Origin of the sequence: Neisseria sp. HMSC31F04 (genome assembly GCF_001807735.1) — a bacterium.
GTDB classification, from domain to species: domain Bacteria; phylum Pseudomonadota; class Gammaproteobacteria; order Burkholderiales; family Neisseriaceae; genus Neisseria; species Neisseria elongata.
Genome location: NZ_KV790796.1, coordinates 28,895 through 74,142, shown reverse-complemented (window position 1 = coordinate 74,142; position 45,248 = coordinate 28,895). Strand labels below are relative to the sequence as shown.

Below are 45,248 nucleotides of genomic sequence, written 5' to 3'. Positions count from 1 at the left end.
TCTTGGTGGGACTTTAGGGGATTTTGGGGGGGATTTTGCAAAGGTCTCAACCAGTGTGTCAATCATTTCAGCGTCCTTTCTAGGTATTGTTGGAACGATAATAGATTTTCAGACGACCTACGATACCGTATGGTCGTCTGAAAATCTTTATTACCGCACTGTTTTATCGCTCGATTTGCGATACGTCGCGCACCGCGCCTTTGTCGGCGGAAGTCGCCATCGCACCGTAAGCCCTTAATGCGGCGGAGACGTAGCGGTCGCGGTTTTCCGGTTTCCACGCTTTGCTGCCGCGCGCTTCCATTTCGGCACGGCGTTTTGCGAGTTCTTCGTCGGACACTTTCAGGTTGATGCTGCGGTTGGGGATGTCGATTTCGATGGTGTCGCCTTCGTGCACCAAGCCGATGGCGCCGCCTTCCGCTGCTTCGGGCGAAGCGTGGCCGATGGAGAGGCCTGATGTGCCGCCGGAGAAGCGTCCGTCAGTCAGCAAGGCGCAGGCTTTGCCCAAGCCTTTGGATTTCAGATAGGAAGTCGGATACAGCATTTCCTGCATGCCCGGGCCGCCTTTCGGGCCTTCGTAGCGGATGATGACGATGTCGCCGGCGACGATTTGGTTGCCCAAAATGCCTTCGACGGCGGCTTCTTGGCTTTCAAACACACGGGCGCGGCCGGTGAATTTGAGGATGCTCTCGTCCACGCCTGCGGTTTTCACTACGCAGCCGCGCTCGGCGATGTTGCCGAACAAGACCGCTAAACCGCCGTCCTGCGAGTAGGCGTGTTCGACGTTGCGGATGCAGCCTTTTTCGCGGTCGAGGTCGAGGGTTTTCCACATGCGGTTTTGCGAGAACGCTTGGGTGGTGCGTACGCCGCCCGGTGCGGCTTTGAAACGTTCGATGGCGCGGGTGTTTTCGGGATTGATCACGTCCCATTGTTCAATCGCGTCTTTCAATGTTGGCGCGTGGATGGTGTACACGTCGGTGTGCAGTTTGCCTGCTTTGTCCAATTCTTTCAGGATGGCGAAGATGCCGCCCGCGCGGTGCACGTCTTCCATGTAGTAGTCGTGGTTGTTGGGCGCGGTTTTGCAGATGCAGGGCACGATGCGGCTTAAGCGGTCTATGTCGGCCATTTTGAAATCCACGCCCGCTTCGTTGGCAACGGCGAGCAAGTGCAGGATGGTGTTGGTGGAGCCGCCCATGGCGATGTCCATGGTCATGGCGTTTTCAAACGCCTTCTTGGTGGCGATGCTGCGCGGCAACACGGTCTCGTCGTCTTGCTCGTAATAGCGTTTGGTGATTTCGACAATCATGCGGCCTGCTTCGAGAAACAATTCCTTGCGGCCGGCGTGGGTGGCGAGGTAGGAACCGTTGCCGGGCAGGGACAGGCCGAGCGCTTCGGTCAGGCAGTTCATGGAGTTGGCGGTGAACATACCGGAGCAGGAGCCGCAGGTTGGGCAGGCGTTTTGCTCAACTTCTTCGACCTGTTGGTTGCTGATATTGTCGTCCGCCGATTCAATCATGGCGTCAATCAAGTCCAAGCGGCGTTCGGGCTGGATGTTGGCCACGCCGATGACCTTGCCCGCTTCCATTGGACCGCCGGAAACGAAGATGGTCGGGATGTTCAGGCGCATGGCGGCAATCAGCATTCCGGGGGTAATTTTGTCGCAGTTGGAAATGCATACCAGCGCGTCGGCGCAGTGGGCGTTGACCATGTATTCGATGGAGTCGGCAATCAAATCGCGGCTGGGCAGGGAGTACAACATGCCGCTGTGTCCCATGGCGATGCCGTCGTCGATGGCGATGGTGTTGAATTCTTTGGCGATTGCGCCCGCTTTTTCGATTTCACGGGCAACCAGTTGACCCATGTTGTGCAGATGGACATGGCCGGGCACGAATTGGGTGAACGAGTTGGCAACGGCGATGATGGGCTTGCCGAAGTCGGTTTCCATCACGCCGGTGGCGCGCCACAATGCGCGGGCACCCGCCATGTTGCGGCCGTGGGTGGAGGTTTTGGAGCGGTAGTCTGGCATTTTTGTATTCCTTTGATTGGCTGGTGTTTGGAGAAGGCCGCCTGAAAAGGTATCGGTTGGTGCGACCTTGGTTTCAGACGGCCTTTGCAGGCGGTATTTTATATGAAATGCAGCATGATAAGAAATGCTGCGGGATGGGGAAGGAGGCCGTCTGAAAAATCCTGCGGCGGTTCGGAGGCGGGTTTTCAGACGGCCTCGATTGGCGGATGGGTTTATTCGTCTGATTTTAACAATTTGTCCAATTCGTCCATACGCTGCATGACGAGGCGTTTGCCCTCATCCTGCAATTCTTGCGATGCGGGGTTGCCCTGGGCATCCAAGATGCTTTGCTTGTCTGTTGCCTTATCGTAGCGGGCGGTGTACATCAGGCTGCCGTCCGGGCGGTAAAACTTCGATTCGATACCGGTGTTTGCTTGGTATGTGAGGTTGTGGAGCAGCTTGCCGTTTTCTCCGTAGATGGCGCGGTTGGCACTTCTTTGGGTACCGTAGGTATGGCTGATCAGACGGTTTTTGAGGTCGTATTCCCATTCTTCGATGATGCGGCCGTTTTCATAGAGGCCTATGCTTTGCAGACGGCCTTTACGGCTGTATACGGCCATTTTGCCGTTCAGCCCGATTTCGGGCGGGGTGGTCAGCTTCAATTTTTGATCGTCGGGAATGATGACGGGGGAAATTTGGCGCATTCCGTTGTCTTGATAAAAATCTTGGATGATGGCGCGGCCTTCGGCAGTGCGGCCCAGCAGCATGCGGTAGTAGCCGCCTTTGGCAGGCTTGGCACTCTCTCGGTGATTGTTGTCGTAGTAGGCGATAATTTGCCGTTCGGGATTGCTGATTTGGCTGACGATGCTGTTGTCGCTTTCAAATTTGGCAATCGTAAACAGATCGGTTTGAGGTTTCGGGACGATACTGCCGCAGGCACTTAAGAGGAAGGCGGCGGCTAAGGTGGGAAGCAGGATTTTGATGTTCATGTTTAGCCTTTTCGTCGTTAGGTTTCGGGTGAGGTGCAGGCCGTTTGAAAACGGGAGGGCGGCGTTGGTTTGGCAAAACGGTGTTTTCAGACGGCCTCTTTTAGGTTTTAAAGTGCGGCGACGACTGCGCTGCCCATTTCGGAGCAGGAGACGAGTTTGCCTCTGTCCTGCATGATGTCGGCGGTACGCAGGCCTTGTTCCAACACTTTTTGTACGGCGTTTTCGACTTGTTGCGCGCGGGCTTCGTCGTTCAGGCTGTAGCGCAGCAGCATGGCCAGCGAGAGGATGGTGGCCAGCGGGTTGGCTTTGTCTTGTCCGGCGATGTCGGGTGCGGAGCCGTGCGACGGTTCGTACAGGCCTTTGCCGCTTTCGTTCAGCGAGGCGGAGGGCAGCATGCCGATGGAACCGGTGAGCATGGAGGCCTGGTCGCTCAAAATATCGCCGAAAATATTGCCGGTGGCAATCACGTCAAACTGTTTGGGCGCGCGCACCAGCTGCATGGCGGCGTTGTCCACATACATGTGGGAAAGTTCGACGTCGGGATAATCTTTGGAAACTTCGTTGAAGATTTCTTTCCACAATTCGGTGGTTTCCAGTACGTTGGCCTTATCGACGGAACAGAGTTTTTTGTTGCGCTTTTGTGCCGCTTCGAAGGCGATTTTGGCAATGCGGCGGATTTCGGATTCGCTGTATTTCATGGTGTTGTAGCCTTCGCGTTCGCCGTTTTCCAGCGTGCGGATGCCGCGCGGTTCGCCGAAGTAGATGTCGCCGGTGAGTTCGCGCACGATGAGGATATCCAGTCCGGCCACGACTTCGGGTTTTAATGTGGAGGCGTCGGCAAGTTCTTTGTATAAAACGGCGGGGCGCAGGTTGGCAAACAGACCCAAGTCTTTGCGGATGGCCAAGAGGCCGCGTTCGGGGCGCAGCGGGCGTTCGAGTGTGTCGTATTGTGGCCCGCCGACCGCGCCGAGCAGCACGGCGTCGGCGGCACGGCACAGGTTTTGCGTAAATTCGGGATAGGGGTGGCCGTATTGGTCGTAGGCCGCACCGCCCAAGGGGACGTATTCGTAACGTGCGTCCAGGCCGTCTGAAATCAGTTTGTCGAGTACGCGCACGGCTTGGGCGGTAATTTCGGGGCCGATGCCGTCTCCGGGCAGGATGGCGATTTGTTTGGTCATTTCGGGTTTCCTTGTTTGGTTGGGGGAGTTTCCGACGGCAGGCCGTCTGAAATGCGGATTATAACGGAAGGCCGTCTGAAAAATTTTCTTTCAGACGGCCTTTTGCCGTTCAATGGCTTTGGAAAATGCTGATGCTGCCTTTGTGATACTGATACAGGATGTCGGATACGGTATAAGCCGATTCGTCATATGCCTGCCGTGTCAAATCGGCCAGCGCGTACAGGCTCTCTTCATCGGCGGGGTTGCACAGCAAAAGCGCGTCGCGGGCGGGAACGGAGAAGACGGGGTTGGCGGCCAAAACGTCATTGTCATGAAGGATTTCGTCCAGCAGCAGCACCAGCGCGGTATCGTAAAAGCCGTCCAAGCGGATTTGGCACAGGCTGTGCCCTTCGGCGCGGTCGGTTTCGAGGCCGTCCTGCCTGATCAGGCGGCGGATATTGTCCAATGCGGTTTCACGCAGTTTGGTACGGTCGGACAAGCCCAATTTGTCGGCGTCGGCCTGCGTCATCGAGCGCATGGCGGTACTCAAATCCAGCATGTACACCAGCAGGATGTCGCCGGCTAGCGGTTCGCAAAGCGGCAATTCTTCGGTTGACGGGCCGTTTAGTTCCCGCATTTCGTCCAGCCAGGCCGCGTTTTTCAGCGTGATGCGGATTTGCCCGCTTTCAATGGCGGCAGACTCTTGTATTGCCGATGCCATTTGCCGCATAGCGGTCAGATGGGCGGTCAGCAACCCGTCCAAGCCGTCGGGGTCTTGGCTGTATTGCGCGTAGGCGTTGGCGACGTACAGCCTGCCCGATTCGGCCTCTCCTTGGGCGGTAATCGCGATATAGGTGTCGCGCAGCGTGTCCGCCCACTCGATGACTGCCGACACGCCCGGTTCGCGGTTTGCCGCATCGGCGAAATGTTGGCAGAAGTCGCGCCAATCCATGAGTTTGGGCTTGCCACCGAACAGTTTTTTCCAAAATGACATCTCAGGCTCCTTATTCTGCAACACAGATTTTAAAAACGGCTTTGCGTATGGTTTTTTCTCCGCCCACCAGCGGGGCGTGTGCGTCATTGGTAAAGAAGAGGGTGAACTCGCCCGGTTGGAGCGTGAGCCAGGTTTCCGGTTCGCAGTCGAAAAATTCGATGTCGCGCTTTTCGTCGTAGCCCAAACCGTTTTTCAGACGGCCTCTGTCTATCCAGCCGTAGGTTTCTTCCCCGCTGATGGGGACTTGGATGTCGATGTGTTTCAAATGCGCTTCGGGCTTGGCATCGGCTTTGCTCCTCATCGGTTTGCTGCCGATAAAGAGGCGGATGTTCGGGTTTGCGCACGGCACTTGTCCGTCGGGCAGGGCGGCGAAATCCAGCGTTTGCAACAGTCGGATGGCGTCGGCGAAGTCGGGGTGCAACGCGGCGTAGCGTGCGGCATTGGAGATGGTGTCGGTAATCATGGTTTTTTGTTTGGAAAGGCTGTCTGAAAAAGCATTGCTTACAGGATGGTTTTTTGTAAATCTAAAGTGAAAGCATAATGTTCGGCAATGGGGATAGGTTTACGGCTGACTTGGTTTATGTTGCCACCTTCTTCAGTACATAAAAATGGGAAGAACGTATAAACACTGTCGCCACTCAAATCGCGGATTTCTTCGCGCCAATTCTGCCAGCGTAGGTTTTCATAATACATCTGCAGGTCGCCTACCAATGCCCAATGCAAAAAATCGCCATAGCCTTTTTCGCAATCTTCCCATTCGAGCGTATCCGGCGGGAGGTAGAAAACATTGCCAGGTGTCCCGTCCAATCCGCCGCCATTGATGGCAAAGTAGCCGCCTGCGGCATCATCGGCAATCAGGTAATAGGGCGCGGGCGCGGCAGGTTCGGATTGGGTGCGGCCGAGATTCCAGCTTCCCAGTCCGCGAGGCAGTTTGGCGCTGCCGGAACCTAGGATACGCAGCCAGCCGTGGTCGATCAGGATGCCGCCGGTTTCATACACTACCGCACCCATTACGGAACGGGTGGTTACTTGGTTTTTTAAGAGTTCGGTTTCTGCGGCGGCAGGGTTGCGCGGCAGGATTTCCACGGGATTGGTGGCTTCGGCAAGCCATTCTTGAATCAGTGGCCATGCGGGGTCGTTGGTGTTGATGAGATCGGATAATGTTTTCATATGAGGCTACCTGAAAATGAGCGAGGCGAGTTGTGGCCGGAGGGCGCGCGGGTAGCGGCGAAGACGAGGGATCTGAGTTGTTCGCTGCTCATTGTCTGTCCTTTATATCGTTGAATGAAAACCGACACTGCGACGGCCTGCTTTATCCGAATTCTTGTTGATTCGTTTTACTGCGCCGCCTTATCGCTCTGATACTGCTCATACCATTGCCGATACCTCCCACCGCATCTTTCCAAATTGTTGCAGTAAAAAGGATAGCTTACCGAAAGCGCTTGGCGGTAGACGACAATTTCATTCGGTATACCGTCCATGTGGGCAAAAATCATCATGTGCGGCAATTCCGGCTTCTTATCCGGGTTGGACTAGACGTGCGCGGCGAACAAATGTAAATCGCTGGGCATGAGCGGTTTTTCACTGAAAGCGGGATTGAGCCCCACATTGATTTCCATCGGTATCCCAATGTAGTCCGGCGGTGGAAACGAGGTGGGGAAACGCTGGCGTGTGCTGTCGCGGCCGATACCGAATCCTTTTTCTGCCATCAGTTTGTCGCCGGCTTCAATATGGATTTCATCGGTGTAGGTGAAGGGATAGCCGGCGGTGTTGTGGTCGGGGTTGGGCGGCAGGCGGAGGATGTAGAAGGCGTTTTCCGTTTTGCGGAAGGCATTGGCCTGAATATCCAGCTCCCTGATCTGTTCCCGGTTCAGGCCTCGAAAATCGAACACTTTTATGCCCCATGCTGTTTCCAGCTGCTGTGCACTCAAATCAAACAGGCAGGTGCTACCGAGTTCCGAGCGGATTTGTTGCAATAGGTCGTCGATGTCGGCGGGCTTGCCCAGTTTGCCACACGGAACGGCGGATGAGGAAACAGCACCGGATAGTGCGGTTGGCTCGGAAACGGCAGCGTCCCGTTGGCAGCCTGCCAACAGGAAAAGGGCCAGCAACGGTAAAAATGGTCGTTTCATCATCTCTATCTTTCCGCTCTTCAGCGTGGGAACATAAAAAAGACAGCAGCAGAAGCAGGTATGGAATTTTGGAAGTCCTCCATCTGTAAAGCGGATTCGGCCGTCTGAAAAACAGGAATGCCGCTATCCAGAGTTTGCCGGTTATGTATACCGCTTTTTCAGACGGCCTGTGCCACCCAAATTTGCTATCTTTTATCCGGCTGAACGACACTGCTTCATCCAAAACCAATTATATTGGTTTGCCAATGCCGTTATAGTACAAAACCTGATTCGGCGGGATAATCATCGTGCTCAGAATCAATCGGGCTTCCGTAAAAGTGCAGGTTGCTTTTTGGCAATGGGAAAGCAGCCTGCACATTATTTTCAATCGATGGCGTGGTATTCGCCCGTCCATTCGCTATCGGGTGCGGCGGCATCGGTTTTCATTTTGCCGCTGCGCCGGTCGATTTCATAACTAAACAAACGCGGAGCGGTTGCTGGGTCGCCGCCGCATTGGGCATCGTGTTTTTCGCGCACGTCCACCGTGTAGCCTTGTTTGGTTTTCTCCGCCATAAACATCAGGCATTCGGGTTTCAGCGTTGTGAGTTTGTGCCTTTCAACCGATTGGATGACTTGGAATACGGCTTGGTCTGCAGTCTTTATCCCCCAGCAGCGGCTGGCAGGGCGGCAAATGCAAACAAAAAGGTTAGGATGGTGGAAATTTTTTTCATCATATTCATCTCAATTCAATCTGTATCAGCACGATACAAAACCGTTACTGCTACCGATAAAACAGACAAGATGATCAATGTTGCCAGCTTGGACGGCAATTCGGACAACAGAGTTTGGCGTTCGAATATCATTAGGATTGCGATATACATGACCATTCCTGCCGCCGTCGGCAACGCAACCCATATTTTGGACTGCCGCTTTCGGGACAGTGCCAATAGTTGCAGCCACACGGACATTGCGCCTGCCGCCGCCCATTCACGGGGAGAAATGCCGCCGTCGCGCAGCAATTGGACGAAAGCCATACTTAGGAAAAACAGTACGAAACAAAAGGCCTGTTTGCAAAAGTTTTTCCACATCATGCTTACCCCGCGCATCTGCCGGTTTTAACCGTTAAACAGCCAAGGTTGGCTTTGGCGGCGTTTTTCTTCGAAATCGCGGATTTCGTCGGCGTGTTGCAGGGTTAAGCCGATTTCATCCAAGCCGTTTAATAGGCAGTGTTTGCGGTGTTCGGTAATGTCGAATGTGAATATTTCGCCGCTCGGGGTGGTCAGGGTTTGCTCGGCAAGGTCGATGGAGAGCTGATAGCCTTCGTTGGCTTCGACTTCTTTGAAAAGCTGGTCAACCTGTTCTTCTGTCAAAACGATAGGCAGCAGGCCGTTTTTGTAGCAGTTGTTGAAGAAGATGTCGGCGAAGCTAGGGGCGATGACGGCGCGGAAACCGTAGTCGTCCAATGCCCAAGGGGCGTGTTCGCGCGAGGAGCCGCAGCCGAAGTTTTTGCGCGTGAGCAGGATTTGTGCGCCTTGGTAACGCGGCTGGTTCAGCGAGAAATCGGGGTTCAGCGGGCGTTTGTTGTTGTCCATGCCCGGCTCGCCGTGGTCGAGGTAACGCCATTCGTCAAAGGCGTTGGGGCCGAAGCCGCTTCGTTTGATGGATTTTAAAAATTGTTTGGGGATGATGGCGTCGGTATCGACGTTCACGCGGTCGAGTGGGGCGACAAGGGCGGTAAGCTGGGTAAAGGATTTCATAGCGGTTTGTGTTATGGTTGGAGGTTGGAAAAGGCCGTCTGAAAACTTCGGTGTTGGTTTTCAGACGGCCTTCCGCGTTAATTATTCAGTGGCGTTTTCAATTTTTTCGCCGACATGGGAGATGCCGCGGCCGACCGCGTTACCCCCGTCTTTTACGGCCTCTTTCGTGCGGCTGACGTTGTGGGAAGTGTCTCGCTTTACACCGCTCCACGTGCTGGAGCAGGCAGCCAAAGACAGTGCGGCGGTCAGAATAAGCAGTTTTTTCATAATCGTTTCCTTTGTTTAATGAGTTCAACGAAATACGCGGGCGGTTGCCCGTGTGCCGCCATTATTACGGATTTAGTAGTCCGTTTCGGTTTTCGGGCGGTATTTTAATGTTTTTTTACATTGCCGTTAAAGTGCCAGGCCGGATGGGGCGGGAATGGGAAAGAAATGGGGGTGCAGGCTAATATGTTTGAATTCAATAATTTTTTGTAGTTTCAAGCCGTCTGAAAGGACTGCTTTTTATTATTTTATGGTACTGCTGTTGCATATACGCCCCTGCATCATGCGGTCATTACAAACTTTAACGTATTCGATTGGGCAGGTAAGGCGGAGGCATGCATTCATGTGCAGCGTCGATTAGGCGGAAACCTATGCTGTTCGGAGGGGCTTCTCTAAGCCGTATGCCAGTGTTTTGTCAAGCTGTCGGCGGTGTGCAAAATACGATATATTGTAGTTTGAGAGAATAAACCATACTACATCTAGTATTTTGATTGTTGGAAGGGTAACGCATGAATGCCGCTGCAAGCATTAAAGTAACCAAGCGCGACGGACGTTTGGAAAATATCGACTTAGACAAAATCCACCGTGTCGTTACTTGGGCGGCGGAAGGCTTGAAAAACGTTTCCGTATCGCAAGTCGAGCTCAAATCGCACATCCAGTTTTACAACGGCATCCGCACCGACGACATCCACGAAACCATTATCAAGGCGGCTGCCGACCTGATTTCGCAGGATACGCCCGACTATCAATATCTCGCCGCGCGTCTGGCGATTTTCCACCTGCGCAAAATCGCTTACGGCGAGTTTGAACCGCCGCATCTCTTCGACCACGTTAAAAAACTTACCGATGCGGGCAAATACGACCGCCACATCATCGAAGATTACAGCCACGAAGAGTTTGACGAGCTGAATGTCTATATCGACCACAGCCGCGACATGACCTTCTCGTATGCCGCTGTGAAGCAGCTTGAAGGCAAATATCTGGTGCAGAACCGCGTGACCCGCCAGATTTATGAAACGCCGCAGTTTTTATACATCTTGGTGGCGATGTGCCTCTTCAGCAAATACCCGAGAGAGACGCGCTTGGATTACGTCAAACGTTTTTACGACGCTGTTTCTACGTTTAAAGTATCGCTGCCAACCCCGATTATGAGCGGCGTGCGCACGCCTACGCGCCAGTTCTCAAGCTGCGTATTGATTGAATGCGACGACAGTCTGGATTCCATCAATGCTACCACCAGCGCGATTGTGAAATACGTTTCCCAACGCGCGGGCATCGGCATTAACGCCGGACGTATTCGCGGTTTGGGCAGCGAAATCCGCGGCGGCGAAGCGCAACACACCGGCTGCATTCCGTTTTTCAAAATGTTCCAAGCGGCGGTCAAATCCTGCTCGCAGGGCGGCGTACGCGGCGGCGCGGCAACTTTGTTCTATCCCTTGTGGCACATCGAAGCCGAAAGCCTGTTGGTGTTGAAAAACAACCGCGGCGTGGAAGACAACCGCATCCGCCAGCTTGATTACGGCGTGCAAATCAACCGCCTGCTGTACACCCGCCTGATTAAAGGCGGCAACATTACGCTGTTTTCGCCCAACGAAGTCCCCGGCCTGTACGACGCGTTCTTTGCCGACCAAGACGAATTCGAGCGTCTCTACACGAAATACGAGCAAGACCCGAATATCCGCAAGCGCACTTTGTCGGCTACCGATTTGTTCTCCACGCTGATGCAGGAACGCGCCGGAACAGGACGTATCTACATCCAAAACGTTGACCACTGCAACACGCACAGCCCATTTGACCCACGCGTTGCGCCCGTACACCAGTCCAATCTGTGCATGGAAATCGCCCTGCCGACCAAACCGCTGGACAACATCAACGACCCGAACGGCGAAATTGCCTTGTGTACCTTGTCTGCCTTCAACTTGGGCGCATTAAACGGCTTGGACGAGTTGGAAGGGCTTGCCGATTTGACCGTGCGCGCACTCGATGCTTTACTGGATTATCAAGACTATCCGGTTGAAGCCGGCCGCACCGCGACCATGAACCGCCGCACGCTCGGCATCGGTGTCATCAACTACGCCTACTATCTGGCGAAAAACGGCGTCCGTTACAGCGACGATTCCGCGCTCGGCCTGACCCACCGCACCTTTGAAGCCATGCAGTATTACCTGCTCAAAGCATCGGTGAACCTTGCCAAAGAATACGGTGCATGTCCGCTGTTCAACCAAACTGTTTATTCGCAAGGCAAACTGCCCATCGACACCTACAAAAAAGACTTGGATGCCGTGTGCAGCGAACCGCTGTTGTGCAACTGGGAAAGCCTGCGCGCCGACATCGTCAAATACGGCCTGCGCAACTCCACTCTGACCGCACTCATGCCGTCTGAAACCAGTTCGCAAATCGCCAACGCCACCAACGGCATCGAGCCACCGCGCGGATTGGTAACGGTCAAAGCATCGAAAGACGGTATTTTGAAACAAGTCGTGCCGGAGTTTGAAGCCCTGAAAGACGCCTATGAAACCCTATGGCAGCTTCCGGGCAACGAAGGCTACCTGAAACTTGTCGGCGTGATGCAAAAATTCGTCGATCAGGCGATTTCCGCCAACACCGCCTACGACCCGGGCAAATTCGAAGGCAACAAAGTTTCCATGAAACAAATGCTCAAAGACTTGCTGACCGCCTACAAATACGGCGTCAAAACCCTGTACTACCACAACACCCGCGACGGCGCGGACGATACGCAGACCGATATTCAGGATGACGGCTGTGCGGGCGGGGCTTGTAAGATTTGATGAAGGGGGGAGTTTTCAGACGGCCTTACCGCTCGTAAAGGCCGTCTGAAAATTTCTCCGCTTTAACTCTTCTTTACACATAAACGGCAATTAACGATACAATGGCGGCCTTTCAGCCGCCTAAACGTTGCGGCTCCGTACCGACTGCTGCGGCTGAGTTTGCGCCGCAGCCCGATTAACGAACCTTTTGGGAGAATCATCATACAACTCCTAGACTATAGCCACTCCTTTTGGTCGGTTGTGCCGCCGTTTCTCGCGCTGGCATTGGCCGTGATTACCCGCCGCGTATTGTTGTCGCTGAGCATAGGCATCGTTGTCGGTGCGTTAATGCTGACCGGAGGCAATCCGCTTGACGGCCTGCTTCACCTGAAAGACATTACGGTGTCGCTGGTGTATGCCGATGGCTCGTTTGACTGGGGTAAAACGAAAATCCTGCTGTTTTTGCTCTTGCTCGGCGTATTTACGTCGTTGCTGACTTTTTCCGGCAGCAATCAGGCTTTTGCCGAGTGGGCGCAGCAGCGCATCAAATCGCGGCGCGGTGCAAAAATGCTGACCGCCTGTTTGGTATTCGTTACCTTTATCGACGATTACTTCCATAGTTTGGCCGTCGGCGCGATTGCGCGCCCCGTTACCGACAAATTCCGCGTTTCCCGCGCAAAACTGGCCTATATTCTCGATTCTACCGCCGCACCGATGTGCGTACTGATGCCGGTTTCAAGTTGGGGGGCGTCGATTATCGCCACTTTGTCAGGCTTGCTGGTGATGTACAATATCGACGGATATACGCCGATGGGTATTTTCACGGCGATGAGCCTGATGAATTATTACGCCCTGTTTGCGTTGCTGATGGTGTTTGTTACGGCGTGGTTCTCTTACGACATCGGTTCGATGGCCCGTTTCGAGCGCAATGCTTTAAAAGAGGATGCGCATACCCATGCGCCGTCCGCAAACGGGCAGGCAGGCCGTGTTTATGCCCTGATTGTGCCGGTTTTGGTGCTGATTTGTGCCACGGTTTCCGCCATGCTTTACACCGGCAGCCGCGAATTGGAAACGTTCAGCCTGTTGGGTGCGTTTGAGAAAACCGATGTCAATACGTCGCTGGTGGTCGGCGGCAGTTCGGGTGTGTTGGCGGTATTGCTTTGCACCGTCGGCACGATACGCAAAAGTGATTACGGCACGGCGGTGTGGCGGGGTCTGAAATCAATGTTCGGTGCCATCTCCATTCTGATTTTGGCGTGGTTGATCAGTATCGTGGTCGGCCAAATGCATACCGGCGATTATCTGTCTACGCTGGTTGCCGGAAACATTCATCCCGGCCTGCTGCCGCTGATTTTGTTTGCACTTGGCTGCATTATGGCCTTTGCCACCGGCACGAGCTGGGGGACGTTCGGTATTATGTTGCCGATTGCTGCGGCAATGGCGGTAAAAGTCGATGCTGCGTTAATTGTGCCGTGCATGTCGGCTGTGATGGCGGGCGCGGTATGCGGCGACCACTGTTCGCCGATTTCGGATACCACCATTCTGTCGTCCACCGGTGCGCAGTGTAACCATATGGACCATGTTACCACCCAGCTGCCATATGCATTGGCGGTTGCCGGTGCGGCCGGTGTCGGCTATCTGGTGCTCGGTTTCAGCCGCCAGCCGCTGCTGGGATTTGTCGCGACCGGCGTTGTGTTGGCCGTGCTGTTTTGGTTGTTGAAAAAACCTTCTGATCATTAAGCCTGAAACTGCAATCATCATCCTTTTCAGACGGCCTCGATGTTGAAGGCCGTCTGAAAAACCGTTTTACAGAGAGAATAACGCTATGTCCTGTGAACACTTGACCATGTCTTACAGCACCTTCCCGAAAGCCAAAAACGACGCGCTTAAAGAGCCGATGTTTTTTGGTCAGCCGGTTAATGTTGCCCGTTATGACCAGCAGAAATACGAAGTATTTGAAAAACTGATTGAAAAGCAGCTTTCATTTTTCTGGCGGCCGGAAGAAATCGACGTGTCGCGCGACCGTATCGACTACGCCAACCTGCCCGAACACGAAAAACACATTTTCATCAGCAATCTGAAATACCAAACCCTGCTCGACTCCATCCAAGGCCGCAGTCCGAACGTTGCCTTGCTGCCTTTGGTGTCGATTCCCGAGTTGGAAACTTGGATTGAAACGTGGAGTTTCAGCGAAACCATCCACTCGCGCAGCTATACCCATATCATCCGCAATATCGTCAACGACCCGTCGGTCGTGTTCGACGACATTGTGCAGAACGAATACATCATCGCCCGCGCCGAAGACATCGCCTGCTATTACGATGATTTAATAGAATATACCCAGTATTACAATCTGTTGGGCGAAGGGACGCACAATGTCGGCGGTAAGCTCGTTACGGTGTCTTTGCGCGAGTTGAAGAAAAAACTCTATCTCTGCCTGATGTGCGTCAACGTGTTGGAAGCCATCCGTTTCTACGTTTCATTTGCCTGCTCGTTCGCCTTTGCCGAGCGCGAGTTGATGGAAGGCAACGCCAAAATCATCAAGCTGATTGCCCGTGATGAAGCCCTGCACCTGACCAGCACCCAGCATATGCTCAACCTGATGCGCGCCGGTGTTGACGACCCTGAGATGGCGGAAATCGCCGTCGAATTGCAGGACGAATGTTTCAAACTCTTCAAAAAAGCAGCGGAGCAGGAAAAAGAATGGGCAGCCTATCTGTTTAAAGACGGTTCCATGATTGGTCTGAACAAGGAAATTTTGGCGCAATACGTCGAATATATCACCAACCTGCGTATGCAGGCGGTCGGCTTGCCTGCCGGATTCGAAGGTGCCACCCAAAATCCGATTCCGTGGATTAACGCGTGGCTGTCGTCCGACAACGTACAGGTCGCGCCGCAGGAAGTGGAAATTTCTTCTTACTTAATCGGTCAGATCGATTCGGAAGTCAGCGCGGACGATTTGGGCGATTTCGAACTGTAATCGGGCTTTGCGGCTTTTCTGTGGTTTCATGGTCTTTGAGGCCGTCTGAAAACTTTCAGACGGCCTTTCGTTCCCAAATAACGATATGGCATTCATCAGCACACACGACAAAACCTTCGAGCTTCAAGAGGGCGAAACCTTATTGGAGGGCTTGGAGCGAACCGGCCACGAGGTCGAATACCAGTGCCGCAGCGGCTATTGCGGTTCCTGCCGCGTCAAAATATTGGACGGCAGGGTGTCCTACGAAGATTTCCCGCTGGCGTTTGTCGCGCCCGGCGAGATTCTGCCGTGTTGCTGTCGGGTGAGTGAGGACATTAAGGTCGATTGCCGCGCGAGAATGAGCGAACCGGATTTGTTTGCAGGCGATTTGTTCGGCAATATAGGCAGTTAGCCCCTTGCGCAAACTACGTCTGGCAGCTATAATGCCACGTTTTGCAACCTTGTCTGCCGCAATCGCATGGCGGCAGGCTGTCTTTAAACCGTAAGGAGATAACATGCGTCATTACGAGATCGTGTTTATCGTTCACCCTGATCAAAGCGAGCAAGTACCCGCTATGGTTGAACGCTACAAAGCACTGGTAACCGAAAACAACGGTAAAATCCACCGTTTGGAAGACTGGGGCCGCCGCCAGTTGGCATACCCTATCAACAAAATTCATAAAGCACATTATGTTCTGATGAACATTGAAGCCACTCCGGCCGTTATTGAAGAATTGGAGACCGGTTTCCGTTTCAACGATGCCGTACTGCGTCATCTGACTATTCAGACCAAACATGCAGTTACCGACGCTTCTCCAATGATGAAAGAAGAGAAGTCGAAAAACCTGTTGAAACAACAGCAAGAAACTGCCGAAGCATAATTGGACAACTCCCTGACCCTTACCGCCCGTATCGAAAAATGCGGCATCATCCGTTATACGCCCGCAGGCGTGCCTGTGTTGGATTTAATGCTGAAGCATGAATCTTGGCAAAATGAGAACGGTGAAAAATGTCTGGCAAAGCTTGAAATAGCGGCCAGGATAGTCGGTAAGGAGGCTTTGGTTTGGCAGGGTCGGCAGGATTGGGCCGTACAGGTCAGCGGTTTTTTAGCCGCAGCCGGCCTGCGTTATCCAAAGCCGATACTGCGGATACAGAACATTCAAGAATATAAAGGTTAAACGACATGGCTCGTCAAACATTCAAACGTAGAAAATTCTGCCGTTTTACGGCTGAAAAAATCCAAGAAGTGGATTACAAACAAGTTGATTTGCTGAAAGATTTCATTACTGAAAACGGCAAAATCATTCCTGCCCGCATCACCGGAACCAAAGCGTACTACCAACGCCAACTGGCTGTTGCCGTAAAACGCGCCCGTTTCTTGGCGTTGCTGCCTTATACCGACCAACACAAATAATTTTGGAGCGTAGATCATGCAAATTATTCTGTTAGAAAAAATCGGTGGTTTGGGCAACTTGGGCGATATCGTAACCGTGAAAAACGGCTATGCCCGCAACTTCCTCATCCCGCAAGGTAAAGCCAAACGCGCAACAGAGGCCAATAAAGCCGAATTCGAAGCACGCCGTGCCGAATTGGAAGCCCGTCAGGCTGAAATTCTTGCCGATGCTTTGGCCCGCAAAGAGAAATTGGACGGACAAGTCATCACAGTGGCCCAAAAAGCCGGCGTAGATGGCCGTCTGTTCGGTTCCGTTACCAATGCCGACATTGCTTCAGCCATTGTGGCAAGCGGCATCAAAGCAGAAAAAGCCAATGTTCGTTTGCCTGAAGGCCCGTTTAAAGCCATCGGTGAATACGAAGTGGAAATTGCATTGCACAGCGATGCAGTAGCAAAAGTTACCGTAGCAGTAGTTGCCGCTGCCGAGTGATGCTTTTATTAAAAGAAAACCGCATCAAATTATGATGCGGTTTTTTTATTTTCAGTCTTAGAATTTCAAATTGCAGGATTGAGTTTGGATTTTTACTACAGTAAACCAGCTTGATTCCGGATATTAAGTTGGGAAACCATAAACATCACAAACCACAATTTCGTAAGATTGGGCAGTCCTGCTGTGTGAGGAATTTGGCTTTTGATGGCTGATAGTTATGGATAAATAGACCGTTTAAATATTCACGTTGAATTTCTGCCTGATTGGGGAACATAATGGTTCAAATAAATGATTTTCCCAAATTCATGTTTTTTCCAAATTTATATTTTCATCTGTTTGATTGATACCTTGCCGGTTTTGGCCAACTCACGGTATGGCAATGCCTCAATCCGGAATTTTCAAGCCAAGCTGGCGAATCTGGGCTTTATTGTCTAATTCTTTCACTGTGATTTTAAAGCCGTTCAAATCAATGCAGTCGCCTGCGACGGGCATATCGCCGAAACGCCGTCTGAACAGTTCGTCCAGGCGGAGGTTGCGTTCGTGTTCGTCCACGGGCAGGCCGTAGGCTTCGGCAAGGTCGCCGACAATGGCTTCGGGGTTCAGGTTGAATGCACCGAAGAAGGTTTGTTCGCCGTGGTTGTTGCCGGCAAATTGCTGGGCGAAGTCATCGCCCAGCTGTTCGTCGAGGATGAACCATACGATGTCGCCTGCCTTCATCTTCGTGCTGGGTAGGACGGCTATGTTTTCGCCGTTGCGGAGCAGGGCAAAGATGCGGCCGTCTGAAAACCTGTCGCGCGTCATGGCGGACGGGTGGCTATCTTCCGCGTCGGAATTAGCCTCGACTTTGAACGATTGCAGGGATACGGCCAGTTTGTCGGCTAACCAGATTTCACGTTGCGACAGCGGTTCCGGCTTGGGCGGTAAATCGACTTTCAACAGGCGGGCGAAAAACGGGATGGTTGCACCTTGAATCAGCAGCGAGAGGATGACGACGGCGAAGGCAACGTCGAACAGCATCAGGGAGCCGGGCACGTTCATCATCACGGGCGTGATGGCAAGGGTAATCGGTACGGCGCCGCGCAGTCCGACCCAGCTGATGTAGGCGACTTCGCGCGACCGGTAGCTGAAAAACTTGAGCGAAGTCCAGACGGCTAGGGGGCGGGCGGCGAAGATGAGGAAGGCGGCGATGACGACGGCTTTGGGGCCGGTTTCAATCAGTCTGGCGGGGCTGACCAGCAGGCCGAGGACGAGGAACATCGATGCCTGGGCCAGCCAGGCCAGGCCGTCCATCACATTCAAAACGTGTTCGGTGGAGCTGTTGCGCGAGTTGCCGATGAACACGCCTGCCAAATATACCGCCAGAAAGCCGCTGCCGCCGAGCAGGTTGGTAACGGCGAACACGAGCAGGCCGCCCGAGGCGATTAAAATGGCGTACAGCCCTTCGGCCAGGCTGATGCGTTCCAATATTTTCGCCAGTAATTTACCTGCCGCATAGCCGGAAAACAGTCCCAGTCCGAGCTGGGTGGCCAGCAGTGTCAGCATGGAGGCGGAGTCGGTTCCGGCAGGGTTCATGATGAGGCCGATAAAGGCACTGACCAGCAGGATGGCCATTGGGTCGTTGCAGCCGCTCTCCAACTCCAAGGTGGCGGAAATACGCGAATTGAGGCGCACGCCGCTGCTGCGCAACAGCGAGAAAACCGCTGCCGCATCGGTCGAGCCGACAATGGCGGCCATCAATACGCCCAATTTCCAGTCGATATTGAGAAAAAAGGTGGCGAAGATGCCGAGCAGGGCGACGGTGGCAATCACGCCCCAAGTAGCCAAAACGGCGGCAGGCTTGAGGGCGAGGCGGAAACTGTCGAATTTGGTACGCAGGCCGCCGTCGAGCAGGATGATGGCCAAAGCGAGCTGGCCGACCATGTTGGCGAAGGCGAAGTTGTCGAATTTGATGCCGCCCAAACCTTCCTCGCCCGCCAACATGCCGACGACGAGGAAAACCAGCAACAGGGGCATGCCGAAACGCGAAGAAACACGCGATGCGACGACGCTGATGAACAACAGCAGGGCGATGATGAGGAAGAAAGTGTTGAGCGAGTCCAAAGCGGCCGGCTTTCTTAAAAATGGATGACGGAAGATACGGAAAAACCGACGGATCTTACCATAGAACGCTGTGTTTCCCGCTGTTTGGCCGTCTGAAAACGGCGGCTGGGCGGTGATTGCGTATCGGGTGAAAGCGATGTTTCAGACGGCCTTTTCAGCCGTAATGTTTGCCGAATCCGATTTCCGGTATGAAGGCTGCAAACCGGCGAAAGGCTTCTTCCTCGGCAAACAGCTATTTGCAATAGCCGAAATCGTAACCGGTCTTCGCCAGCCGGTGGGCGTGCCAACGGCCGTTGCGGCAATGCGGCAGCGGTTCGAAGCAAGAGGGATATTCAGATTGCTGCTGGAGGCATTCGCCGAAACACTCGCCAAATGTCAGCCAGCACCAGCGTTCGGCAAAATCGAGCTGCGGGTAGAACAGCTTTACCACCAGACTGTAAGGCAGCCGCTGCCGCCATGTATCTCGTTCTGCTTCCGCTTCGGGCCATTGTACGGGCGGCAGGCACTCGCGCAGGTAGTCGGCAAATTCAACCATGCTCACGGCATTGTGACGTGCAAAATTGGAAATATCGCTCATTGTTTTATCTTTTGGGGGACGGGATGATTTTTCAGACGGCCTCACGGTTTGAGTGTTGTATATATTCCCCCAATAGCATAGATGGGATGTGAAGCGGATACGCGTTATTCGGTTTTCAGACGGCCTCAATATGCCCCAAGGCCGTCTGAAAGCAGGTTCGGCGGGATTGGAGCAGTTCGTGCAGGCGACGGCGCGATGCGGCTGGATACTGCAGCGGGTCGGCCTTTATGCAGACAGGGCGGATGTTTCCCTTCGGCAAACTTTTAGGCCTGCCGTTTATGCGTTTGTCCGGCAGACGTGCGGACTGTTTGCCCCGCATGGTTGGTTTGGCGGCTAAATGTCTTTTCAGACGGCCTCGGTCTATGGAGGCCGTCTGAAAACTTTGGGGGTTCGGGTTTAAGCGGACGGCGGTATGCCGTGGCGTTTTGCGTGCCTATTCGTCGTCTTCATCGTAGTTTTTCCACCAGATGCCGCTTTCGGGATGCCGAGGCTGGGGGTAATCCTGCGGGACGATTTCCCAAACCGCCCGGCCGCCTGCCTGTGCCGCCCAGTCGTCCAGCAGTGCTTGTGCGTCGGCCAAACTTCGGGCGGCGATGCCGAAGCTGCGCTCGGCCTGCCATGCGCCCGGTTCGGCAGATGCGTGATGTTCGTGATTGTGCGGCGTGCCGTAGCTGCAGCGCAGGCAGATGAAGCTGATGCTGCTTGTCCAATCTTCGGCGTAGGTGTCGGTGTGCAGCGATTGTTCGGACAGTGCGTGCGAATCGGCTTCAGACGGGCATCGTACGAAAGCGGCGTAGGTTTGGCGGGGCGACTGCCGCCAACGTTCCAATGCGTTGAATACCAAGACTTCGCCGCCTTGGCCGTCGGCGCGCCTGCCAGTGGATGCGCCGTCGTGCAGTACGATGTCGCCCGTGCGGTAGCCGCTTTCTGGCAGGGGGACGTTGATGATGCGGGAGCGGCAGGGGTCGATTCGGCGGGCATAGACGCACTCGCCGCCTGCCCAAGGATTCAGCCGTAATACGGCGGTGTCGAAATCGGTTTCGATTTCGCCTTCGCCTTCGGGCAGGGGGATGCCGCAGGCCGCCCACAGTTGCCGCGCCGTCTGCCAGTCGTGCAGGGCGGTGGCGGCGATGGCGGCATTCCAATGGGCGGCTTCGTCAAACTCTGGGGCGCAGGCAATGGCGGCGAGGTTGGCTTGCAGCGACAATGCCCAGTCCATGCGGTATTTGGCGGCAAGTCCGAGCATGTAGCGGTATTGGGCATTGTCGGGATGCGCTTTGGCGAGTTCCGCGAATTTGTCGGCGGCGGTTGCAGGTCGCCCGCATCGAAGGCCAGGTAGGCTTGGTTGTGCAGTTTTTTGTGTTGGCGGTGGTTTTTTCGGAACATGTTTTGTATCGGGTAAGGGTGGGTTGGAAACGTCGGTTTGCCGCATTGTTTTGTATTTGTATCGGTGCCGTACGGTATTTTCAGACGGACAATACGGCGGACAGGTCTTTTTTCAGGGCGACTTGGCGGTTGGGGTCGGCCAGGCCGGGGCTGAAAAGTAAGAAGCTGTCTTCCACGCGGTCATCCGTGGTGCTGATTTGGGCATAGCGTAGGCTGATGCCGTGGCGGTTGAATACTTCGGCGGCATTGGCGAGTAGGTAGGGGCGGTTGACCGCAATCAGGCTCAGGGTAAACCAGCCGGGCTGTTCTTCTTCGGCGCGGATTTCGACAACCGGCACAATCGGCTGGTGGCGGGCGCGTCGGCTGCGGATGCCGTCTGAAAACGAGCCGTTGCGGATTTTGCCGTGCAGGAAGTCTTGCAGTTCCGCCGACAGGGCGTTTTCTATCCGCTGCCGGTCGTCGTCGGTGCTGCCTTCGGGCGGACGGACGGCGAAGGTGTCGAGGACGTAGTCGTGGGCGGTGATGAAGGCGCGTGCGGCGGCGATGTCGAGGTTGTGGCGGCTGAAAATGCGGCAGAGGTTGGCAAACAGGCGGTCGGCATTGGGCAGGTAAACCATGACTTGCAGCATGTTGCCGTTGGCCGGATGCGGGCGGATGCGGGTGCAGGCCTGTTCGGGATGGTGAACCAGATGGGCGGTGTGCCAGAGGATTTCGCTTTCCTGATGGTGGACGAAATATGCCGCGCCGAGTGCCTGCCACAGTTTGCGCTGTTCTTTTTCGCCGATGCCGGCGGCGGTGAGGGCGGCAATGGCGGCGGCCTGTCGGCGGCCAGTAACGGCGGCGCGGCTGTCGGAGTTGCCGTTGAAACGGCGGGAGGCCGTCTGAAAGAGGTTTTCCAGCAGGCCGGCTTTCCATGAATTCCAAATTTTCGGGTTGGTGCCGCGTATGTCGGCGACGGTGAGAAGGTAGAGGGCGGACAGGCGTTCCGTGTTGCCGACGCGGCGGCAGAAGCGGGCGACGACGTCGGGGTCTTGGATGTCTTCCTTTTGTGCGGTCATCGACATCAGCAGGTGGTTTTCTACCAGCCAGCAGAGCATTTCGCCGTCTTCTTCGGGCAGGAAGTGATCGGCGGCGAAGCGGCGTGCGTCGGCCACGCCTTGTACGGCATGGTCGCCGCCTCGCCCTTTGGCGATGTCGTGGAAGAGGGCGGCAAGGTAGAGCAGATATTTTTTGTCGAAGGCGTTCATGACGGCGGAGGCGAAGGGCAGTTCGTGCACGTGCTGTTCCATTGCCAGGCGGCGCATGTTCCGCAGGACGGTGAGGATGTGGTCGTCCACGGGGTAGATGTGGAACAGGTCGTGTTGCAGCAGGCCGACGATTTTGTTCCATTCGGGCAGATAGCGGCCGAGTACGCCGTAGAGGTTGAGGAAGCGCATGGTACGGGTCAGGCCGCGCCCGTGTCGGAAAAAGCCGATAAAGCGGCGGCGGTTGGCTTCGTTTTCGTAGAAGGCGCGGTTGATTTTCCGCGCCGCCGCCCACCAGGCGCGCAGGGTTTTCGGCGCGATGGCGGTCAGGTCGCTGTGCCGCTGCAGCAGTTCGATGATGATGAAAATGTGTTCGGGCTGTTGTTTGAACAGGTTTTTGTCGCGGACGGCGATTTGGTTGCCGATTTGGTAATAGTGGCGGTCGATGGCCCGTTCCACGCGCGGCAGCGGCGTGTACACGCGCCCGCTCAGCATCGGCAGGATGATGCCGTTGAGCTGTTTGACCGCCTTGGCCGCGCGGTAGAAACGGTGCATCAGTTTTTCGCTTTTCAGACGGCCTCCTTCGCCGTCGGGCAGGATGTTTTCCGCCAAACGGGTTTGCAGGTCGAATATCAGGCGGTCTTCTTCGCGGCCGGCGGCCAGGTGCAGGTCGATGCGGATGGCGGCCAGTTCGCGGTGGCTGTTGGCGAGGATGCCGGCTTCGGCGCGGGTGAGGATGCGTTGGCGGATAAGTGCGTCAAAACCGGCATCGATGCCTTGCGCCTTGGCCAGCCAAAGCATGGTGTGGATGTCGCGCAGGCCGCCGGGACAGGTTTTGACGTTCGGTTCGAGCAGCGCGCCGGAGCCTTGCTGTTTGTCGTGCCGCTGCTGCATTTCGAGCAGTTTGCCTTCGATAAAGGCGGCGGGGTGGCGTTGGGCGTTTAAAGTTTGGATGAATTGTCCGGCCAAACCGGCGTTGCCGCATAAAAAACGGGCCTCGAGAAAGGCCGTGTCGGCCGTCAGGTCTTGGCGTGCGCTTTCGCACAGTTCCGCCGCCGTGCCGGCCTTCAGGGACGGCGCAAGGCCAAGGTCCCACAGGGTTTGCACCAGCCCGGCCATCCGCTCTTCTTCACCGGCATCGAGCGGGGCGGCGGATACCAGTGTCAAATCGGTATCGGAATAGGGATACACTTCGCCGCGCCCGTAGCCGCCGACGGCCAGCAGGCAGAAGCGGCCGTCATCGAAAAACGACGGCCATAATTCGGCCAGCGTGCGGTCGATTGTCCGGCAGTATTGCTGGAAAAAGAGGTTGGGGCGGCGGTTGGCGAGATAGCGTTCGGCGGCCTGCTGTTTCTGCTGTTGCAGGCGGCGGGCGAGGGCGGGAATATCGGCTTGCATAGCGGGTACGGCGGAAAAGGGAAAGCGGGAATTGTGCCGTGCGCGGCGGCAAAGCACAAGGTGGATGAGGCCGTCTGAAAACAATGCGGGCGGCGCGTTTGAGGCAGGCTATCCGAAACGAGATGCCGATAGTGGGTAAAAAGACCGCTTTGCTTTACAATGCGCCCTTTTACAACCCCCTAAAGAAAGGCAGAATCATGAGCCAGGAAGAAAACAAAATCAAAGTAGATACTTATGACAACGAACAAAACCAGCAGCCGAAAGAGGAAATCGAGCTGCCAGTGATCGACGACAACAAAGGTGAAACCACCGAAAGCGGCTGCTGCGGCGTGTGCGGCGGCTGATTTTTTGCAACGGTTGATACGGGAAACGGCGCGGAAATCCGCGCCGTTTTATTTTTTCAGACGGCCTACCGTTCGGCTGCCTGCCGTTTTCAGGAGGGCATCAATATTTGTCCGCGTGTTTCGCGGCTTTTTTTGCCGCCGCACTGTCGGGGTAAATGAGCATCAGCTTGCGCCAAGTGTCTCTGGCAACGTCGCGCTGCTGCATGTTCCACTGGCATTGGCCGATGGAGAACATGGCATCGGCGGCTTCGGAACTGTTGCGGAAACGCGAGATGTAACGGTTGCCGATGTTGATGACGGATTCGCAGTTGCCGAGGCGTTGGTGGCTCTGCATGAGCAGGTACATGCTTTGGCGGTCGTGTTCGTTGCCGCTGCCGCCGCTTTCGCTGGCCTGCAGCAGTTTGGCGGCGGCGGCGAAGTTGCCGCTGCGGTATTGTTTGCGCGCGGATTCAAGCGGGCTGTCGGCAGGGGCTGCGGACGGTTTTTCACTGTTGTGCCGGGTATTGTCGCGGACGGTTACGGCAGTACGCGCCGGACGGTTGCGTTCGAGCTGCCGGATACGGGTTTGCAGGGTGTCGATTTGATTCTGGAGCTTGGCGATTTCCATGCCCATGTTGTCGATCTGGCTTTGCAGGTCTGGGACGGGGTAGGGGACGTTTTCTGCGGCGGAAGGCGGCTGCGGCTGTTCCGGCGGCAGCTTGGGGGTGGCCGGGGGAACGGCGGTGCAGGCGGCCAGTAGCAGGACGGAAGTGGCGGAGGCGAGGTGTTTCATGGTTATGCAGCGGAAAAATGGGGCGGCGTTTTTCAGACGGCCTTATTGTTTGATGAGGAGTGTCAGCCCGTCGCCGACGGGAAGGGTGATGGCGTTCACGCGCGGGTCGCCGGGCAGGGAGGCGTTGAATGCCTGCAAAACAGCCAATGACGGCGGGGCGTCGGCATCGTTTTCGGACAGGATGCGGCCGCCGAGCAGGAGGTTGTCTATGGCGATGATGCCACCTTTGCGCACAAGTTGCAGACAGCGTTCGTAGTATTGCGGGGTGGGCGGTTTGTCGGCATCGATAAAGGCGATGTCGTAGCTTCCCGCTTCGCCGTTTTCCAGCAATTCGTCGAGGGTAAACAGGGCGGGCTGGAGGTGGAGGCTGATTTTGTGTGCCACGCCCGCTTCGCGCCACGCCTGTTGCGCGTGTTCGGTAAAGCTGGCGTTGATGTCGCAGGCGGTGATGCGGCCGTGGTCGGGCAGAGCAAGGGCCACGGCGGTGCTGCTGTAGCCGGTAAATACGCCGATTTCGAGGTATTTTTCCGCCCCGGTCAGGCGGACGAGCCAAGAGAGTACGGCGGCCTGTTCGGGCGCGACGGCCATTTTGCCCATGCGGTGCCCGGCGGTACGCTCCCGCAGACGCTGCAAGACGGGTGGTTCGGCTTCGCCGATGCGGCGCAGGTAGTCTAAAAGTTCGGGCGAGAAGACGGTGGCGCGGGTGCTCATCTAGGCGGTTTAGTCGTCGTAGGAGTAGTAGGTGTAGGGCTTTTTGGCCACGCTGGCGGCGGCAAAGGCGGCCTGTTCTTCGGCTTTGAGTTCGACATCCCAGAGCAGGTCGCGGTTTTTCAGACGGCGTTCGGCTTCTTCGGGGTGTTTTTCGATGTATTCGTTGAGAAATTTGGTGGCGTCGGATTGGTAGTCGTACATGTTGTCGCTCCTTTCGTGAAGGCAGTCATTATAACGGATAACATGTGGCGGGAAACGCCTTTTTTCATGCGGGAAAAGGCCGTCTGAAAAGACAAAGCGGGTAAATGATGCTATGCTTGTCGCTTTGAATTCCAAGCGTTGCGAAATACGATGAAGAAAAAGCTGATTGCCGCATCTGCGGGCGTGGTGGCGTCGGGTGCCTTGTTTTTCGGAGGTGCGCCTTATTATTTCGGCGGGCAGGCCGAGCAGGTGTTGGCAGACCAATACCGCCTGCTGCAGGAAAACGGTTTCCTCACCGTCGAATCGCGCCGTTACGAACGCGGCTGGTTCGAATCGACGGAAACTTTGGAAGTCAGGCTGAAGCCGTCATTGTTGAACAATGCGGGCAATTATCTGCCCGATAATCTGAAAACCGTGCTGTCCGAGCCGGTTACCGTCATCAACCATGTCAAACACGGCCCGTTTGCCGACGGCTTGCAGCCTGCCGCCGCACGGGTTGAAAGCGAATTCCGCTACAGCCCCGAAGCGGGAAAGGTGTTGAAACGCTTTTTCGGCGAACAAGCGCCGGTAACGCTGACCAATACCATCGGTTTGGGCGGCGGAGGCCGTCTGAACCTATCCGTGCCCGCGTTTGATTATGAGGAATTGTCGGGCATCGCCCTGAATTGGAAAGGCTTGAGTGGGGAAACTTCCTACACCTCCGGATGGGCCGGCTTTAAAAGCAATTACCAAGCCCCGCTGCTGCACATCAAACTTGCCGACAAGGGCGACATCCGGATGGAAAACCTGCAAATCGGCAGCGATACCTACGACAGCCCGAGCAAGCTGGCCGTCGGCAGCAGCAGTTTCAAATTGGACAAACTGTCTCTCCAATGGCAGGAAGGCATCGATTACAACATCAAATTGAACGAATTGGTGAATTTGGTAACCGATTTGCAAATCGGGGCGTTCATCAATCCCACCGGCACCGTGCCGCCGTCTAAAATCACCGTCAGCAAGCTGCAATTCGACACGCGCATGAACGAAGAGGACGGCTGGGCGAATACCGAAGGCCGCTTCCGTTTCGACCGCCTGGCCTACGGCGACGAAAACTACGGCCCGCTGGACATCGATGTCGCGGCCGAACATCTGGAAGCGAAATCCCTGTTGGCCATCAAGCGGACAATGGCGGAAGTCGCTTCGAAAAACATGAGCGAGGACGAAATTCAAAAAGCCTTGCTCCAAACCGCGCGCAACGAGGCTTCGGGTTTGTTTACCGGCAATCCGATTATCAAAGTCCGCGCATTCGATTTCACCCTGCCGAAGGGGAAAATCCATGCCGACGGCCAACTTTCTTTCAACGGCCTGAGCAAAGCCGATTTGGACGATGTCTCCCTGATGTTGAAAAAAACCCGGGCCGATTTCAAATTCGACCTGCCCGAGCCTTTGCTTGAAGACATGGCCGTCAGCCAGGCGCGCAGCCTGTTTACCGTCAATCCCGAAGACGAGGCGGCCGGTACGGCGAGTATGGAAGACATCAACGAAACCCTGCGCCTGATGGTGAAGAGTACGGTCAATATGATGGCCGACAACGGTTATCTGACCTTGAAAGACGACAATGTCGCCACGCGGGTGGAAATTGCCCAAGGGCAGTTGAAGCTGAACGGCAAGGTGTTCGAATCCGAAGCTGAGCCTGAGTTTGACGACGAGGGTACGGTGCCATAGCCGGTTTGGCGCAAAGGAAAGGCAGGCCTTTCGACAGGTCTGCCTTTTCTTTGTCCGCCGTAGAGGCCGTCTGAAAAAATGTGGGACGGCCATGAAGCCGGGCAACGGATGATTTCGCTTTGCCGCGCTGATGCGGAGTCTTTATCGGAAGGATGCCGTTCTCCGAGATGACGGCATATCAAGCGCATTGCTTTGCCCGTTAAACGGCTCAGGCTTTGTCTGATTTGCCCAGCCAGTCGCGCGGTTTCAGATAATCCTGCAGCCTTGCCTCGTCGCTGCCTTCTTCGGGACGGTAGCCGTATTCGAAGCGCACCAGCGGCGGCATCGACATCAGGATGCTTTCCGTGCGGCCGCCGCTTTGCAGGCCGAAGTGCGTACCGCGGTCGAATACCAGGTTGAATTCGACATAACGGCCGCGGCGGTAAAGCTGGAACTGCCGTTCGCGTTCGCCGTAGGGCGTGTTTTTGCGGCAGGCGACGATGGGGCGGTAGGCTTCGATATAGGCTTCGCCCGTTTCGCGGATAAAGTTCAGGCAGGTGGCGAAATCCCAGCGGTTCAAATCGTCGAAAAACAAGCCGCCGACCCCGCGCGTTTCTTCGCGGTGTTTGAGATAGAAATAGCGGTCGCACCAGTCTGTATATTCGTCGTAGAGGCCGTCTGAAAAACGGTCGCACAGGTTTTTTGCCGTTTGATGCCAGTGCACGATGTCTTCGTCGAAAGGATAAAACGGCGTCAGGTCGAAGCCGCCGCCGAACCACCACACCGGCTCGGCATCTTTGGGATAGGCAATGAAACAGCGCACATTGGCGTGGCTGGTCGGCACATAAGGGTTGCGCGGATGGATGACCAGCGACACGCCCATCGCTTCAAATGCCGCTCCGACCAGCTCGGGGCGGTGCGCCGTGGCGGCGGCTGGCATGGCCGCACCTTTCACATGCGAAAAATTCACGCCCGCCTGTTCGAACACCGCGCCCTGTTTCAATACGCGGCTTTCGCCGCTTCCCAAATGGCTCTGCCAATGGTCGGCAACGAATGCTGCGCCGCCCCCTTCCTCCGCTTCCAATGCGGCGCAAATGTTGTCCTGCAACTGCCGCAATACCGCCAAAACGTCCAAAGTATCCATTTCCTCTCCTGATGATGTCATATCGATGGCCGACAGTATAACGCCTTTTCAGACGGCCTAAAGCGGCGGGAAACGGTTTATCGCATCCGGCCTCTGCGGTAGAATGCGGGTTTCCCTTCTTTATATGCCTACACGATAAAGATGCCGTCTGAAAACCGTTTTTCAGACGGCCTCAAAACAAGAAAGCCGAACATTATGAAACTCTCCCAAGCCGTTGCCGTCGAAGTAGAAGCCGCCTTTGCCGCCTGCGGGCTGGCTTCCAGCCCGATTGTTTTGCAGCCGACCAAAAACGCCGAGCACGGCGACTATCAAATCAACGGCGTGATGGCCGCCGCCAAACGCCATAACCGCAATCCGCGCGAGCTGGCGCAACAAGTGGCTGACAAACTGTCGGGCAATCATGTGATTGAAAGCGCGGAAGTGGCCGGCCCGGGTTTCATCAACCTGCGCCTGCGCGCCGACTTTTTGGCGCAAAACCTTTCCCACGCGCTGCACAGCGGCCATTTGGGCATCCGCAAAACCGCCCAACCGCAAACCGTCGTTATCGACTATTCTTCGCCTAATCTGGCCAAAGAAATGCACGTCGGCCACCTGCGTTCCAGCATCATCGGCGACAGCATTTCGCGCGTATTGGAATTTATGGGCAACACCGTTATCCGTCAAAACCACGTCGGCGACTGGGGGACGCAGTTCGGCATGTTGGTCGCTTATTTGGTTGAGCAGCAAAAAGACAATGCCGCATTTGAGCTGGCGGATTTGGAGCAGTTTTACCGTGCCGCCAAAGTGCGCTTTGACGAAGATCCTGCCTTCGCCGACACTGCGCGCGAATACGTTGTGAAACTGCAAGGCGGCGATGAAACCGTATTGGCATTGTGGAAACAGTTTGTCGATATTTCGCTCTCGCACGCCCAAGCCGTTTATGACACGCTGGGCTTGAAACTGCGTCCTGAAGACGTGGCAGGCGAATCTAGATACAACGACGATTTGCAACCTGTAGTCGATGATTTGGTCGAAAAAGGTTTGGCAGTCGAAGACGACGGCGCGAAAGTCGTGTTCTTGGACGAGTTCAAAAATAAAGAGGGTGAACCTGCCGCATTTATCGTACAAAAACAAGGCGGCGGCTTCCTTTATGCTTCCACCGACTTGGCGTGTTTGCGCTACCGTGTCGGCACGCTTCATGCCGACCGCCTGCTGTACGTCGTCGACCACCGCCAGGCCCTGCACTTTGAGCAACTCTTTACCACTTCCCGTAAAGCAGGCTATCTGCCGGAAGATGTAAAAGCCGAGTTTATCGGCTTCGGCACCATGATGGGCAAAGATGGCAAACCGTTCAAAACACGCAGCGGCGATACCGTAAAACTGGTTGATTTGCTGACCGAAGCTGTTGAACGCGCCACCGCTTTGGTGAAAGAGAAAAATCCTAGAAATGAGATGGAAGATTGGGCTGATCTTGCTAATGACGTATTGCAAGATATAAGAGACATGGAAGAGTCATACAAAGAGATTGATAAATATATAGAGGATATAGAGGAATTAGGGTTTGAACCTGACAAAAATGGAATTTCTAATATTCAATACAGCTCCCAATCAAATGACAAAGAATTAGAAAAGATAAAAGAAAATTTATCACAGGTTGCAAAAGATGCAAAATCTCTGATAATTAGTGATGATGGGGAACTTCGATCAAGAAGAAGCCCAGAGTATTACTCTGAAACAGCAAGAAAAGATATTGCAAAAATAGCAAGAACCGTCGGCATCGGCGCAGTCAAATACGCCGATTTGAGTAAAAACCGCACCAGCGATTATGTGTTCGATTGGGACGCCATGCTCTCGTTTGAAGGCAACACCGCCCCCTACCTGCAATACGCCTACACCCGCGTACAAAGCGTGTTCCGCAAAGCCGGCGAATGGGACGCGACCGCGCCAACCGTTTTGACCGAACCGCTGGAAAAACAGCTTGCCGCCGAGCTGCTGAAATTTGAAGACGTACTGCAAAGCGTGGCGGACACGGCATATCCGCACTACCTCGCCGCCTACCTCTACCAAATCGCCACTTTGTTCAGCCGCTTCTACGAAGCCTGCCCAATACTGAAATCAGAAGGCGCAACCCGCAACAGCCGCCTGCAACTGGCGAAGCTGACCGGCGATACGCTGAAACAAGGCTTGGATTTGCTGGGCATTGATGTGTTGGATGTGATGTAAATGAAAAGGCCGTCTGAAAACTGTTTTTCAGACGGCCTCCGTTTATCGGCTTCCTTCCTGCCAGCCTGCCGTCTTTTCAAACCTTTTATCGGAGTGAAAAACATGAAACGCCTGCCGGCCATCTTTGCCGCCTTGTTGCTCTTTACTTCCTGCCGGGGAAATTCCGCCATGCCTGATAACCGACCCGCTTCCCAAGAACATCCGCCAACGGCTTCCGATGCCGTGCCGACCAATGAAGAATTGTCGGCCTATGCCGAAGAACACCTGGCCGCCTACCGTTATCACGATGCCGCCGCGTGGGCATATGAACTGAAACGGCGGGGCATCACCCTCCCGCCCCGCCTGCAACAAGTATTGGACGAAGAACGCTACGATCCTGATGCCCCCGTGTCCACCGGCAGTATCTACCACCTCCGGCCACAGCAAATCGACCTGCTGCGGGAGAAAGCGGAAAACGGCGACACGGCCGCCGCCAAGCGGCTTTGGCAATATTACAGCCTCTCTGCGGAACAAACGCCCGAGAATAAACGGCAGGCCGATTATTGGGATGCCAAAGCCGGCGGGAGCAGTCAGCCGAAGTAGGTTTGGAGGCAATGCGGGACAATGGCTGCGGAGGTGGATCGGCAGGGTAGTCGGACGGTATGGATGCGGTGTTTTGGCTTGAAACGGATTGCCGGCCGTCGTTTTCCATTACCGCTTCGTTTGAATCAAGAGAGGCCGTCTGAAAGTTTCAGACGGACTCTGATTTTGCCTGTTTGTTTGCCGGTTATTGCGGGCGGGGGATTTTGTCGAATAGTTTGAAGAAATTGTCGGTGGTGGTGGCGGCGATGTTTTCCAAGCTGTCGCCTCGCAGTTGGGCGACAAATTCTGCGGTATGGCGGACGTAGGCCGGTTCGTTCGGTTTGCCGCGTTTGGGAACGGGGGCGAGGAAGGGGGCGTCGGTTTCCACCAGCATTCTGTCGAGCGGGACGTATTGTGCGGCTTCCTGAATGCTTTTGGCGTTTTTGAAGGTAACGATGCCGGAGAAGGAGATGTAGAAACCCAAATCCAAGGCCAGTTTGGCCACGCGCACGTCTTCGGTGAAACAGTGGATGACGCCGCCGTGTGCGCGGTGTTCGCGCAGCATCCGCATGGTGTCGTCGGCCGCGTCGCGGGTGTGGATGATGAGCGGCAGGCGGCTTTCGTTGGCGGCGAGGATGTGGTTGGCGAAGCGGCGGTGCTGCCAGGCCAAATCGCCTTTGCACCAGTGGTAGTCGAGGCCGGTTTCGCCGATGGCGACGACTTTGGGGTGGCGGGCGTGTGCCGTGAGTTCGTCCGTGCCGAATTCTTCCGCTTCAGGGTCGTCGGGGTGGATGCCGACGCTGGCGTAGATGTGCGCGTGTTGTTCGGCGATTGCCAAAACTTGGCCGAAGCTTTGCCTGCTGACGCTGACGGCGAGGGCGTGCGAAACTTGGTTGGCGGCCATGTTGGCGAATACTTCGGGCAGGCGGTCGGCCAGGCCGTCGAAGTTGAGGTGGCAGTGTGAGTCTATCAGTTGCATGTGTGTGGTTTTTGTAAGGGGTGAGGCCGTCTGAAAAACAGTTTTCAGACGGCCTCGTGCCGGTCGGTTAAAGTGTGAATGTGGCGCGCTCGCTTCTGAGTGCGGTGCCCAGTTGTTTTTCAATCATGTTTTTGATGTTAATGCAGATTTCGTCTTTACCGAATGCCACGCCTATGCCTTTGGGCCGCACGGCGGTGGATATTGCGAAGTTAATCCAGGCGACGTTGGTGCGCAGGAATTTTTTTTCTTGGCTGTTGCCCAATGAAAGTGCCAACAGGACTTCGTCTCCGAGAGAGAATTTGTCGTCAGTGGCAATGAAGAGGCCGCCGTGTTCGAGGAAGGGCATGTAACAGTTGTAAAGCGATTGCCGGTCGGGGATGTGGAGGTTCATCATTTTTGCCGGAATCGGGATGTCGTTGGGTTTGTTGAAGTCGTAATCAATGGCTGAAGACATATGTCGGTTTCCTATTTGTTCTGCCAGAAGTGCAGGTATTCGGTGAGCAGGTATTCGAGTTGCATTTTAACACTTAATGTATGGCGGCCGTAAGGGATGAGTTCGTTCAGACGGCCGTTTAGCCGGAATAGGGCGGCCGGTGTGGTGCGTCCGGCGACTGCGGCCGATTGTTCGCGGCTGGCGGGATAGTAGAGCGGCGGCATGTTTTGTTGTGCCAATCCGATGTCGAGCAACCATTTTTGCAGCCAGTCGAGAAAAACGGCCAGCGGCTGTTTTTGTTTGTCGAAGGCGGCGGCGTAGTCGAGTACGGCCAGCAGGCGGGGGGCGGCTAAAAGTTGCAGCAGTTCCCCGCGCAGGGCGGTTTGGCCCGGGTCTTCGTCAAAGAGCGGCGCGCCGCTGTGGAAGGCCAGCAGTTCTTCGGCGTGGGCCGGGTGTTGTTGGCGGACGTATTCCAGTGCGGTTTGCCGGTCGGGGGCGGAAAGCACCATTTGGCGGCAGCGGCTTTTGATGGTGGGCAGCAGGCGGTCGCGGTCGTGGGAAACCAGCAGGAAGGCGACATCGGCGGGCGGTTCTTCCAGTATTTTCAGCAGGCCGTTGGCTGCCTGGGTGTTCATGCTTTCGGCCGGATGGATGAGGACGATGCGTTTGCCGCCGCGCACGGAGGTCAGCTGGATGTGTTCGATCAGGCCGCGTATGGCATCGATTTTGATTTGCAGCAGTTTGCGGCCGACGGTTTCGCCTTCGGGTATTTCGGGGGTGAGTTCGTAGAAGTCGGGGTGGCTGTTTTGGGCGAACAGGTGGCAGGAGGGGCATTGCCCGCAGGGTTGGCGGTCTGCCGTTGCTTGTTCGCACAGCAGTGTGGCGGCCAAATGGCGGGCGAAGGCGGTTTTGCCGGTATTTTCCTTGCCGGAAAAGAGCAGGGCGTGGGGCAGTTGCCGCCAGTGGGCGGCAAGCTGTTGCCAGTCGGATTGATGCCAGGGATAGATCATGTGCGGGAGGGTGCTGTTCGGACGGGCACATTATATAGCCGCGCCCGTTTTTGCAACAGTGGCCGTCTGAAAGCATGAGAAGGCCGTCTGAAAACATTTTTTGGTTTTCAGACGGCCCGGGGTGTCGTGATCTTAGTTGCCGATGTTGATGCCGGCGGTTACGGAGCTGTTTTGCTGATTGTTGCCGGCAGTCAGGAAGGAGGAGGCCAAATCTTTGCAGCAACCGCAGCATGTGGCAACGCCCAGCTGTGCCTGCAGGTCGCTCAAGGTGGAAGCGCCGGCCGATACGGTTTCTTTGATTTGGTGATCGGTAATCGCGTTGCAGATGCATACAAACATGATCGTAATTCCTTCCCCGAGAGGTTTGTTAAATAGGATTCAATAGTGTTCGCAAATATAAATGCAAATGCTTCGTAATGCAAGCGCAAAATACGGAGTGCGGGCAAGGGGTTGTTTTCAGACGGCCGGGTGGTGGAGCAGGCGGACGAGGAACAGCCCGCCCGCAGTGAAAAACAGCGAGCCGCCAAGGTGCAGCAGGATGGTCAGTACGGCGGCGGAATAGCGTTGTTGTTGCAGCATGGCAACGATTTCGAGTGAAAAACCGGAAAAAGTGGTCAGGCTGCCGAGCAGGCCGGTGATCAGCCACAATTTCCAATACGGCGGCAGGTCCGGCAGGCTGTCGGCCAAGCCGGCCGCCAAACCAATAAGCAGCGCGCCTATCCAGTTGGCCGACAGTGTGGCGCGGGAAAACGGCTGGTCGGGCGTGTCGAGCCAAAGGGCGAGCAGCCAGCGTGCTGTGGCACCGAATGCCGCGCCGCAAACCACTGCCGACAATGAGGCGAAAAAGGGAAGTTTCATGATTCAGACGGCCAAATGGTGTTTTGACGGCTCAAGTAGAAATCGTCGTCGAAAGTCAGCAGGAATTGGGGTTTGAGGGCGACGAAAATGGCGGTAAACATGCCGGTCAGGAAGGCTTCGCCCCAGCTGATGAGGAAGAAAACGGGGAAAGCCTGCTGCCATAAATCCACGGCGGCAAAGACGGTGCTTTGCGAGAGCAGGGCGGTAATTGCCGCGCCGGTGGCCATCATGCCTGCGGCGGCGCAAAAGAAACCGTTGATAAAGATATATAGGAACAGATTGGGCGGAAGGAAACGGCGTACGGCGTAACGCAGCAATTCCGCCACCGCCAATGCGGGCAGGGTAACGGCGAGGACATTGAGCGGGGCGGCCGCCAGATTCTGCGCGCCGACCGTTAGCAGCATATGCGGCAGCATAAACAGGGCGGCCAGCCAGAATGCCGCTGCCGAACCTATCATCAGGCTGCCCAGTGTCACGCCGAGCAGGTGGTAGCGCAAACCGCCAAGCTGTCCGCCGTTCAAGCCTGCCCCCAATGTCCAAAAGACGGCAAAAAAACACAGCAAAACACCGAACGCCTGCGGATTTTGCCGCCATGCCTTCAGTGCGGGTTTGGCGCACAACAGCAGGCAGGCGGGCAAAGCGATATAGGCGGCGTAGAGCCACGGCGTTTCAAACCATGCGGTGAAGAAATCCATAATCCGGCAATGTTTCAGACGAAAGCCGCACATTATATGGCAAATGGCGGAAAGTTTCTGTTTGCCGTCGAAACACGCTAAAATGGCGGCTTTACGCATTCTTACGGAAAGCCGTCCGGAATTTATGTTTTGGATTATCGTCAGCATTTTGTTATTGATTGCCGTAGCCGCCTTGATCGGCTGGCGGTTTTATCTTGACCGCCAATGGCAGCGCGAACTGCGCTATTTCAACCGTCACGAAAACGCCCCGCCACTGGAAAGCGGCGGCGAGGCCAAAGCCGTTTACGGTGCCAAGCCGAACCTGAACAACAGCCGGCACAACAGGCGCGATGCCGACGAAAGCCGTGCCGTTTACGAGCGCACGGTGGAAAAGCTGCGCGAAGTCGCACCCAAACGCTACCGCAAACTGAATGCCGCCGATGCGGAAGGTTCGCCGCAGACCGAACATTTCCACGACCTGCCGATTTTTGCCGCTTCGCGGCCTCAGGAAGCAGATGAGGCGGAAGCGGCAAAAAATCCGCCTGCCGAAGAAAATGTTCAGACGGCCTCTCAAGCGGAAACCGCAGAAACGGTTCAAACGCCCGAGGCAGAATCCGAAGCGGAACAGGAAGCAGCGTTGCAGCCGGAAACGCCTACCGAGGCCGTTCCCGTGTATTCCGCAGCAGCGGATGATGCGGCGGAGGCCGAAACGGATATCGAAAACGCCGAATCCGAATCCGAATCCGAGCCGGATGCCGAGGTGCGCAAAACCGCACCGCCGCCCGATGCCGAAGTGATTACCGCCGACGAAATCGGCCATTTCAAACGCAAGAGCGTGCAGGAAATCATGGCGGAGGAGTTCGAATACACCCACCGCGGCGACCCGGCGGATGAAGCGGCCGAAATGGAAGGGTCGCCGTCCAAACCTTCTGCCGATGCGGAAGTGATTACCGAAGCCGAAGTCGGGCGTTTTCGCCGCGAGCCCGCTGCCGCCCTAATCGAAAAATTCAGCCCCGAAGTACAAGAACACGTCCCACCGCCCGATGCGGAAATCATCACTTTGGCCGATGCCACCCGCAACCTTGCGGCAGGCAGCCGTGCCCATGAAATCAAACCCCGCCCCGGCCGTTATGAAGAGCAACGGTTCGGCAGCAGGCCGCCGCATACACCGGCTGCCGGCCTGCCCGTCATCAGTTACAGCGACCCTTCCGTTTTGCGCGTGGAAGAACGCGCGGCACAACGCCGCCTCGAACGGAAAAACCAAAATTTCAACGCGCTTGCCGCGAAACCCGCCGTACAAGAAGCAATAAGGCCGTCTGAAAAAGGCTTCAACGCGCCCGAAACCATAGAGGAAAGCGACATCCGCGCCAATTTGATGATGCGGCGCATGGCACGGCAGCGGCAGAGTGTGCGCCGCAGCGACATTGCCCCGCGCATCATTCCTGCCGATGAAGTCATCTCCAACCTGGCCCGGACGGAACGCCCGTCCCGCCGCCTGCGCCGCATCAGTACGGTGGACAATGCCAGCATCCTGCCTGCTTCCGCGCGGATTTCCAATTACGGCGGAGAAGTGGTCAAGCCGAAACCCGCCGCCAAGCCGCTTCGTGCAGACAGTGCCTTGGCCAACCGTTTCGCCCCTTATCCCTACAGCAGGCCGGCCGAAGTACCGCCGCCCGATGCCACGGTGGTCGAACCGCCGGCCGTGCCGCCGACACCGCCTTTGAGCGTGGATGTCCCGCCGCCTGCATCAGTGGCGTTTTCAGCCGAAATGATCCAGCCGTGGGATGAAGGTGGACTGTCTGAATATCCGTTTGCCGAAGAAGAAACGGCCGGCGGCATTTATTCCGATGCGGCGGACGCGCAGGAATGGCTGGACGACGTATTCGCGCCGTCCGAGCAAGAACAACCGGAATACGGCGGCTATGCCGACAGGCCGTCTGAACATGACGAACCGTCTGAAAGCGACGGCCCGCTATATGGCAACGAGACCGGTTTTTCCGAATCCGCGCCGTTTTCAGACGGCCCCTACCCGCTGCCCGGCCTCAACCTGCTGAAACCCGCCAGCTACAATCCCGATGCGACGCAGAGTGAGGAAGCATTGCTGGAAAACAGCATCACCATCGAAGAAAAACTGGCCGAGTTCAAGGTCAAAGTCAAAGTGTTGGAAGCGTATGCCGGGCCGGTCATCACCCGCTACGAAATCGAACCCGATGTCGGCGTGCGCGGCAATGCCGTGTTGAATTTGGAAAAAGACCTTGCCCGCTCGCTCGGCGTCGCCTCCATCCGCGTGGTGGAAACCATCCCCGGCAAAACCTGCATGGGCTTGGAACTGCCCAATCCGAAACGCCAGATGATACGCCTGAGCGAAATTTTCGATTCGCCCGCGTTCGCCGAATCGCCCTCCAAGCTCACGCTCGCGTTGGGGCAGGACATCACCGGCCAGCCCGTCGTAACCGACCTTGCCCGCGCGCCGCACCTCCTGGTGGCCGGTACGACCGGTTCGGGCAAATCCGTGGGCGTGAACGCCATGATTCTGTCCATGCTGTTCAAGGCCACACCCGACGACGTGCGCATGATTATGATCGACCCGAAAATGCTGGAACTGAGCATTTACGAAGGCATCCCGCACCTGCTCGCGCCGGTGGTAACCGACATGCGCCTGGCCGCCAACGCACTGACCTGGTGTGTGAACGAAATGGAAAAACGCTACCGCCTGATGAGCCATTTGGGCGTACGCAACCTCGCGAGCTACAACCAGAAAATACGGGAAGAGGCCGCATACGGCCGCAAAATCGGCAACCCCTTCAGCCTCACGCCCGACAATCCCGAACCGTTGGAAAAACTGCCGTTTATCGTCGTGGTGGTGGACGAATTTGCCGACCTGATGATGACGGCGGGCAAGAAAATTGAAGAATTGATCGCCCGCATCACACAGAAGGCGCGCGCGGCGGGCATCCACCTGATTTTGGCCACCCAGCGGCCGAGCGTGGACGTGATTACCGGCCTGATTAAAGCCAATATTCCGACACGCATCGCCTTTCAAGTGTCGAGCAAAATCGACAGCCGAACCATCCTCGACCAAATGGGTGCGGAAAACCTGCTCGGTCAGGGCGACATGCTGTTCCTGCCGCCGGGTACCGGCTATCCGCAGCGCGTACACGGCGCGTTCGCTTCCGACGAAGAAGTACACGGCGTAGTGGAATACCTCAAACAGTTCGGCGAACCCGATTACGTCGAAGACCTGCTCACCGGCGGCGTCGGCAGCGACGACATCTTCAGCAATGCCAACGAAGGCCGCAGCAACGAAGGCGGCAGCGATCCGCTGTACGACGAAGCCGTGTCCTGCGTGATTAAAACCAACAAAGCCACCATTTCCTCGGTACAGCGTTACCTGAAAATCGGCTACAACCGCGCCGCTAACCTTATCGAACAAATGGAGGCCGACGGCATCATTTCCGCCGCCGATGCAGGCGGCAAACGCACCGTGCTGGCACGCGACAGCAGCCATTTGGACAGATAAGGCGGGGGAAGGCCGAGAAGCAGATAAGAGGCCGTCTGAAAACGGCTTCTCCCCACCACCCTTTTCCTAAGTCTTAACCTGATTGCGCATCTGTTTAATCACCGGTTCGCCATCGTGCAAACCGCCTTTGGATGGCACAGCCGTTGTTTCTGTCTTCGGCTCCGAACCGGCCGCCCTTTCTTTCACATCTTACGCACGTGTGCATCCGATAATCTTTTCCGCCCGCCGTTGCAGGAACCGGCTTTTTTATCAAATGGGCGGAAAACCTGGCCGATGCGGCACGTCAAACACACTATCGGCATATCAAAAGACCGAACAACCCTAAGGCCGTCTGAAAAATACAGGTAAAGGCCGTCTGAAAGCAGGATATGGATACTTCATTGCAATATTTGCGGCAACAAATCCGACAGGCGGCCGACGAGGGATACGCGCTGACCGTGCGGGGGGGCGGCAGCAAGGATTTTTACGGCGAACCCGCGCGTCCGGCCGCCATCCTCGATACCCGCATCCACAGCGGCATCACCGCCTACGATCCCGACGAGTTGGTCATCACCGCCAAAGCGGGCACGCCTTTGGCGGAAATCGAAGCGGCTTTGGCCGAACGCCGCCAAATCCTGCCGTTTGAGCCGCCGCATTTCGGTGCGGGTGCAACCTTGGGCGGCGCGGTGGCCTGCGGTTTGGCCGGGCCGGGGCGGGCGCATTTCGGTGCGGTGCGCGATTTCGTCCTTGGCTGCCGTTTGATAGACGGATGCGGCCAGGTGCTTGATTTCGGCGGGCGGGTGGTGAAAAACGTCGCCGGTTACGACATCCATAAAACCATGGCCGGCGCAATGGGGACTTTGGGGGTGTTGGCGGAAGTGTCGCTAAAAGTGCTGCCCGCGCCCGAACGTGAAATCACTTTGCAGTTTGAATGTTCGGCCGCCGCCGCCCGCGGGATGCTTCACGCTTGGATGGGGTATCCGCTGCCGCTGACGGCCGGTTTTTGGGACAACGGTGCGCTGTTCGTCCGACTTGGCGGCAGTGCGGCGGGCGTAGAGGCGGCGGCAAGCCGTTTGGGCGGCGAACGTTTGAGTAGGCGGATAAATGCCGATTTGTGGCTGGCGGTGCGCGAACAGCTCCTACCGGTTTTCAGGCCGTCTGAAAACGAAGATGTACGGTTGTGGCGCGTATCCGTGCCCGATACCGCGCCCGAGTTGGAATTGGACGGAACATTTTGTATGGAATGGGGCGGCGGCCTGCGTTGGTACCAAACCGGTCTGCCGGCAGCCGAAATCTGTGCCGCCGCATCCGAAGCCGGCGGGCATGCCACATTGTTCCGTGGTGTGCTGCAGGCCGGTGAAACCGCTTTTACCCTGCCGCAGGAAAACGTGCTCCGTATCCAGCGTCGGCTAAAAAAATTGTTTGATCCGCACAATATTCTGAATCCGGGAAGGATGCCGGGTTTGTCATAGTTTTGGCAGGATGTGAAAAGGCCGTCTGAAAACTTTCAGACGGCCTTTTATGGTTGGGCTGTGTTGTCGGAACGGTGTTTTCAGACGGCTTACAAAGAGGTGATGTTGCCGTCGGTTGTGCATGATTTCGGCATCTGGCTTTGTCTCATCCGTTGTTCGAATTGGCACTCCCAAACGATGCTGTCTTTCATTACTTGCGGTGTAACGCTCAAGTTTGTGCTTTTAATCAAAGGGTACAGTTGGCTTTTCGGGTTGAGCTGGGCATGCAGTACGCCGTTCTCCACCGTAAATTCGTTCCAGTGCTTTTCCATGCCGGGAATGTTCATTTCTTCGGCGGGAATGTTGATGATGATGGCGTTGTTTTTATCGGCGGCGATGCGTTTGGCCAGTTTGTCGCGCGCCTGCACCAGATAGACGTCGGCTTCCACCCATTTGGAACGGATAACGTAGTCGTGGTAGGCGGGCAGGGCGATGGCGGCAAGTATGCCGATAGACATGATGACGAACTGGATATAACCCAAAATCAGGCCGGCCAGGGCCAAACCTGCACCGCCCTGGCCGCTGCGTTTAATCTGACTGCGGGCGACGTGGCCGAAAATAATGGCCAGCAGGGCGAAGAGTATCGGGATTATCCAGCCGATGATGCCGCAAACCAGGCTGGAGATGGCCAGGGCATTGGTGCCTTGTACCGGTTGGGGCTGCTGTTGGTAGTATTGTCCGTTGTTTGACGGTGCGTGATGTCGATAATCGTTCTGTTGGTTTTGCATGGTTTATCCTTAAAAATGAACAGGGTTGGTCAATTCCATTGCCATCGGTTGCGCCAGGCGCCGATGACGGCGTTGGGGTATTTGTTGCTGCCGAGGCTGCCGTTGAAGCGGGCGAGGGCGCGGACGATGTTGCCGTTTTCGACGTTAAGGTAGTGGCGCAGGATGGTGCAGCCGTAGCGCAGGTTGGTGCGGATATCGAATAGGTTATGGTCGGGTTTGCCGATGTAACGCTGCCAGAACGGCATGACCTGCATCAGGCCTTTTGCGCCGACGTTGCTGATGGCGTATTGGCGGAACGCGCTTTCCACTTCGATCAGGCCGAGTATCAGCTGGGTATCGAGGCCTGCGCGGGTGGTTTCGTATTGGATATTGATCAGCAGGCGGCGGCGCGACGGCTCGTCGGGCACAAAACGGCTGAGCCGTGCGGACATGTCGCGTAGCCAGCGTTCGCCGTCGCGCGGGTTGGTGAAAACCAAACGGGCGGGGTTGACGTTGTTTACCGACGTCCGCATGACGGAGGCCACGTCGTCCGACAGGGTTTCTTCGCGCTGCGCTCCGGCCAAGATCGGGCGGGAAGACAAAAGCAGCGCGCCGCCGGCCAGTATCAGACGGCGGCGCATGGGATTGTGCACCGTTTTTTCCATAGTTTCCGCAGAGTGTTTCGGGTGGGCGGATTATATGCCATCCGGCAGTCGAAAGACAGGGAAAGGCCGTCTGAAAGCCTGTTTTCAGACGGCCTGTGCGGCTTTTCGGATATTGTGCGGCGGATTCAGTCTTTTTTGCCGCCGGTCAGGAAACGCTGGATTTTGGTGCCGAGTTTTAAAACCTGCGCCAGTGTGCCGGTGGGCAGTTTGATCATTTCTTTCGTCCAGCTAGTGGCAATGTCCATAAACTGCTGCGTGTCGCGGATGCGTTTTTGCACCTGTTCGTTTTCCTGTTCGAATTCGGGCGTGGCAATCAGTTCATTGAGGAAGTGCAGCGTCGGTTCGATCTCGCGCTGTTGGCGTTGTTCGACGATGGTTTTCACCAATACCCAAACATCGTCGGAGGTGGTGAAATAATCGCGCCGGTCGCCGAGCTGGTGCACGGTTTGCACCAGTTTCAAACCTTGCAGCTCGCGGATGCTGTTGCTGACGTTGGAACGCGCCACGGCCAGCGTTTCGCTGATTTCTTCAGCATTCATCGGTTTGCCGATGATGTAGAGTAGCGCGTGGATTTGCGCCACCGTGCGGTTTACGCCCCATTTCGAGCCCATTTCGCCCCAGTGGAGCACGAATTTTTGAGTGGTCGGATTCAGTTTCATACGGCTTATTATGGTTATTTCTATTATTTCCGTCAAGACAGAAATTCATGGTTCGCCTATAATTGCGGGCGTCTGAAAAAAGCAGAGATATTTCCCATGAACCTCCATATCATCGACCACCCCTTAGTCAAACACAAACTCGCCCTGATGCGTGAAGCCGATTGCAGCACCTACAAATTCCGCACGCTCACCAACGAACTGGCGCGGCTGCTGGCATATGAAGCCAGCCGCGATTTCGAAACCGAAACCTTTTCCTTCACGGGCTGGTGCGGCGAAATGGAAGGCGAGCGCATCAAAGGCAAAACCCTGACCGTCGTCCCCATCCTGCGTGCCGGTTTGGGTATGCTCGACGGCGTGCTGGATTTGATTCCGACGGCGAAAATCAGCGTGGTCGGTCTGCAGCGCAACGAGGAAACACTCGAACCGGTGTCATATTTTGAAAAATTCGTCAGCAAAATGGACCAGCGTCCGGCTCTCATCATCGACCCGATGCTGGCCACGGGCGGTTCGATGGTCGCCACCATCGACCTGCTGAAAAGCAAGGGCTGCACCAACATCAAGGCCTTGGTGCTGGTGGCCGCGCCAGAAGGCGTGAAACGGGTGAGTGAGGCACATCCCGACGTGAAGATTTACACCGCCGCACTCGACAGCCATCTGAATGAAAACGGCTACATCATCCCGGGTTTGGGCGACGCGGGCGATAAAATCTTCGGCACCAAATAATCAAACCCAAACAAGCGTAGGCCGTCTGAAAAACAAATTTCAGACGGCCTGTTATAATGCCCGCCTCATTTACAGACAGCCTCAAACGAGTCCGAAGCCATGCCCCGTATCGCCGCACTGCCCGATCATTTAGTCAACCAAATCGCCGCCGGAGAGGTGGTGGAACGCCCCGCCAATGCCCTGAAGGAAATCGTCGAAAACAGCATAGACGCGGGGGCTGCCGAAATCGAGATGGAACTGGACGGCGGCGGTATCAAACGCCTGCTCGTGCGCGACAACGGCGGCGGCATCCATGCAGACGACCTGCCGCTCGCGCTTTCCCGGCATGCCACCAGCAAAATCGCCAGCCTTACCGATTTGGAACACGTTTCCAGCATGGGTTTTCGCGGCGAAGGGCTGGCCAGCATCGCCTCCGTCAGCCGGCTTACCCTCACCAGCCGCACTCCCGGCAGCGCGCACGGCCACGAAATCCGCGCCGAAGACGGCATCCTGTCGCCCGTTGCCGCCGCCGCCCATCCCGAAGGCACCACCGTGGAAGTGGCCGACCTGTTTTTCAATACCCCCGCACGGCGCAAATTCCTCAAATCCGAAAACACCGAATACGCCCACTGCGCCACCATGTTCGAACGCCTCGCACTTGCCCATCCCGAAACCGCCTTCAGCCTCAAACGCGACGGCAAACTCGTTTTCAAATACCCGCCGCAAAGCCTCGAAGAACGCGCGGCCGCCATACTCGGCAGCGATTTTCAGACGGCCTCATTGCCCGTGGAAGGCGGAGGCGGCGGTATGCGGCTCTACGGCCTGATTGCCAAACCCACCTTCGCCAAAGGCAAAACCGGCCAACAATATTGCTTCGTCAACCGCCGCTTCGTGCGCGACAAAGTCATGCTGCACGCCGTCAAGCAGGCCTACCGCGACGTGCTCCACCAAGCCCTCGCACCCGCCTTCGTCCTCTTTCTCGAACTGCCGCCCGAAGCCGTGGACGTGAACGTCCATCCCACCAAAACCGAAATCCGCTTCCGCGACAGCCAGGCCGTACACCAACTCGTTTTCCACACCCTCGACAAAGCACTGGCCGGCACGCGTGCCGACCGGACGGAGAGCGTCGGCAATGCGGGCGAAGTGCTGCACAAAATGATGGGCTTAGCCAAAGAAAGGCCGTCTGAAAACCACGGCGGCAGCCATGCACCGTTTTCAGACAGCCTCCAAGTAGGCAAAACCGCCCCCGTTTCCTATTCTGCCGCCCGGGTGCCGCAACAGCGCAGCTTAAGCCTGAACGAAAGCCGCCGCGCCGTCGACACCTATGCCGAACTCTACCGGCGCGATGACGAACTGGCACAGCTCGAACACGAACGCTTGGGCGGCGCAATAGCGCAAACCGCCGTTTCAGACGGCCGGGACGAAGTACACGGCGAAGGCGGTGGAAACGCCTACCCGCTGGGCTTCGCCATCGCCCAACTGCTCGGCATCTACATCCTTGCCCAAGCGGAAGACAGCCTGCTTTTGGTGGACATGCACGCCGCCGCCGAACGCGTGAACTACGAAAAAATGAAACGCCAGCGCGGCGAACAAGGCCGTCTGAACAGCCAGTCGCTGCTCATCCCCGTTACCTTTGCCGCAGGGCACGGTGAAATGGCCGCCCTGGCCGATTTCAGCGACGAACTGCGCCGTTTCGGCCTGGACCTCTCGCCCATCGGTGAAAACCGCATCGCCGTGCGCGCCGTACCGCAAATGCTGGGCAAGTCCGACGTGGAACAACTGGCGCGGGATATGTTGCGCGAATTTGCCGAAGTCGGCGCGTCGCAGGCGGTGGAAGCGCGGGAAAACCGCATCCTCGCCACCATGTCCTGCCACGGTTCGATACGCGCCGGACGGAAACTCACCCTGCCGGAAATGAACGCTCTCCTGCGCGATATGGAACAAACCCCGCGCAGCAATCAGTGCAACCACGGCCGTCCCACATGGGTCAAACTCACACTGAAAGAATTGGACGCGCTGTTTTTGCGCGGCCAGTGAGGGTGGTGATTCAAAAACCAATCTGCAAGACAGTACCGATATGCCGTCTTTGGGATAAAGCCGGCACTCCTTCCCGTCGGGCGGATTAGTTTTAGGACTGTGCGGATAACCGGAACCGCCCCATTAAAAAAAAGGGGCTGTACTAGATTAGCAGATATGTTACCCTCTAAATATGAAGATAACGCACTGCAAATTAAAGAAAAAAGTACAGAAAGAACTGCTCCGTTTTTTTGTACTCGAAGTTACCGCCCGTTCTGCTGCCGATATTTTGGGTATCCATCCCAATTCGGCAGTCCTGTTCTACCGC

Annotated in this window: 45 protein-coding genes and 1 pseudogene; 18 read left to right on the top strand and 28 right to left on the bottom strand. The window is 56.0% G+C overall.

Annotated features, from left to right (window positions below; all coding sequences use genetic code 11):
- Window positions 1-163: 163 nt before the first annotated feature.
- The 11 genes from ilvD to HMPREF3107_RS05430 form a co-directional block, all read right to left on the bottom strand.
- Complete coding sequence (gene ilvD, locus HMPREF3107_RS05480; protein WP_070454163.1) at window positions 164-2,023, bottom strand: dihydroxy-acid dehydratase; 1,860 nt, start codon at window positions 2,021-2,023, stop codon at window positions 164-166.
- Window positions 2,024-2,235: 212 nt separating this feature from the next.
- Window positions 2,236-2,991: a toxin-antitoxin system YwqK family antitoxin gene (locus HMPREF3107_RS05475; RefSeq protein WP_070454162.1), complete on the bottom strand. Its 756-nt coding sequence runs from the start codon at window positions 2,989-2,991 to the stop codon at window positions 2,236-2,238.
- A 107-nt stretch (window positions 2,992-3,098) separates the two neighbouring features.
- On the bottom strand, window positions 3,099-4,169 hold the full coding sequence (gene leuB / locus HMPREF3107_RS05470; protein WP_070454161.1) for a 3-isopropylmalate dehydrogenase: 1,071 nt from the start codon (window positions 4,167-4,169) through the stop codon (window positions 3,099-3,101).
- A gap of 109 nt (window positions 4,170-4,278) precedes the next feature.
- Complete coding sequence (locus HMPREF3107_RS05465; protein ID WP_070454160.1) at window positions 4,279-5,142, bottom strand: DUF1444 domain-containing protein; 864 nt, start codon at window positions 5,140-5,142, stop codon at window positions 4,279-4,281.
- A 10-nt stretch (window positions 5,143-5,152) separates the two neighbouring features.
- Complete coding sequence (locus HMPREF3107_RS05460; RefSeq protein ID WP_070454159.1) at window positions 5,153-5,605, bottom strand: NanQ anomerase/TabA/YiaL family protein; 453 nt, start codon at window positions 5,603-5,605, stop codon at window positions 5,153-5,155.
- Between the two features lie 38 nt (window positions 5,606-5,643).
- A complete protein-coding gene (locus HMPREF3107_RS05455) occupies window positions 5,644-6,312 on the bottom strand; it encodes a DUF2625 domain-containing protein (protein WP_070454158.1) in 669 nt (222 codons plus the stop codon).
- A 362-nt stretch (window positions 6,313-6,674) separates the two neighbouring features.
- Entirely contained in the window at window positions 6,675-7,277 is a 603-nt protein-coding gene (locus tag HMPREF3107_RS05450) for a lipoprotein (protein ID WP_070454157.1), read from the bottom strand.
- Window positions 7,278-7,637: 360 nt separating this feature from the next.
- The gene (locus HMPREF3107_RS12545) at window positions 7,638-7,826 is read right to left on the bottom strand and encodes a hypothetical protein (RefSeq protein ID WP_246828594.1); all 189 of its coding nucleotides are present in this window, start codon (window positions 7,824-7,826) and stop codon (window positions 7,638-7,640) included.
- A 173-nt stretch (window positions 7,827-7,999) separates the two neighbouring features.
- Window positions 8,000-8,287 carry a hypothetical protein gene (locus tag HMPREF3107_RS05440; RefSeq protein ID WP_141742839.1) on the bottom strand — a complete coding sequence of 96 codons (288 nt, stop codon included), beginning with the start codon at window positions 8,285-8,287 and terminating at the stop codon, window positions 8,000-8,002.
- A gap of 81 nt (window positions 8,288-8,368) precedes the next feature.
- Complete coding sequence (gene leuD / locus HMPREF3107_RS05435) at window positions 8,369-9,010, bottom strand: 3-isopropylmalate dehydratase small subunit (protein ID WP_070454155.1); 642 nt, start codon at window positions 9,008-9,010, stop codon at window positions 8,369-8,371.
- Between the two features lie 81 nt (window positions 9,011-9,091).
- Window positions 9,092-9,277: a hypothetical protein gene (locus HMPREF3107_RS05430; RefSeq protein WP_070454154.1), complete on the bottom strand. Its 186-nt coding sequence runs from the start codon at window positions 9,275-9,277 to the stop codon at window positions 9,092-9,094.
- A gap of 506 nt (window positions 9,278-9,783) precedes the next feature.
- Here HMPREF3107_RS05430 and nrdA point away from each other — a divergent pair.
- From nrdA to rplI, 8 genes are all read left to right on the top strand, one after another.
- On the top strand, window positions 9,784-12,063 hold the full coding sequence (gene nrdA / locus HMPREF3107_RS05425) for a class 1a ribonucleoside-diphosphate reductase subunit alpha (RefSeq protein WP_070454153.1): 2,280 nt from the start codon (window positions 9,784-9,786) through the stop codon (window positions 12,061-12,063).
- A 201-nt stretch (window positions 12,064-12,264) separates the two neighbouring features.
- Window positions 12,265-13,782, top strand: coding sequence for a Na+/H+ antiporter NhaC family protein (locus tag HMPREF3107_RS05420; protein ID WP_070454170.1), 1,518 nt, complete (start codon window positions 12,265-12,267; stop codon window positions 13,780-13,782).
- A 106-nt stretch (window positions 13,783-13,888) separates the two neighbouring features.
- Window positions 13,889-15,022 (top strand): class Ia ribonucleoside-diphosphate reductase subunit beta, encoded by a 1,134-nt coding sequence (nrdB, locus tag HMPREF3107_RS05415; protein WP_070454152.1) that lies wholly within the window; start codon window positions 13,889-13,891, stop codon window positions 15,020-15,022.
- A gap of 85 nt (window positions 15,023-15,107) precedes the next feature.
- On the top strand, window positions 15,108-15,413 hold the full coding sequence (yfaE, locus tag HMPREF3107_RS05410) for a class I ribonucleotide reductase maintenance protein YfaE (protein ID WP_070454151.1): 306 nt from the start codon (window positions 15,108-15,110) through the stop codon (window positions 15,411-15,413).
- Window positions 15,414-15,516: 103 nt separating this feature from the next.
- Window positions 15,517-15,882, top strand: coding sequence for a 30S ribosomal protein S6 (rpsF, locus tag HMPREF3107_RS05405; protein WP_003772196.1), 366 nt, complete (start codon window positions 15,517-15,519; stop codon window positions 15,880-15,882).
- Window positions 15,883-16,179 (top strand): primosomal replication protein N, encoded by a 297-nt coding sequence (locus HMPREF3107_RS05400; RefSeq protein WP_070454150.1) that lies wholly within the window; start codon window positions 15,883-15,885, stop codon window positions 16,177-16,179. It begins immediately after the preceding gene.
- Between the two features lie 5 nt (window positions 16,180-16,184).
- The gene (gene rpsR, locus HMPREF3107_RS05395; protein WP_070454149.1) at window positions 16,185-16,415 is read left to right on the top strand and encodes a 30S ribosomal protein S18; all 231 of its coding nucleotides are present in this window, start codon (window positions 16,185-16,187) and stop codon (window positions 16,413-16,415) included.
- A 16-nt stretch (window positions 16,416-16,431) separates the two neighbouring features.
- Window positions 16,432-16,884, top strand: coding sequence for a 50S ribosomal protein L9 (gene rplI, locus HMPREF3107_RS05390; RefSeq protein WP_070454148.1), 453 nt, complete (start codon window positions 16,432-16,434; stop codon window positions 16,882-16,884).
- A gap of 384 nt (window positions 16,885-17,268) precedes the next feature.
- Here the strand turns inward: rplI and HMPREF3107_RS05385 are convergent, their stop codons facing one another.
- Window positions 17,269-18,984: a potassium/proton antiporter gene (locus tag HMPREF3107_RS05385; RefSeq protein ID WP_070454147.1), complete on the bottom strand. Its 1,716-nt coding sequence runs from the start codon at window positions 18,982-18,984 to the stop codon at window positions 17,269-17,271.
- A gap of 232 nt (window positions 18,985-19,216) precedes the next feature.
- Entirely contained in the window at window positions 19,217-19,561 is a 345-nt protein-coding gene (locus tag HMPREF3107_RS05380; protein WP_070454146.1) for a hypothetical protein, read from the bottom strand.
- A gap of 88 nt (window positions 19,562-19,649) precedes the next feature.
- On the opposite strand from HMPREF3107_RS05380, the gene HMPREF3107_RS05375 reads away from it, so the two are divergent.
- Entirely contained in the window at window positions 19,650-19,898 is a 249-nt protein-coding gene (locus tag HMPREF3107_RS05375; RefSeq protein ID WP_141742838.1) for a hypothetical protein, read from the top strand.
- Window positions 19,899-19,994: 96 nt separating this feature from the next.
- Here HMPREF3107_RS05375 and HMPREF3107_RS05370 read toward each other — a convergent pair whose 3' ends face one another.
- Both HMPREF3107_RS05370 and glnD read right to left on the bottom strand, forming a co-directional pair.
- Window positions 19,995-20,993 (bottom strand): hypothetical protein, encoded by a 999-nt coding sequence (locus HMPREF3107_RS05370; protein ID WP_246828593.1) that lies wholly within the window; start codon window positions 20,991-20,993, stop codon window positions 19,995-19,997.
- A gap of 34 nt (window positions 20,994-21,027) precedes the next feature.
- Window positions 21,028-23,589, bottom strand: coding sequence for a [protein-PII] uridylyltransferase (gene glnD / locus HMPREF3107_RS05365; RefSeq protein WP_070454169.1), 2,562 nt, complete (start codon window positions 23,587-23,589; stop codon window positions 21,028-21,030).
- A 197-nt stretch (window positions 23,590-23,786) separates the two neighbouring features.
- Between glnD and HMPREF3107_RS12095 the strand changes: the two genes are divergently transcribed.
- Window positions 23,787-23,933: a hypothetical protein gene (locus tag HMPREF3107_RS12095; RefSeq protein WP_168160521.1), complete on the top strand. Its 147-nt coding sequence runs from the start codon at window positions 23,787-23,789 to the stop codon at window positions 23,931-23,933.
- A gap of 100 nt (window positions 23,934-24,033) precedes the next feature.
- Here the strand turns inward: HMPREF3107_RS12095 and HMPREF3107_RS05360 are convergent, their stop codons facing one another.
- The 3 genes from HMPREF3107_RS05360 to HMPREF3107_RS05350 are packed head-to-tail and all read right to left on the bottom strand — an operon-like array spanning window position 24,034 to window position 25,617.
- Complete coding sequence (locus HMPREF3107_RS05360) at window positions 24,034-24,705, bottom strand: tetratricopeptide repeat protein (RefSeq protein ID WP_070454144.1); 672 nt, start codon at window positions 24,703-24,705, stop codon at window positions 24,034-24,036.
- 42 nt (window positions 24,706-24,747) lie between these two features.
- On the bottom strand, window positions 24,748-25,416 hold the full coding sequence (locus HMPREF3107_RS05355) for a class I SAM-dependent methyltransferase (RefSeq protein WP_070454143.1): 669 nt from the start codon (window positions 25,414-25,416) through the stop codon (window positions 24,748-24,750).
- 9 nt (window positions 25,417-25,425) lie between these two features.
- The gene (locus tag HMPREF3107_RS05350) at window positions 25,426-25,617 is read right to left on the bottom strand and encodes a DUF3460 family protein (protein ID WP_049249118.1); all 192 of its coding nucleotides are present in this window, start codon (window positions 25,615-25,617) and stop codon (window positions 25,426-25,428) included.
- A gap of 150 nt (window positions 25,618-25,767) precedes the next feature.
- On the opposite strand from HMPREF3107_RS05350, the gene HMPREF3107_RS05345 reads away from it, so the two are divergent.
- A complete protein-coding gene (locus HMPREF3107_RS05345; protein WP_070454142.1) occupies window positions 25,768-27,321 on the top strand; it encodes a YdgA family protein in 1,554 nt (517 codons plus the stop codon).
- 208 nt (window positions 27,322-27,529) lie between these two features.
- Here the strand turns inward: HMPREF3107_RS05345 and hemF are convergent, their stop codons facing one another.
- Window positions 27,530-28,444 carry an oxygen-dependent coproporphyrinogen oxidase gene (gene hemF / locus HMPREF3107_RS05340; RefSeq protein ID WP_070454141.1) on the bottom strand — a complete coding sequence of 305 codons (915 nt, stop codon included), beginning with the start codon at window positions 28,442-28,444 and terminating at the stop codon, window positions 27,530-27,532.
- 195 nt (window positions 28,445-28,639) lie between these two features.
- Between hemF and argS the strand changes: the two genes are divergently transcribed.
- Both argS and HMPREF3107_RS05330 read left to right on the top strand, forming a co-directional pair.
- Complete coding sequence (gene argS, locus HMPREF3107_RS05335) at window positions 28,640-30,646, top strand: arginine--tRNA ligase (protein WP_070454168.1); 2,007 nt, start codon at window positions 28,640-28,642, stop codon at window positions 30,644-30,646.
- 102 nt (window positions 30,647-30,748) lie between these two features.
- Window positions 30,749-31,228, top strand: a complete 480-nt coding sequence (locus HMPREF3107_RS05330) for a hypothetical protein (protein WP_141742837.1) — start codon at window positions 30,749-30,751, stop codon at window positions 31,226-31,228.
- A gap of 184 nt (window positions 31,229-31,412) precedes the next feature.
- On the opposite strand, the gene HMPREF3107_RS05325 is transcribed toward HMPREF3107_RS05330, so the two are convergent.
- The 6 genes from HMPREF3107_RS05325 to HMPREF3107_RS05300 all read right to left on the bottom strand — a co-directional run bounded on the left by HMPREF3107_RS05325 (window position 31,413) and on the right by HMPREF3107_RS05300 (window position 35,281).
- Complete coding sequence (locus HMPREF3107_RS05325; protein WP_070454140.1) at window positions 31,413-32,186, bottom strand: TatD family hydrolase; 774 nt, start codon at window positions 32,184-32,186, stop codon at window positions 31,413-31,415.
- Window positions 32,187-32,253: 67 nt separating this feature from the next.
- Window positions 32,254-32,640: a PilZ domain-containing protein gene (locus HMPREF3107_RS05320; protein ID WP_070454139.1), complete on the bottom strand. Its 387-nt coding sequence runs from the start codon at window positions 32,638-32,640 to the stop codon at window positions 32,254-32,256.
- Between the two features lie 11 nt (window positions 32,641-32,651).
- Window positions 32,652-33,629 (bottom strand): DNA polymerase III subunit delta', encoded by a 978-nt coding sequence (gene holB / locus HMPREF3107_RS05315; RefSeq protein WP_070454138.1) that lies wholly within the window; start codon window positions 33,627-33,629, stop codon window positions 32,652-32,654.
- A 132-nt stretch (window positions 33,630-33,761) separates the two neighbouring features.
- Window positions 33,762-33,968 carry a (2Fe-2S)-binding protein gene (locus tag HMPREF3107_RS05310; protein WP_003772222.1) on the bottom strand — a complete coding sequence of 69 codons (207 nt, stop codon included), beginning with the start codon at window positions 33,966-33,968 and terminating at the stop codon, window positions 33,762-33,764.
- 117 nt (window positions 33,969-34,085) lie between these two features.
- On the bottom strand, window positions 34,086-34,487 hold the full coding sequence (gene crcB, locus HMPREF3107_RS05305; protein WP_070454137.1) for a fluoride efflux transporter CrcB: 402 nt from the start codon (window positions 34,485-34,487) through the stop codon (window positions 34,086-34,088).
- Window positions 34,484-35,281 (bottom strand): energy-coupling factor ABC transporter permease, encoded by a 798-nt coding sequence (locus HMPREF3107_RS05300; protein WP_246828592.1) that lies wholly within the window; start codon window positions 35,279-35,281, stop codon window positions 34,484-34,486. The genes crcB and HMPREF3107_RS05300 overlap by 4 nt, the downstream gene beginning before the upstream one ends.
- A gap of 25 nt (window positions 35,282-35,306) precedes the next feature.
- On the opposite strand from HMPREF3107_RS05300, the gene HMPREF3107_RS05295 reads away from it, so the two are divergent.
- Together HMPREF3107_RS05295 and glcE are read left to right on the top strand one after the other, a co-directional pair.
- A complete protein-coding gene (locus tag HMPREF3107_RS05295; RefSeq protein ID WP_070454166.1) occupies window positions 35,307-38,681 on the top strand; it encodes a DNA translocase FtsK in 3,375 nt (1,124 codons plus the stop codon).
- A gap of 368 nt (window positions 38,682-39,049) precedes the next feature.
- Entirely contained in the window at window positions 39,050-40,132 is a 1,083-nt protein-coding gene (gene glcE, locus HMPREF3107_RS05290) for a glycolate oxidase subunit GlcE (RefSeq protein ID WP_070454136.1), read from the top strand.
- An 89-nt stretch (window positions 40,133-40,221) separates the two neighbouring features.
- Here the strand turns inward: glcE and HMPREF3107_RS05285 are convergent, their stop codons facing one another.
- The 3 genes from HMPREF3107_RS05285 to HMPREF3107_RS05275 all read right to left on the bottom strand — a co-directional run bounded on the left by HMPREF3107_RS05285 (window position 40,222) and on the right by HMPREF3107_RS05275 (window position 42,202).
- A complete protein-coding gene (locus HMPREF3107_RS05285; protein WP_070454135.1) occupies window positions 40,222-40,899 on the bottom strand; it encodes a DUF4190 domain-containing protein in 678 nt (225 codons plus the stop codon).
- Window positions 40,900-40,928: 29 nt separating this feature from the next.
- Complete coding sequence (locus HMPREF3107_RS05280; RefSeq protein ID WP_070454134.1) at window positions 40,929-41,543, bottom strand: lytic transglycosylase domain-containing protein; 615 nt, start codon at window positions 41,541-41,543, stop codon at window positions 40,929-40,931.
- 125 nt (window positions 41,544-41,668) lie between these two features.
- Entirely contained in the window at window positions 41,669-42,202 is a 534-nt protein-coding gene (locus HMPREF3107_RS05275) for a GbsR/MarR family transcriptional regulator (RefSeq protein ID WP_070454133.1), read from the bottom strand.
- A 96-nt stretch (window positions 42,203-42,298) separates the two neighbouring features.
- Between HMPREF3107_RS05275 and upp the strand changes: the two genes are divergently transcribed.
- From upp to HMPREF3107_RS12540, 3 genes and pseudogenes are all read left to right on the top strand, one after another.
- Window positions 42,299-42,925 (top strand): uracil phosphoribosyltransferase, encoded by a 627-nt coding sequence (upp, locus tag HMPREF3107_RS05270; RefSeq protein ID WP_070454132.1) that lies wholly within the window; start codon window positions 42,299-42,301, stop codon window positions 42,923-42,925.
- Between the two features lie 99 nt (window positions 42,926-43,024).
- The gene (mutL, locus tag HMPREF3107_RS05265; RefSeq protein WP_070454131.1) at window positions 43,025-44,941 is read left to right on the top strand and encodes a DNA mismatch repair endonuclease MutL; all 1,917 of its coding nucleotides are present in this window, start codon (window positions 43,025-43,027) and stop codon (window positions 44,939-44,941) included.
- A 172-nt stretch (window positions 44,942-45,113) separates the two neighbouring features.
- Window positions 45,114-45,248: pseudogene (locus tag HMPREF3107_RS12540) on the top strand (IS1595 family transposase); the annotation flags it as partial.

Coding starts and splice junctions, on each gene's coding strand:
- ilvD (WP_070454163.1), bottom strand. CDS start 2,023: ATGCCAGACTACCGCTCCAAAACCTCCACCCACGGCCGCAACATGGCG.
- HMPREF3107_RS05475 (WP_070454162.1), bottom strand. CDS start 2,991: ATGAACATCAAAATCCTGCTTCCCACCTTAGCCGCCGCCTTCCTCTTA.
- leuB (WP_070454161.1), bottom strand. CDS start 4,169: ATGACCAAACAAATCGCCATCCTGCCCGGAGACGGCATCGGCCCCGAA.
- HMPREF3107_RS05465 (WP_070454160.1), bottom strand. CDS start 5,142: ATGTCATTTTGGAAAAAACTGTTCGGTGGCAAGCCCAAACTCATGGAT.
- HMPREF3107_RS05460 (WP_070454159.1), bottom strand. CDS start 5,605: ATGATTACCGACACCATCTCCAATGCCGCACGCTACGCCGCGTTGCAC.
- HMPREF3107_RS05455 (WP_070454158.1), bottom strand. CDS start 6,312: ATGAAAACATTATCCGATCTCATCAACACCAACGACCCCGCATGGCCA.
- HMPREF3107_RS05450 (WP_070454157.1), bottom strand. CDS start 7,277: ATGATGAAACGACCATTTTTACCGTTGCTGGCCCTTTTCCTGTTGGCA.
- HMPREF3107_RS12545 (WP_246828594.1), bottom strand. CDS start 7,826: ATGGCGGAGAAAACCAAACAAGGCTACACGGTGGACGTGCGCGAAAAA.
- HMPREF3107_RS05440 (WP_141742839.1), bottom strand. CDS start 8,287: ATGGCTTTCGTCCAATTGCTGCGCGACGGCGGCATTTCTCCCCGTGAA.
- leuD (WP_070454155.1), bottom strand. CDS start 9,010: ATGAAATCCTTTACCCAGCTTACCGCCCTTGTCGCCCCACTCGACCGC.
- HMPREF3107_RS05430 (WP_070454154.1), bottom strand. CDS start 9,277: ATGAAAAAACTGCTTATTCTGACCGCCGCACTGTCTTTGGCTGCCTGC.
- nrdA (WP_070454153.1), top strand. CDS start 9,784: ATGAATGCCGCTGCAAGCATTAAAGTAACCAAGCGCGACGGACGTTTG.
- nrdB (WP_070454152.1), top strand. CDS start 13,889: ATGTCTTACAGCACCTTCCCGAAAGCCAAAAACGACGCGCTTAAAGAG.
- yfaE (WP_070454151.1), top strand. CDS start 15,108: ATGGCATTCATCAGCACACACGACAAAACCTTCGAGCTTCAAGAGGGC.
- rpsF (WP_003772196.1), top strand. CDS start 15,517: ATGCGTCATTACGAGATCGTGTTTATCGTTCACCCTGATCAAAGCGAG.
- rpsR (WP_070454149.1), top strand. CDS start 16,185: ATGGCTCGTCAAACATTCAAACGTAGAAAATTCTGCCGTTTTACGGCT.
- rplI (WP_070454148.1), top strand. CDS start 16,432: ATGCAAATTATTCTGTTAGAAAAAATCGGTGGTTTGGGCAACTTGGGC.
- HMPREF3107_RS05380 (WP_070454146.1), bottom strand. CDS start 19,561: ATGAGCGATATTTCCAATTTTGCACGTCACAATGCCGTGAGCATGGTT.
- HMPREF3107_RS05370 (WP_246828593.1), bottom strand. CDS start 20,993: ATGCGGCAAACCGACGTTTCCAACCCACCCTTACCCGATACAAAACAT.
- glnD (WP_070454169.1), bottom strand. CDS start 23,589: ATGCAAGCCGATATTCCCGCCCTCGCCCGCCGCCTGCAACAGCAGAAA.
- HMPREF3107_RS12095 (WP_168160521.1), top strand. CDS start 23,787: ATGAGCCAGGAAGAAAACAAAATCAAAGTAGATACTTATGACAACGAA.
- HMPREF3107_RS05360 (WP_070454144.1), bottom strand. CDS start 24,705: ATGAAACACCTCGCCTCCGCCACTTCCGTCCTGCTACTGGCCGCCTGC.
- HMPREF3107_RS05355 (WP_070454143.1), bottom strand. CDS start 25,416: ATGAGCACCCGCGCCACCGTCTTCTCGCCCGAACTTTTAGACTACCTG.
- HMPREF3107_RS05350 (WP_049249118.1), bottom strand. CDS start 25,617: ATGTACGACTACCAATCCGACGCCACCAAATTTCTCAACGAATACATC.
- HMPREF3107_RS05345 (WP_070454142.1), top strand. CDS start 25,768: ATGAAGAAAAAGCTGATTGCCGCATCTGCGGGCGTGGTGGCGTCGGGT.
- hemF (WP_070454141.1), bottom strand. CDS start 28,444: ATGGATACTTTGGACGTTTTGGCGGTATTGCGGCAGTTGCAGGACAAC.
- argS (WP_070454168.1), top strand. CDS start 28,640: ATGAAACTCTCCCAAGCCGTTGCCGTCGAAGTAGAAGCCGCCTTTGCC.
- HMPREF3107_RS05330 (WP_141742837.1), top strand. CDS start 30,749: ATGAAACGCCTGCCGGCCATCTTTGCCGCCTTGTTGCTCTTTACTTCC.
- HMPREF3107_RS05325 (WP_070454140.1), bottom strand. CDS start 32,186: ATGCAACTGATAGACTCACACTGCCACCTCAACTTCGACGGCCTGGCC.
- HMPREF3107_RS05320 (WP_070454139.1), bottom strand. CDS start 32,640: ATGTCTTCAGCCATTGATTACGACTTCAACAAACCCAACGACATCCCG.
- holB (WP_070454138.1), bottom strand. CDS start 33,629: ATGATCTATCCCTGGCATCAATCCGACTGGCAACAGCTTGCCGCCCAC.
- HMPREF3107_RS05310 (WP_003772222.1), bottom strand. CDS start 33,968: ATGTTTGTATGCATCTGCAACGCGATTACCGATCACCAAATCAAAGAA.
- crcB (WP_070454137.1), bottom strand. CDS start 34,487: ATGAAACTTCCCTTTTTCGCCTCATTGTCGGCAGTGGTTTGCGGCGCG.
- HMPREF3107_RS05300 (WP_246828592.1), bottom strand. CDS start 35,281: ATGCGTAAAGCCGCCATTTTAGCGTGTTTCGACGGCAAACAGAAACTT.
- HMPREF3107_RS05295 (WP_070454166.1), top strand. CDS start 35,307: ATGTTTTGGATTATCGTCAGCATTTTGTTATTGATTGCCGTAGCCGCC.
- glcE (WP_070454136.1), top strand. CDS start 39,050: ATGGATACTTCATTGCAATATTTGCGGCAACAAATCCGACAGGCGGCC.
- HMPREF3107_RS05285 (WP_070454135.1), bottom strand. CDS start 40,899: ATGCAAAACCAACAGAACGATTATCGACATCACGCACCGTCAAACAAC.
- HMPREF3107_RS05280 (WP_070454134.1), bottom strand. CDS start 41,543: ATGGAAAAAACGGTGCACAATCCCATGCGCCGCCGTCTGATACTGGCC.
- HMPREF3107_RS05275 (WP_070454133.1), bottom strand. CDS start 42,202: ATGAAACTGAATCCGACCACTCAAAAATTCGTGCTCCACTGGGGCGAA.
- upp (WP_070454132.1), top strand. CDS start 42,299: ATGAACCTCCATATCATCGACCACCCCTTAGTCAAACACAAACTCGCC.
- mutL (WP_070454131.1), top strand. CDS start 43,025: ATGCCCCGTATCGCCGCACTGCCCGATCATTTAGTCAACCAAATCGCC.